At 64.2% G+C, this 54,049-nt stretch carries 51 protein-coding genes; 32 read left to right on the top strand and 19 right to left on the bottom strand.

The window, feature by feature from the left end; genetic code table 11:
- On the bottom strand, positions 1-522 hold a 522-nt coding region (locus tag AB1384_09000; GenBank protein MEW6554409.1), incomplete at its 3' end, for a hypothetical protein.
- A 217-nt stretch (positions 523-739) separates the two neighbouring features.
- Positions 740-1,687, bottom strand: coding sequence for an NAD-dependent epimerase/dehydratase family protein (locus tag AB1384_08995; protein MEW6554408.1), 948 nt, complete (start codon positions 1,685-1,687; stop codon positions 740-742).
- A gap of 231 nt (positions 1,688-1,918) precedes the next feature.
- Between AB1384_08995 and AB1384_08990 the strand changes: the two genes are divergently transcribed.
- Complete coding sequence (locus AB1384_08990) at positions 1,919-3,118, top strand: glycosyltransferase (GenBank protein ID MEW6554407.1); 1,200 nt, start codon at positions 1,919-1,921, stop codon at positions 3,116-3,118.
- On the opposite strand, the gene AB1384_08985 is transcribed toward AB1384_08990, so the two are convergent.
- Positions 3,108-3,923: an alpha/beta fold hydrolase gene (locus AB1384_08985; GenBank protein MEW6554406.1), complete on the bottom strand. Its 816-nt coding sequence runs from the start codon at positions 3,921-3,923 to the stop codon at positions 3,108-3,110. The genes AB1384_08990 and AB1384_08985 overlap by 11 nt on opposite strands.
- 153 nt (positions 3,924-4,076) lie before the next feature.
- On the opposite strand from AB1384_08985, the gene AB1384_08980 reads away from it, so the two are divergent.
- On the top strand, positions 4,077-4,865 hold the full coding sequence (locus AB1384_08980) for an SGNH/GDSL hydrolase family protein (protein MEW6554405.1): 789 nt from the start codon (positions 4,077-4,079) through the stop codon (positions 4,863-4,865).
- A 55-nt stretch (positions 4,866-4,920) separates the two neighbouring features.
- Here the strand turns inward: AB1384_08980 and AB1384_08975 are convergent, their stop codons facing one another.
- Positions 4,921-5,535: a GerMN domain-containing protein gene (locus AB1384_08975; GenBank protein MEW6554404.1), complete on the bottom strand. Its 615-nt coding sequence runs from the start codon at positions 5,533-5,535 to the stop codon at positions 4,921-4,923.
- 210 nt (positions 5,536-5,745) lie between these two features.
- On the opposite strand from AB1384_08975, the gene AB1384_08970 reads away from it, so the two are divergent.
- Together AB1384_08970 and AB1384_08965 are read left to right on the top strand one after the other, a co-directional pair.
- The gene (locus AB1384_08970; protein MEW6554403.1) at positions 5,746-6,396 is read left to right on the top strand and encodes a PHP domain-containing protein; all 651 of its coding nucleotides are present in this window, start codon (positions 5,746-5,748) and stop codon (positions 6,394-6,396) included.
- Complete coding sequence (locus AB1384_08965; protein ID MEW6554402.1) at positions 6,387-7,040, top strand: PHP domain-containing protein; 654 nt, start codon at positions 6,387-6,389, stop codon at positions 7,038-7,040. The genes AB1384_08970 and AB1384_08965 overlap by 10 nt, the downstream gene beginning before the upstream one ends.
- Here the strand turns inward: AB1384_08965 and AB1384_08960 are convergent, their stop codons facing one another.
- From AB1384_08960 to AB1384_08950, 3 genes are all read right to left on the bottom strand, one after another.
- Positions 7,041-7,547, bottom strand: coding sequence for a hypothetical protein (locus tag AB1384_08960; protein MEW6554401.1), 507 nt, complete (start codon positions 7,545-7,547; stop codon positions 7,041-7,043).
- Between the two features lie 203 nt (positions 7,548-7,750).
- On the bottom strand, positions 7,751-8,623 hold the full coding sequence (locus AB1384_08955) for a hypothetical protein (protein MEW6554400.1): 873 nt from the start codon (positions 8,621-8,623) through the stop codon (positions 7,751-7,753).
- 176 nt (positions 8,624-8,799) lie between these two features.
- The gene (locus AB1384_08950; protein MEW6554399.1) at positions 8,800-9,846 is read right to left on the bottom strand and encodes a DUF2804 domain-containing protein; all 1,047 of its coding nucleotides are present in this window, start codon (positions 9,844-9,846) and stop codon (positions 8,800-8,802) included.
- Positions 9,847-10,055: 209 nt separating this feature from the next.
- Between AB1384_08950 and AB1384_08945 the strand changes: the two genes are divergently transcribed.
- Both AB1384_08945 and AB1384_08940 read left to right on the top strand, forming a co-directional pair.
- Complete coding sequence (locus AB1384_08945) at positions 10,056-11,072, top strand: VOC family protein (GenBank protein MEW6554398.1); 1,017 nt, start codon at positions 10,056-10,058, stop codon at positions 11,070-11,072.
- Between the two features lie 38 nt (positions 11,073-11,110).
- Positions 11,111-11,671 (top strand): FmdE family protein, encoded by a 561-nt coding sequence (locus AB1384_08940; GenBank protein MEW6554397.1) that lies wholly within the window; start codon positions 11,111-11,113, stop codon positions 11,669-11,671.
- Positions 11,672-11,841: 170 nt separating this feature from the next.
- On the opposite strand, the gene AB1384_08935 is transcribed toward AB1384_08940, so the two are convergent.
- Together AB1384_08935 and dapF are read right to left on the bottom strand one after the other, a co-directional pair.
- Entirely contained in the window at positions 11,842-12,189 is a 348-nt protein-coding gene (locus tag AB1384_08935) for a hypothetical protein (GenBank protein MEW6554396.1), read from the bottom strand.
- 22 nt (positions 12,190-12,211) lie between these two features.
- Complete coding sequence (gene dapF / locus AB1384_08930) at positions 12,212-13,075, bottom strand: diaminopimelate epimerase (GenBank protein ID MEW6554395.1); 864 nt, start codon at positions 13,073-13,075, stop codon at positions 12,212-12,214.
- Between the two features lie 143 nt (positions 13,076-13,218).
- Between dapF and AB1384_08925 the strand changes: the two genes are divergently transcribed.
- Entirely contained in the window at positions 13,219-13,602 is a 384-nt protein-coding gene (locus AB1384_08925; protein MEW6554394.1) for a HEPN domain-containing protein, read from the top strand.
- Positions 13,603-13,656: 54 nt separating this feature from the next.
- Here AB1384_08925 and AB1384_08920 read toward each other — a convergent pair whose 3' ends face one another.
- Together AB1384_08920 and AB1384_08915 are read right to left on the bottom strand one after the other, a co-directional pair.
- Positions 13,657-14,388: a DUF72 domain-containing protein gene (locus AB1384_08920; protein ID MEW6554393.1), complete on the bottom strand. Its 732-nt coding sequence runs from the start codon at positions 14,386-14,388 to the stop codon at positions 13,657-13,659.
- A 188-nt stretch (positions 14,389-14,576) separates the two neighbouring features.
- The gene (locus AB1384_08915; protein MEW6554392.1) at positions 14,577-16,004 is read right to left on the bottom strand and encodes a radical SAM protein; all 1,428 of its coding nucleotides are present in this window, start codon (positions 16,002-16,004) and stop codon (positions 14,577-14,579) included.
- Positions 16,005-16,210: 206 nt separating this feature from the next.
- Here AB1384_08915 and AB1384_08910 point away from each other — a divergent pair, with 206 nt between their 5' ends.
- Positions 16,211-16,582 carry a response regulator gene (locus tag AB1384_08910; GenBank protein ID MEW6554391.1) on the top strand — a complete coding sequence of 124 codons (372 nt, stop codon included), beginning with the start codon at positions 16,211-16,213 and terminating at the stop codon, positions 16,580-16,582.
- Between the two features lie 12 nt (positions 16,583-16,594).
- Here AB1384_08910 and AB1384_08905 read toward each other — a convergent pair whose 3' ends face one another.
- From AB1384_08905 to AB1384_08895, 3 genes are all read right to left on the bottom strand, one after another.
- Positions 16,595-17,407, bottom strand: a complete 813-nt coding sequence (locus AB1384_08905; GenBank protein ID MEW6554390.1) for a metallophosphoesterase — start codon at positions 17,405-17,407, stop codon at positions 16,595-16,597.
- On the bottom strand, positions 17,394-19,691 hold the full coding sequence (locus tag AB1384_08900) for an NAD(P)/FAD-dependent oxidoreductase (protein MEW6554389.1): 2,298 nt from the start codon (positions 19,689-19,691) through the stop codon (positions 17,394-17,396). Before AB1384_08900 ends, AB1384_08905 begins: the two co-directional genes overlap by 14 nt.
- A gap of 191 nt (positions 19,692-19,882) precedes the next feature.
- Positions 19,883-20,293, bottom strand: coding sequence for a hypothetical protein (locus tag AB1384_08895; protein ID MEW6554388.1), 411 nt, complete (start codon positions 20,291-20,293; stop codon positions 19,883-19,885).
- A gap of 151 nt (positions 20,294-20,444) precedes the next feature.
- Here AB1384_08895 and AB1384_08890 point away from each other — a divergent pair, with 151 nt between their 5' ends.
- Entirely contained in the window at positions 20,445-20,645 is a 201-nt protein-coding gene (locus AB1384_08890; GenBank protein MEW6554387.1) for a hypothetical protein, read from the top strand.
- A 15-nt stretch (positions 20,646-20,660) separates the two neighbouring features.
- Here AB1384_08890 and AB1384_08885 read toward each other — a convergent pair whose 3' ends face one another.
- Entirely contained in the window at positions 20,661-21,380 is a 720-nt protein-coding gene (locus AB1384_08885) for an IMP cyclohydrolase (protein ID MEW6554386.1), read from the bottom strand.
- A gap of 9 nt (positions 21,381-21,389) precedes the next feature.
- Complete coding sequence (locus tag AB1384_08880) at positions 21,390-21,764, bottom strand: hypothetical protein (protein ID MEW6554385.1); 375 nt, start codon at positions 21,762-21,764, stop codon at positions 21,390-21,392.
- A 133-nt stretch (positions 21,765-21,897) separates the two neighbouring features.
- On the opposite strand from AB1384_08880, the gene AB1384_08875 reads away from it, so the two are divergent.
- The gene (locus tag AB1384_08875) at positions 21,898-22,794 is read left to right on the top strand and encodes a hypothetical protein (GenBank protein ID MEW6554384.1); all 897 of its coding nucleotides are present in this window, start codon (positions 21,898-21,900) and stop codon (positions 22,792-22,794) included.
- Positions 22,795-23,075: 281 nt separating this feature from the next.
- Here AB1384_08875 and AB1384_08870 read toward each other — a convergent pair whose 3' ends face one another.
- Both AB1384_08870 and sigH read right to left on the bottom strand, forming a co-directional pair.
- Entirely contained in the window at positions 23,076-24,416 is a 1,341-nt protein-coding gene (locus tag AB1384_08870) for an acetyl-CoA hydrolase/transferase C-terminal domain-containing protein (protein MEW6554383.1), read from the bottom strand.
- A 391-nt stretch (positions 24,417-24,807) separates the two neighbouring features.
- The gene (gene sigH / locus AB1384_08865; GenBank protein ID MEW6554382.1) at positions 24,808-25,467 is read right to left on the bottom strand and encodes an RNA polymerase sporulation sigma factor SigH; all 660 of its coding nucleotides are present in this window, start codon (positions 25,465-25,467) and stop codon (positions 24,808-24,810) included.
- Positions 25,468-25,638: 171 nt separating this feature from the next.
- Between sigH and AB1384_08860 the strand changes: the two genes are divergently transcribed.
- The 8 genes from AB1384_08860 (at position 25,639) to clpB (ending at position 35,162) form a co-directional block, all read left to right on the top strand.
- Positions 25,639-26,253 carry a uracil-DNA glycosylase family protein gene (locus tag AB1384_08860; protein ID MEW6554381.1) on the top strand — a complete coding sequence of 205 codons (615 nt, stop codon included), beginning with the start codon at positions 25,639-25,641 and terminating at the stop codon, positions 26,251-26,253.
- Positions 26,254-26,341: 88 nt separating this feature from the next.
- Positions 26,342-27,259, top strand: a complete 918-nt coding sequence (locus tag AB1384_08855) for a UbiA family prenyltransferase (protein ID MEW6554380.1) — start codon at positions 26,342-26,344, stop codon at positions 27,257-27,259.
- A 268-nt stretch (positions 27,260-27,527) separates the two neighbouring features.
- Positions 27,528-29,366, top strand: a complete 1,839-nt coding sequence (gene dnaK / locus AB1384_08850; GenBank protein ID MEW6554379.1) for a molecular chaperone DnaK — start codon at positions 27,528-27,530, stop codon at positions 29,364-29,366.
- A gap of 79 nt (positions 29,367-29,445) precedes the next feature.
- Positions 29,446-29,913 carry an Hsp20/alpha crystallin family protein gene (locus tag AB1384_08845; GenBank protein ID MEW6554378.1) on the top strand — a complete coding sequence of 156 codons (468 nt, stop codon included), beginning with the start codon at positions 29,446-29,448 and terminating at the stop codon, positions 29,911-29,913.
- A gap of 91 nt (positions 29,914-30,004) precedes the next feature.
- Entirely contained in the window at positions 30,005-30,598 is a 594-nt protein-coding gene (locus AB1384_08840) for a nucleotide exchange factor GrpE (GenBank protein ID MEW6554377.1), read from the top strand.
- Positions 30,599-30,882: 284 nt separating this feature from the next.
- Complete coding sequence (gene dnaJ, locus AB1384_08835) at positions 30,883-32,013, top strand: molecular chaperone DnaJ (GenBank protein MEW6554376.1); 1,131 nt, start codon at positions 30,883-30,885, stop codon at positions 32,011-32,013.
- A gap of 9 nt (positions 32,014-32,022) precedes the next feature.
- A complete protein-coding gene (locus AB1384_08830; protein MEW6554375.1) occupies positions 32,023-32,427 on the top strand; it encodes a MerR family transcriptional regulator in 405 nt (134 codons plus the stop codon).
- Between the two features lie 122 nt (positions 32,428-32,549).
- The gene (gene clpB, locus AB1384_08825; protein ID MEW6554374.1) at positions 32,550-35,162 is read left to right on the top strand and encodes an ATP-dependent chaperone ClpB; all 2,613 of its coding nucleotides are present in this window, start codon (positions 32,550-32,552) and stop codon (positions 35,160-35,162) included.
- Positions 35,163-35,292: 130 nt separating this feature from the next.
- Here the strand turns inward: clpB and AB1384_08820 are convergent, their stop codons facing one another.
- Positions 35,293-36,057 carry a hypothetical protein gene (locus tag AB1384_08820; GenBank protein MEW6554373.1) on the bottom strand — a complete coding sequence of 255 codons (765 nt, stop codon included), beginning with the start codon at positions 36,055-36,057 and terminating at the stop codon, positions 35,293-35,295.
- A 269-nt stretch (positions 36,058-36,326) separates the two neighbouring features.
- On the opposite strand from AB1384_08820, the gene AB1384_08815 reads away from it, so the two are divergent.
- From AB1384_08815 to AB1384_08750, 14 genes are all read left to right on the top strand, one after another.
- Positions 36,327-37,700 carry an NAD(P)/FAD-dependent oxidoreductase gene (locus tag AB1384_08815; protein MEW6554372.1) on the top strand — a complete coding sequence of 458 codons (1,374 nt, stop codon included), beginning with the start codon at positions 36,327-36,329 and terminating at the stop codon, positions 37,698-37,700.
- A 238-nt stretch (positions 37,701-37,938) separates the two neighbouring features.
- Positions 37,939-40,383 carry an MMPL family transporter gene (locus tag AB1384_08810; GenBank protein MEW6554371.1) on the top strand — a complete coding sequence of 815 codons (2,445 nt, stop codon included), beginning with the start codon at positions 37,939-37,941 and terminating at the stop codon, positions 40,381-40,383.
- A 217-nt stretch (positions 40,384-40,600) separates the two neighbouring features.
- Positions 40,601-41,932 (top strand): adenylosuccinate synthase, encoded by a 1,332-nt coding sequence (locus AB1384_08805; protein ID MEW6554370.1) that lies wholly within the window; start codon positions 40,601-40,603, stop codon positions 41,930-41,932.
- A gap of 173 nt (positions 41,933-42,105) precedes the next feature.
- Positions 42,106-43,380: a phosphoribosylamine--glycine ligase gene (gene purD, locus AB1384_08800; protein MEW6554369.1), complete on the top strand. Its 1,275-nt coding sequence runs from the start codon at positions 42,106-42,108 to the stop codon at positions 43,378-43,380.
- A 5-nt stretch (positions 43,381-43,385) separates the two neighbouring features.
- A complete protein-coding gene (purE, locus tag AB1384_08795; GenBank protein ID MEW6554368.1) occupies positions 43,386-43,844 on the top strand; it encodes a 5-(carboxyamino)imidazole ribonucleotide mutase in 459 nt (152 codons plus the stop codon).
- A 78-nt stretch (positions 43,845-43,922) separates the two neighbouring features.
- Positions 43,923-45,224, top strand: coding sequence for an adenylosuccinate lyase (gene purB, locus AB1384_08790; protein ID MEW6554367.1), 1,302 nt, complete (start codon positions 43,923-43,925; stop codon positions 45,222-45,224).
- Positions 45,225-45,252: 28 nt separating this feature from the next.
- Complete coding sequence (gene purS, locus AB1384_08785) at positions 45,253-45,492, top strand: phosphoribosylformylglycinamidine synthase subunit PurS (GenBank protein MEW6554366.1); 240 nt, start codon at positions 45,253-45,255, stop codon at positions 45,490-45,492.
- Positions 45,493-45,539: 47 nt separating this feature from the next.
- Complete coding sequence (gene purQ, locus AB1384_08780) at positions 45,540-46,238, top strand: phosphoribosylformylglycinamidine synthase subunit PurQ (protein ID MEW6554365.1); 699 nt, start codon at positions 45,540-45,542, stop codon at positions 46,236-46,238.
- Positions 46,239-46,247: 9 nt separating this feature from the next.
- Positions 46,248-48,440, top strand: a complete 2,193-nt coding sequence (purL, locus tag AB1384_08775) for a phosphoribosylformylglycinamidine synthase subunit PurL (protein ID MEW6554364.1) — start codon at positions 46,248-46,250, stop codon at positions 48,438-48,440.
- Between the two features lie 49 nt (positions 48,441-48,489).
- Positions 48,490-49,908, top strand: coding sequence for an amidophosphoribosyltransferase (gene purF / locus AB1384_08770; protein ID MEW6554363.1), 1,419 nt, complete (start codon positions 48,490-48,492; stop codon positions 49,906-49,908).
- Between the two features lie 106 nt (positions 49,909-50,014).
- Positions 50,015-51,079: a phosphoribosylformylglycinamidine cyclo-ligase gene (gene purM / locus AB1384_08765; protein MEW6554362.1), complete on the top strand. Its 1,065-nt coding sequence runs from the start codon at positions 50,015-50,017 to the stop codon at positions 51,077-51,079.
- A gap of 23 nt (positions 51,080-51,102) precedes the next feature.
- A complete protein-coding gene (gene purN / locus AB1384_08760; GenBank protein ID MEW6554361.1) occupies positions 51,103-51,720 on the top strand; it encodes a phosphoribosylglycinamide formyltransferase in 618 nt (205 codons plus the stop codon).
- Positions 51,721-51,723: 3 nt separating this feature from the next.
- Complete coding sequence (purH, locus tag AB1384_08755) at positions 51,724-53,268, top strand: bifunctional phosphoribosylaminoimidazolecarboxamide formyltransferase/IMP cyclohydrolase (GenBank protein MEW6554360.1); 1,545 nt, start codon at positions 51,724-51,726, stop codon at positions 53,266-53,268.
- Between the two features lie 266 nt (positions 53,269-53,534).
- Positions 53,535-53,834: a hypothetical protein gene (locus tag AB1384_08750; protein ID MEW6554359.1), complete on the top strand. Its 300-nt coding sequence runs from the start codon at positions 53,535-53,537 to the stop codon at positions 53,832-53,834.
- The last annotated feature ends 215 nt before the right edge of the window (positions 53,835-54,049 follow it).

Genomic DNA, 54,049 nt, shown 5'->3' with positions numbered 1-54,049 from the left:
CCAGGTCTCGAACTCGCCGGCGGTGGCCCCCTCCGCCAGGTACCACACCGGCGCGGGGGAGGTCACCCCCACCGAGTCGTGCCCCCCCGCGCGCCCGTTCCAGTACATGGCCCGCTCGCACACCACCTCGCCGTCCGTGGCCTCGACCCGGGTGGAGACATGATAGGTATGCACGTATGCGTGAAGGGGGATGCTTCTTCTGCCCCCCGCGGCTATCTCCACGTCCTGCAGCTCCGGGATGACCTTCTCGCCCTCCCCGGTGTTCAGGGCCAGGTTGACGTGGACCGCCCTGTCCCCCGGGTTCTGCACCAGCACCCAGGTCTCGAACCCCTCGCCGGCGGCCGCTCGCGGGGTGGGGTTGGAGGCGAGTTTGCCGAGCACCGCGACCTCGTCGTCCCGGCCGAGCTGCCTGGAGATACCGAAGACGAGCAGGAGCGACAGGAGCAGGCAGAGGACCGCAATGGCGGTGATGCGCGTGACCCTGACACTCCTCCCCCGCTGGTCCATACGCCATCTGTCCATGGCAGACACCTGCACTCCGCCCGCGAGATGCGGCTAAGCGTGGTCGTTCGTTTCCCTAAGTATAAACGCCGGGGCTGTTCATATATTGCAGCAAGGGTCGCAAGTGATGGGAAATGGGAGCCAGGCCTTCAACCCCTCACCTGCGGCTCGGAACATAACGCCTGATCCCACCCTACAAGGACGGATCGTTACATGGGAGGGAGATATGGCAATAGGGTCAGGTCGCGCGTTTCCGGTTCCTCCCGGCGTCCAGCACCACCTCGAAGAGCTCCCTCGAGGTGTACGTGGGCCGCCATCCCAGCTCGCGCACGATCTTGTCGTTGCTCCCCACCATGGAATGGCGGAACATGTTTATCCAGTGGGAGGAGACGGGGGAGAGCCCCAGGCGGTAGGACAGGTCGGCCAGGCTGCAGGCGAGGTCCGCCGGGATGGCTGGCGCGATCATGCCCGCCCTCCGTTTCATCTCGGAGAAAGCTATGGTGTCATCGCTGGTGACGTGGAATATGCCACGCGCCCGGTGTTTCAGCACCAGCCGCACGGCCTCGGCCAGGTCGTCCTCGTGGATGTACTGGGTGTGCGGGTCCGACCCGCGCAGGCTCAGGGCCAGCTTACGGCCGAAGAGCCATGTGATGGTGTTGTCCAGGCGCTCGCCGACGATGACGCAAGGCCGCAGGATGGTCACCTCCAGCTCGGGGTGCTGACGGCAGAGGTCATCGAGGTAGTGCTCGATCTCCGCTTTACCGTAGGAGTAGTAGCAACGCCGGTCGCCGCGGGGATAGTCCTCCTCGCGCAGGGGGAAAGGGTTGTCGGGATGGGCTCCGAAGGCGGCCATGCTCGAGAGCTGGATCAGCCACGGGGTCCCCGTGTCCAGGCAGGCGTGGAAGACGTTCTTGGAGCCGTTGATGTTGATGTCGTGGGTCTTCTCCTTGTCCCTGATCTCGTTGAGGACGTAGGCCATGTGCAGCGCGGCGTCGCAGCCGCGCATGGCCTCCCTGATGCCAGCGTGGTCACGGACGTCCACCTCGCGGAAGCCGAGCTTGGCCGACTCGACCGCCGGGGGGCGGATATCGACTCCGACGACGCTTTCTATGGCCGGATCGTCCTCCAGGGACCGCAGCACTACGGTCCCCAGATAGCCCGAGATGCCGGTGACGAAAAGACGCATGGCGACACCTCCATTCTCTATTTCGGCAAGGATTGTAACAGAGTCCAGTGGAAATACCAATACTAATATTGACCATACGTTCACTACAACTTTTTAATATGGCGGAGGAAGGGAGCCATTCCCTTTCCGCGGCTGTTAATGGCCGTCGGGTTGGGTTAGAATCGACAGCAGGCCGCCCGGGCGGCAACACCGGCGGCCGCCGCGGCAAAGGCGATACCGGAGAGGAAAGAGATGGAGATCCTGTTCGTCTGCAAGACGCTGCCCCACGCCAGGGTCATCGGCGGCCCGGTCATCATCTATAACCGCGTGCGCATCCTCTCGCAGCGGCACGACGTATCCCTGCTCTGTTTCGTATCGCCGGAGGAGCGCGAGCATGCCGACACGGTAGCCCGCTTCTGCCGGGATTTCCAGGGCGTGCCCATGCCCTCGTACGGCGGCCGCTTCCGCAAGGCCCGGGACTGGCTCCTCTCCCCCGTGCCGGTGTATTTCCTCAACAACTACTCCGGGGAGATGTACGGAAGGCTGCGGGAGATGGTGGGGCGTTCCCGCTACGACGTGGTCATCAGCGAGTATTCCATGGTGGCCCAGTACCTGTACCGCAACCCCGACCTGGCGGGGATGAAGAGGGTGATGTCGGTGCACGAATGCTACTACCTGGCCCGCCGCAAGGCCTGGCAGGTGCAGGGCTTCTCGCGGGAGGGGCTTTCGGCCCTCTTCAACCTCAAGGGCCTCAGGAGGTTCGAGTTCGAGATGTACGCGGACGCGGACCGGGTGCTGGTACTCACCCCCGAGGGAAGGCGGGAGCTGCTGGACATCCGGCCCGACCTGGACATCTCGGTTGTCCCGCACGGCGTCGACGTTGACTTTTTCCACGATTCCGGTGCATCCACCAGGGAGCAGGCGGTGATGTTCCTGGGTAATTACCCCCACGACCCCAACCGGGACGCGGTGCTATACTTCCACGAGAACATATGGTCCCGGGTGAAGCGTGAGGTGCCGGAGGCGCTCTTCTACGTTGTGGGCAAGGACCCAACGCGCGACCTGCTGGAGCTGGCGCGTTCCGACCCCTCGGTGGTGGTGACCGGCACCGTGGACGATGTGCGCCCCTATTTCGAGCGGGCCAGGGTCTTCGTCAACCCCGTGCGCATCGGCGGCGGGTTCCGCGGCAAGATCCTCGAGGCCATGTCCATGGGATTGCCCATCGTCACCACCTCCCTGGGCGCCGAGGGCGTCAACGCCGAAGACGGCAGGGACATGATAGTAGCGGACGGTCCGGCGGACTTCGCCGCCGCCACGGTGCGCCTGCTGCGCGACGAAGGCCTGTGCGAGAGCCTGGGGACGCGGGCACGCGGCGTGGCGCTGGAAAACTTCTCCTGGGAAAAAGGCGTCAGCGACCTCGAACAGGTCCTACTCGACGTCATCAACCGCTGAGCCGCCCAAGGTCTTCTTCGAGGACGTCGAGGAGGTAGGCGACGAGCCTGGGCCCATACCCCATCTCTGCGTGGCCGAAATCGCTGAAGGTCTTTAGGCGGCAACCGTCCCCGGCGCGGCGCTTCAGTTCCCTTGCCTGCTCCACCTCGAAGACGAAGTCGTCCTCGCCGTGGACGATGGTCAGCGGCTGTGGCGGGATGAGGTGCACGAGGTCCGCCGGCGCGGCTTGCAGTTTCCAGGACCTGTCGACCTTGACGCCGTATCGCCTGGCGCCAAGGGCTCTGCCCACCGGATTGCCCATGGTCAGGCGGATGAGGCGGGCACCGGGGGCGCGGCAGGTGCCCAGATCGGCCGGGACGCTGATGGCCGTCACCGAGTCCAGCCCCCCGTAGAAGGCGGCGTACCTTATGGCCACCATCCCCCCCATGGAGAACCCGACGGTGGCGATGGCGTGGTTGCCGTCGTTCCGCGCCATCTCGATCACCGCCGCGAGGTCGCCTGTCTCCAGGTAACCGAAGGTCGACCGGCCGGGGGAGAGACCGTGGCCGCGAAAATCGAAACAATATACGGTGTAGAGCTGGGAGAGGTCCTGGGCCAGGGCCACGAAGTCACGGATGTTCTTGTTGCCCCCGAAGCCATGGCACAGCACCACCGCCCGCCGCGGCTCCCGGCCCATACGCATGCAGTGCAGCTGCATGCCGTCCCCGGTGGTGACGGAACGGGGCAGCGTTGAAACGGTGTAGGCGGCGAACATGACCCCGCTGGGGAGGTCCCGGTTTACGGACTCGTCCAGTCGCCGGTCCAAGAGCATCGCCCTCCTCCGTGCTCGCCATCCATATTAAACGAAACGCGGTTTCGCTATCCATCGCCGGGGGATCCCGCCATGGCCGGATGCGCGGCTTCGGTGGCGATGGTGCTAAAGTAGAGGGGACGAGGCGGACTACGGTAGGAGGAGATCATGCGCGGCAGGATGTGGGGAAGGGCGTCGATCGCGGCCTGCGCGCTGCTGGCCGGGGTCCTGCTCCTCGCCCCGCTCGGGTGCGGTGGAGGAGCCGCGGACGGCGGAGCGTCCCGGGATACCTCGCACGGTGAGGATGGATGGTCCTGGACGGGCGAGGAGGCGGAGGAGGAGAACGGGGGGGAGACCCCCGCGCCGGCGGACCGCACCATCTACATGTGCGGGCGCTCGGTGCTCGGGGGATGGTTCGACCACTGGGGGTGGGACTACGATCCCATGAACCCGGTGCGCTTCGACGGCCACTACCTCGTCTACCGGGAGATGGACGTCCCGCCCGGCATCGCGGACACCGCGGCGGATGCCGCCCGCGCTGCGGCCGGCGCGGGTGTCCGGACCATGTTCTTTAAGCTCTGCTTCGCGGATTTTACGGGCGGTGACGAGGACAGCGCGCGAGAGAACCTGCGGGTCAACCAGGGGATCATACGGGACGTCGTGGAGAGCGCGGTGGAGGAGGAAGGCCTCACCCTTATCCTCGGCAACGCCCTGCCCATGGTGCGGGAATATACGGATGAATGGCTGGTCTGGAACCACCGCGAGTACAACCGTTTCCTGGAAGAGCTGGCGGTGGACTACGGCGGCAGGGTGATCATCCTCGATCTCTACGGCACCCTCGCGGCGCCCGAAGGGTGGTTGCTGCCGCGGTACGCCTCCGACCCCTACGACTCCCACTTGAGCGGCGCCGCTTACGACGCGCTGGACTCGGAGCTGGAGGAGGTCCTGGGCGGCTGACGGCGACCGGCGAGGCGCCTTTGGGACGCGGCGCCCGCCACTGGCCCGGCGCCCATCACGGCCCAGAGTAGATGACTTCCTCGTTGCGTTCCAGGAACGCCGGCAATCCCATGTGGCCCCAGAAATCCTCCACGAAACGCCCTTCTATCATGCCGCTCTGCAGGCCCTCGATGAAAAGGGCGACCCTGTCCACATCCTCGAACTCCGTGAGGGTATCGGCGATGGCGGCGAGCGCCAGCCCCTCGCCGGAGGCGCTCACGCCCACCTGGTTGGCGTCGGTGAGGATCTCCTTGCTCACGTTCACCGTGCATATCCCTCCGGCCACATCGATGTCCAGCACCTTGACCGTATCGGGGAGCACGGGGTACAGCTGCGTACCCTCCGCCGGCCCCTTGATGAGCTGCTCCATGGCGGTGAGGTAGGGATCGGTGGCCCCGATCACCGTCGTCTGCGTGGGATAGAGCCAGTCCTGGTTGCCCGAGGGGCGGCGGAAGTACAGCGTGACGGTGACGCTGTCGCCGGAGGTCCCGCCCCCGTCCGCCGCCGTCTCCTCCTCTTCCGGTGCCGCGGGCGGCTCGACCTTGTCGCAGCCCCACACGCACAGTCCCGAGAGCAGGAACAGTGACAGCAGGGCCGCCAGCATGGCGGCGCGGACGGTTGTGCGATACATGGACATCAACTCCTTATATGTAGAGACCGATGCGGCCGGCGCCCGGTTCCATCTCGCCTCCGACTAGATTATTGGCGCTGCAAGCCCCCATTTCCTGCCGCCGGCGGGCACGGCCGGCCTCCCTGCTCCGCATACTTGAAGGATGAGCGGGAAGTATGAAAGAATATGCACGCTCGCCCGTTTCAGGGCGGCCAGAGGAGGCAATAACGTATGTTGGTCGATCTGCACGTGCACACCGCGGTGTCCTCGCCGTGTTCCCAGATAGACCCGCGGCTCCTGATCGAGGTGGCTTCCCGCATAGGCCTGGACGCCCTCTGCGTTACCGAGCACGAGGAGCTGGAGGGGGCCGAGGTGGCCCGGCGGTACGGAGCGGAGGCGGGATATCCCGTCTTCCGGGGGGTGGAGGTATATACGGAGTTCGGGGACATGCTCGTCTTCGGGCTCTACCGGCCCAGTTATCCCCTCACCACCCCCTTCGGTGAGCTGCTGGCCGAGGTGAGGGAGGTGGGCGGCGCCATCATCCCCGCCCACCCCTGCCGCGGCTCGCGAGGTTTCCACGACCTCCTGGGAGAGGAGGGGGCGGAGGCCCTCCTGGTCAATATTGACGCCATCGAGACCCGCAACGGCGGCACCAGCCCGGAGTCCAACCAGTCGGCGCAGGCCTATGCCGAGAGATACGGCATCCCGGGGGTGGGGGGGAGCGACGCGCATTTCCTCATGCAACTGGGGCGCTGCCTCACCGTCTTCGAGCGCGATGTGACGAGCGAAGCGGAACTGGTGGAGGAGATCAAGGCGGGCAGGTGCCGGGCCGCATACGCCGCGGAGGTCGAGAGCCTGAAGATGTCCGCGATGTGGGGGTAGAAGTGATCATCGACCTGCATGTCCATACCAACCTGGGCTCGATCTGCTCGCAACTCGGGCCGGATGAACTGCTGGAAAAGGCGCAGCAGATGGGCATAGACGCCATATGCGTGACGGAACACCACTCCCACCGCGGTGCCAACAAGATGGTGGAGTATGCGGCCGCCAGCGGCTATCCCGTCTTCCGTGGCGTGGAGATATACACGGAACTGGGCGACATGCTCGTCTACGGTATGAAGAGGGATACGCGTTATCACCTCACCACCTTCGAGGAGTTGAAGGAGATGGCGGAGAAGGACGGCGCGGTGATCGTCCCCGCCCATCCCTGCCGCGGCTGGGGCCGCAAGCACAAGCACGCCCATGTCTTCCCGCGCGAGCTCGTCGGCCACGTCGCGGCCATCGAGACCCTCAACGGCGCCAATACCCTGAGCAGCAACGAGGCCGCCGTAGCCATCGCCGAGGAGTGCGGCCTGCGGGGGACCGGGGGGAGCGACGCCCACGCCATCTGGCAGGTGGGGAAGTGCGTCACCGTCTTCGAAAAGGATATCTCCAGCGAGGAGGAACTGGTCGCCGAGCTGCGCGCGGGCAGGTTCACCGCCGCCTACTTCGATGACCTGCGCAGACAAGAGGAAGGCGGCGCCTGATCACTTCCCCTTGGTGATGCGGAAACGGCACCGGTCGTCTCCGCGCGGCAGGGACTCCAGCACCTCTATCTTGAAATCTCCTCCCAGGTGGGAGACCAGCCCGGCGAACTCGTATCTGGAGCAGCACTCCTCGCAGTCGATGCCGATATGCTTGAAGTACCAGTCGTACCAGGGGTCCCTGCGGATGGTCAGGTACCCCGCGTCGCCTTCTATCTCGGCGTAGATCTGCTTCAGCTTGGGGAGATAGGCCAGGGACTCGTTGTTGAGCAGCAGCAACAGGTACATGGCGTCCTCGATGGTGGGCTTGAGGCGGTAGACCTTCACCAGGCGTTTGCCGGCGCTCCACCCCACACCGTGCATGGCCGCGTTGATCAGCCCCTGCAACTGCTCCCGGGAAAGGCTGGATGCGGCGTACTGGGCGATGTCGTTGAATACCCCCATGAGGGCGGCGTAGAGGGTGCGGTACTTGTCGTCGACGGACATGGACGGGCAGACCATCATCTCCACTTGCTCATCACCTCCCGGAAGACTATTCTAACACCCGCCCGCTTGTTTTGGATAAGGGGAATCGCCCCTCCATTCGTGGCTCCCGGCTTGACACCGGCGAGGCAGTGGGGTTATGGGATAAGTGGCGGCGGTCCCGAGCCGGCTATCCGTGACACCAGGCTTTGCCCCCCGGAAAGCATGCCAGGGGCGCAAGCAGCCGGTCCTCACTCCTTGAAGGTGATGTTCTCCTTGAGGAAGTCGATGGTCTTGGGGTTACTGTTCAGGCCCTCGACGAGGATGAAGAAAGCGGTGTCTCCCTTGATGATCCACAGGATGTCGATGTACAAGGTTGGGGTGTTGAAACCCGATGCGGTCATGGCCATGTGAAGCGTGGCATCTCCGGTAGCCAACCGCTCGACCTCGTAGAGAGCGACTTCCGACGATATGATGCCGCTCATGGCGATCTCGGCTCTCAGCTCCTCGATCCATTCATCCTGGTTTTCATAGTACCATTCCTCCACTGCCTCGGGATCGCCGGAGGGAGGTGCATCCGTGCTCAGGGTTACGGGTATGTCACGCCTGGCGACGAAGATGAAATTGGACTCACTCGCATCTGTGAAGACGTAATCGACCTCGACGTCCTCGGTATCCGAGCTCGACTCCACGGCCTCCTTCAGTTCGTCGACCAGGTCGTCGCTGGCGGGCTCGAACCCCGGGGGTGTGGGGACCTCGATGCTGTAATATTCGCTGCGCAGCAGGAAATAGGCGCCGACGCCTAGGGCTACCAGTAGAACCAACACCAGGGCCATCACCACCACCCTGGCGGTGACAGGCCCCTTGCCGGCGGCGGGGGGCGGCCGGTAGCCGGGCGCATAAGCCCCCGGGGGCGGTGGTTGATAGCTCACCTCCCCGACGGGGGAAGGCGGGGCGGCCTGCTGAGCGGGCGGGACGGCGCCCGTGGGCACGTACCGTGCCTGGATGGCCTCGTCCGGCGCCGGGGGTTCGACCGCGCCGGCGTCCGGCGCGAACGGGTATTCGCAGAGATAGCACCACGCGGCGCGATCGGCGTTATCGGCTCCGCACCTGGGGCATTTCACCCGTACACCTCCGATACTTCCGCTTGCGACTGCGCTATCTATTCTTCGTCAAGCAGGTCAAACACCTTTATGTCGCGGGGGAGAAGGCGATCCCGGCGCCGGGACCGCGGCGTCCCCGTGGAGGTCGTGCGGAAACAGGTGCGGCACCGGCTTGAGGAGGGGCTACGCCGCGGCCCTCAATAGCGCGTGATGTGCTGCTCGCAGAGGCCGAAGAGGTCCTTCACCTCCACCGTCTCTCCCCGGGGGCCGAGCTCTCCCCGGAAGAGCCCGAAGGGCTGGTGGAAATCGGAGAGGATGGGGCCCAGGCGGATGCGCTCGGCCCTCTCCCCCCGGGGGCGGAAGTCCACGTCCACCAGGCCGTCGGTGGTGTTGATGAACCAGGGGCCGAGGATGTCGTCCTCGCTGTAGCCGAAGCGGGCGGCCCCGGTGAGGTGGATCTTGCCGTCCACCCAGTAACAGTTCTCGCTGTAGTTCTCGTCATCGGCGATGATGTTATGGCAGAGGTTGGCGGCTATGAGCTTCCCTTCGCTGAACCCGCCGAAGCACAGCCACTTCCAGAAGCTCCGGTAGGGGTAGAAGGCCTTCTGCTCGTCGAGAAGGCAGACATCACGCGCGGGGTCCAGCTCGATGGTCTCGTTCCCCACGCTCATCTTACCCTCCACCGGGCACGCGGCCTTGTGGGTGTAGAGGGGCCGGTTGGGGGAGAAGGGGCTTACCACCACCAGGGGCTGGTACCTGCCCAAGTCCTCCAGCATGCGGAACTCCCCGGCGATGGCCGGGAGCTTGGCCGTCTGCGCGGCGTCCACGCGCACGCGGTGATAGCCTTCCTCCAGGCGGTTCTCGAAGCCGAGCGAGTACCCCCTGGCGGTGAAGGAGCATTCCCCCCTCCACATGGTCTCGGCCACCTTCGCTTTCGGCCCGGGCGCCTGGCGGGAGTGTTCCTGCATGCCGCCGCCCTCGCGGTCGTAGTGATACACGAAGGAGATGCTCATGAGCTGCGCGTTGAAGATGACCATACCGAAATAGTGGCGGGGGTGGACCACCCCGTAATGCTGCCATTCCTTCAGCCTGAAGCGGGCCAGGCCGCCCAGGGCTTTTGTCCCCGCGCGGAAGATCTCCGTCCCGTCCAGGTTGAGTTCCCGGAACGGTTCCGAGAATGCACCGAACTCCACAACCCTGCCGTCCTCCACGAGGCGCGGCGGGGTCTTCCTTATCGTGCGCAAGGCTCCTCCTTTCCCCGCGTGACTCTTTCCCATCCATTCTATATCTTTTGCAACCGGCTGAGGTGCCGGCGCTGCGAGCGGGGAAAGGGAGCCCCGGCCGCCGCTGTTTACCTCCCCCCCCGTCCGGGGGATAATCAAACACGCGGGCAAGGGTTTATGCGTATCATGGAGGGCAACAGGCGGGATCCGGGAACGAGGAAGAGGGAGGGATGACGTTGATCACCGCGTTTCAGCACGTGGGCATGGGGGTGCACGACACCGACCGCACCTACGGTTTCTACCGCAGGCTCATGGGGTTCCGGGTCAAGCTGAGCGACCAGACAAGCTACCTCGAGGAGATGGCGCCCATCGTCGGGGCCGTAGTCGAGATGCGGGCGCTCATGGCCATGAACGCATTGGGCGGGGCGGCCATCGAGCTTATCGAGCACACCTCCACGCGTCCCCTGGAGCCGCCGGAACCCGTGCAGTGGGGCGACCTGGGCTACATGGAGCTGGGGCTCAAGGCCTTCAACCTGGACCAGCTCTACCTCGACCTCAAGCGCAAGGGGGTGGAATTCCTCACCCCGGTGCGGTCCATGGAGCTTAGCACGGGGGGGAGGGAACGCTACGCCTACCTGCGGGACCCCGACGGCCTGCTGCTGCAGCTGGTGGAGGAGAAAGGCGGAAAGAGGCCCGCGGTCGGTGGGGTGAGGCACGTGGGCATAGGCGTCGGCGACATGGAGAAAGCCAGGGCTTTCTACCGCGACGTGCTCGGTTACGCCGACGTCATGCACGAGTTCAGGGGGCGCGTGCCCGAGCTGGACGAGGTCACCGGGGGCAAGGAGATGGAACTGGCCGTGCTGGGACACCGGGCCGAGGGCGAGAGCGCCATGCCCCTGCTGGAGCGGGCCATCGTGAAACTCGTCCATACGCCCAGATACAAGGGCAAGGTCATCTACGAGGGGCGCAGGTGGGGCGATATCGGGCTCATGGAGATGGCCTTCGATGTCAGCGACCTGGCCGGCACGGTCAACGGCCTTATCGCGAAGGGGGCGGAGATATATCATCCGCCTACTTTCGTGGACATGGGCTCGGGCACCGCCGGCAATTTCTCCTACATCAAGGACCCCGAAGGCAACGTGGTGGAGATGGTCGCGGTGGAGAAGGTCCTGCACATGCCGCCTAAGGTGGTTAAGCCGGTGCTGGGGTTCCTGCTCAGGGCAGCCAGCGCCATGCGGATACTTTGAAGGACCGATCATAGACGGGGAGGAAGGAGGCACGGAACATGGAAATACCCGAGGACCTGCAGCGGGCCGCGGACTTCCACGGCCATCTCTGCCCGGGGCTGACCATCGGATACCGCGCTTCGCTGGCGGCCATGGAGCGCATGGGCATCGCCCGCGCTTACGACGAGGAGCTGGTGTGCGTGGTGGAGAACGACTCATGCAGCGTGGACGCGGTGCAGTTCCTCACCGGCTGCACCTTCGGCAAGGGCAACCTCGTCTTCAGGGACCACGGCAAACAGGTCTTCACCTTCGCCTCGCGGCAGCGGCCGGGCAGGGCGGTACGCGTGAGCCTCAAGGCCGGCGCCATCCCGCCCCCGGGGGAGGACGTGGACCCGGCCGCCCGCCGGGAGCAGGCCCTGCGCACCATGGTAACGGCCCCCCTGGAGCAGTTGTTCTTCATCGACGAGATAGACTTCGAGCTGCCGGACGAGGCGCGCATCCACGCCTCCGTGCTCTGCGACAAGTGCGGCGAGCTGACCATGGAGACGAGGATAGTTGAGGATGGCGGACGCCGTCTCTGCATCCCCTGCTCCCGGGGCTGGACCCCCCCACCCCACTAGACGTTAATGGGGTCAGGTCTTGTTTTTTGGATTCCGGAGCTATGATTCCATTTCTGAATGCGCTGCATGATGGGGTATTATCTACCAATTAATGGCAATAGATACCGGGGTATCCAAAAAACAAGACCTGACCCCTTAAACGGATTAAGCGGGGCGGGCTGACCGGCGGATCATGGATCGGGGCGTTGCTCGATCTCAGGATTGCTCTCGGGTTCTGAGGTCTCTCTGGCAAGGCGTCTTGCATCCTGATCATGCCAATGCCGCAGCACCCTGTATACCAGGGTTTCGGCAAGATTCCGAGTGGGGAGCCCTCTCATATCAAGAACGACCACATAGGCGGCATTGGCGATCATCATGCACGCAAGTACCGGAAGTATATAAACCGCAAGCGCGATGAAGGGATTGGGCGCCCTCCCGACATCGGGACTGGAGAGGGCGAGCAGCAGACTGGCGACAACACTCAAGGCAGCCACAATAATCTGGATGATCACGGGAAGGCCTTTACGGGACAGGACCAAACAAGCTCCTTTCATAACCCCGCTACGCGACGATGATGCGGCTGCGCTCGCGCCAGTCCTCGTCCAGTGTCCCATGGAAGACCCGCCTGGCCGGGCCGCGGGTCACGATGTCGCCCGCCGTGGTGACCTCCACCTCCATGAGGCCGCCCGGCTGCTGTACGTGGACCTTCCGCTTGCACCTGCGGGTGCGCAGGGCGGCGGCCACCGCTGCGGAGGCGCCGGTTGCGCTGGCCATGGTCTCTCCGGCCCCCCTTTCCCAGGATCGCAGGCGCATCTCGGACATGTCCATCACCTGGGCGAACTCCACGTTCACCCGCAGGGGAAATACAGGGTGGTTCTCGATGGCCGGGCCCAGTTCCCTCACCATGGCATCCTCGACGCTGTCCAGGAAGAGGACGCAGTGCGGGTTTCCCACCGAGAGGCAGGTGGCGCTGACCATACGTCCGGCCGCGGAGATCGGCACATCGACGGCCTCGTCGCCCTCGCCCTGCATGGGGATGGAGGAGCGGCGGAAATCGGGGCCGCCCATGTGCACCTCCACCGTGCTCACCTTGCCCATGGTGGTATGGATAACGAGCTTCTTCACGCCCGAGGGGGTGTCCACGGTCATCTCTCTATCGGGGTGGATGCCCGTGTCGAAAAGGTGCTTGGCGAGGCAGCGCAGCCCGTTGCCGCTGACGTCCGCCTGGCTGGCGTCGGGGTTGTAATTGACCATGCGGCAAACGGCAGTGTCGGAGGTCTCCATGACGATGATGCCGTCGCCCCCGATGCCCAGGTGGCGGTGGCAGAGCATCCGGATGTCCGCCGGTGAGAGCTTGAGCGGAGCCTGCAGGGCATCCAGCAGGATAAAGTCGTTTCCGAGGCTGTGGTATTTGAAGAACTCCATTGCGCCTCCATATCGCTACGGTCCGCGGCGGGCGCCCGGCCGCTTCATGCGGGCCGTGGTTTGACGCCCGACCTTCACCACATTATAAGGTAGTATATGCCTGCAGGCATCGCAAAGTCCGGATGCGGGGAGGAACGATAGCCGTGTTTGAAGACGAAGAGGGACGCGAGGACTGGTTGGACCAGGCGAGGTTCACGCTCCTTGCTTCTGAGGACATGCTGATGGGCGGCCTGGCAGAGGAGGCCATCTACGATTCCTTCCTGGCCATGGTCTATGCGGCCAGGGCCGCCCTGCAGGTACGGGCTGAGGACGTCTCCGGGTGGGAAGAGGTGGTGAGCCGCTTCCAGGCAGGCGCCCTCCCGGCCCTGGGGCTGAGCAAGGAGAACCAGCGGGCGCTGCCCATCGTCGCCGGTCTCTACCGGCGCGTCAGCCGGGGAGAAGTGGAGGCCGACCCCGTTACCGGGGCCGCCTGCCTCGAGGACGCCAGGTCCTTCGTGGATGAGGTGGAGGCCAGGCTGCTGGCCTGAGGTGCCCGCGCCCGCGGATTTTTCTTTCTCGGATACGTTCGTCGGGGTGCTGGATCAGCCGCCCTGTCGTTTCTCCCATATCTCGAGGAAACGCTGCGCGTCCTCCCACATGTAGATGTTGTTGAAGAGCACGTAGGCCTTCTTCTTCTTGCTCTTGCGCAGGATGGTCACGAGCTTGCCCAGTTCCTGGTCGGTGTAGCGGTGCCGGAAATTGCCGATGCCGTGCAGGCGCCAGTAGATGGCCGAACCGGCCTTTTCCCGGCTCTGGAAAGGGTCGACGACGTGCAGCAGGTCAAGCTCGCGGCAGAGCCTGCCCGCCTCCTCCGGGATCCATGGCCCCCTCGGCTCCCAGGCCATCTGCAGGCCGTCACGCTCGATGGTGGTGAAGAACTCGCGCATCTGTGCTATGTTCTTCGGGCCGGGCCCGAAGCTGGGCTGGGACTGGAAGACCACTATCTCCGCCTCCAGGGCGCGGGCCACTTCCAGGGTGTCTTTCCAGGCCTTGAAGTTCTCGGGGGTGGGCTTGAAAGAGCCGTAGGCGTCCTTCAGTTCATCCGGGATGGGATGGGAGAGGCGGCGGTAGGTGGGGCTGGAGGGCAGGTGGGTGATGAGCTGCCATGCCTTGAGGGTGAACTCGAAGTGCGCGGGCGACTCCTGCCGCCATTTCAGGGACGTCTTTACCCTGGGTAGCTGGTAAAACGTCCTCTGCACCTCCACCAAGGGAAGAGTCCGATAGTATATCTGTCGTGCCTGGGGGAAACCGCAACAACCTACCTTGAGCTCCAAGTCAGCACCTCAGAACAGCGATTACTACCCCCGCCATGCGGGCCTATCCTCGGCCTTTACTCTATAACCATCGACCTCATATATCCGATCCTATATATAGAATTCCAGATAAATCGCCGTCTTCCTCCCCTGATCAGGGGATTGCGGGGGCTTGGGCCCGGCTCGTTTGCCCGGGCGCTGGCGCCAGGTCACTCCCGCGTGGCGTCGAGGCCGGCGGGGACCTTCACCCGTACCCGGCCCCACCTCTGCTTGAGGTCCTTGAGGAAGTCCTTGTTGCGGGAGCGGAAGCGCCTTATGGTGTGGTGCGCGTATGCGTAGGTAAACAGGTTCCACCAGCGTAAGCGCACTCCCTGGGTCCAGCAGCGCCACAGCGAGTAGAAGCGGCGCATGGAGCGGATAGACCCCTCTTTTTGCAGCTGGTAGGGGGTCATCTGCAGGGGGTCGAAGACCACGTGATGTCCGCTGTACTTGGACCAGTCCTCGACCAGTATGCGGTCCTGCCCCGCGAGCTCCTCGTAGGTCTCCGTGCCGGGGAAGGGCGTGAGCACCAGGAACTGCACCGTATCGATCTTGAGGCCGCGCGCGAAGCGCACCGTGTCCTTGATGGTCCTCAAGTCGTCCTCGTCGGAACCCAGCACGAACATGCCGTGGACCTTGATGCCGTAGTGGTGCAGGACCCTCACGGCGTCGGCGATATCCTGCACCGTCTGCTCCTTGCGGTAGCTCTCCAGGGTACGGGGATTGATGGACTCCAGCCCCAGGTAGAGGAAGGTGCACCCGCTGTCGCGCATGAGGCGGAGCATCTCCTCGTCCCTGACCACGTCCACCCGGGCCTGTGCCGTCCAGCGTATCTTCAGGCCCCGGTCGATTATGCCGCTCAGCAGCTCCTTCGTCCTCCGGGGGGACGCGGTGAAGTTGTCGTCGTAGAAGAAGACGGAGCGGCGGGAGCGCCGGCTCAATACCTCCAGCTCGTCCAGTACGTCTGAGGTGTCGCGGAAGCGGTAACGCCTCCCGAACATCTTGGTCACAGAGCAGAACTTGCAGTTGTATGGGCACCCACGGCTGGTCATCACCGGCACGATGCGGATCTTGCCGTGCCCCTCGATCATGGTCAGGTCGGGCCAGGGCAGGTCATCCAGGTGCCTCACCTGCGGGACCTCCTGGTTGTGGACGGTGCGCTCGCCCGAGAGGTAGGAAAGGCCGGGTACCGACGCGAAGTCGTCGTCGCCCATCATCAGCATCCTCACCAGCTCGCGCAGGGAGTATTCGCCTTCTCCCCGCACCACGAAGTCGGCCCCCCTCTCCAGGGCCTCGTCGGGCAGGAAGGTGACGTGGGGCCCGCCCATGACCACCGGGATATCGCCGGCCTCCTTGATCCGTGCCAGGATCTTGAAGGCTTCGTTGGCGGTGGGGGTGATGGTGGATATCCCCACCAGGTCCGATGCGTTCACCTCGTCCCAGTCGAGGTTGCCGAGTTCCTGGAAATAGATCTTCGGCCTTATCCCCAGGTCGCGCTCGAGCATCGCCCCCAATATGGGCAGCCCCAGCCGCGGCAGTTTGTACTTGGCGTAAACGTGTACTCCGGGCGCCTTGGGTTCGATCAAGGTGATCTTCAATCTCTTTCCTTTCTTAAGCCCTGTTATGTGCGGTAAACGGTCAACTTATTAACATATACCCACTTGCGATGCCTCTTACAACATCGTGGTCCCGTAAAGGTTACGGTTATCGTGCAAAATGTTCCCGCCGGCGGTTAATATTAGCCATCCCGGATGCCGATATGATGATAGTGGTCTCCGGTTGCAGGGAAGATAAGGCGGATGATATGAAAGGTAAGATCCTCATCGTCGACGACAACCAGGCCATCGTGGAGATGCTCCAGCGCAAGTTCGAGAGGGAGGAATACGGGGTGGTGGGGTGCGTCGATAGCGCCAAGGCCGTTGCCACGGCCCGCAGGGAAAGACCCGACCTCATAGTCCTGGACATCCTCATGCCCGGTAAGACCGGCTGGGAGATCATCGAGGAGCTCAAGGCCGACCCCGAGACGCGGGCGGTCCCGGTGATCATCTCTACGGTGAAGAACCGCCCCGAGGACATCGAGCGGGGAAAGACGCTGCAGGCGACCGACCATATCGCCAAGCCTTACGTCTTCAGCGACCTGCTGGAGAAGGTCCGGGCGATACTGGGTGAGACCTGATCCCGCCGCTCCCTACCCGCGGTAATCCGCGAACCTCTCGTGGCACCACCAGCGCGGGTAGAGGCCGCTCTGGCGGGAGCCGTCGATGCTGGAGACCACATCGACGGTAATCTCCTCTCCCACCACCTGGATGATGTTGAATGACGGCGGCGTGGACCCTCGCGTACGGTGGGTCGCTGCGGTGCCGGAGGTGATGAGGTACATGCGCGCGAGCGGCCACACGTACGGGACGTGCTTGTGGCCGCTGAGCACGATGTCCGCCTGCATATCCCGCAAGACCCTGAGGACGTCGCCCGCGTCCCACACGATGTTCCGCTCCCTGCCGGTCCCGGGTATGTGCACCAGGTGGTGGTGGAGGACGAAGACCTTGAAGGTGGCGCCGGCGGAGAACTCCCCCGCGATGAACTCGTAGTTATGGCGCCCCACCTCCCCGTCGTTCACGTCCGGCTTGTTGGAATCCACCGCCACCACCTCGACCTCCTCGCCCAGGCCCCCGCCGCACGCGCCGCTGTGGGTGAAGCGCAGCGATGACCTGCGGGGCCCGAAGAGCTCCTCGAAAAAGACGTATCCCACGTTGCGGCAGTCGTGGTTGCCGGCGATGACTATCTTGTGCGGGCAGGAGATTTCGTCGAGATATCCCCGGGCTTCCTCGAACTGTTCCCGGTAGCCTTCCAGGGTGAGGTCGCCCGCCAGGACCACCAGGTCGGGCTCCTCCGCGTTGACGGTCGCGATGCAGTTGGCCATGAGCCCGCGGTCGAACCGGAGGTCGCCGCAGTGCAGGTCGGAGAGCTGCGCTATGGTAAAGCGCCGGTCATCCCTCGACATCGTCCCCTTCCGCCGCCTCCTCCTCCTCCTCCTCCTCCTCCTCCTTGCGGCCACGGCGCAGGCCGCGTTTCTTCCCGCCGTCCCTCTTCGGCTCCATGGGTGTTTCCGCGCCAGCGGCCTTTACCGCCGCGCCCGTACCCGTGGCGCCTCCGTAGGGATGCTCCCCGCAGAGTTCGCGCGCGGCTATCACTCCGCTGAGGACCGCGCCCTCCACGCCGCCGCCGAACCTGCTCCAGGCGCCAACCAGGTACAGGTTGGCCAGGGGCATCCGGGGCCCAGGCCGCCGATAGTACCACTGGTCGAGGGTGGAGGCGAAACCGAAGGCCGCTCCCTGCCCGTTGGCGGTGAGGCGGGTGAAATGGGAGGGAAGGGTCACGAATTCCCTTACCGCCTTCTTGACCGCCGGCAGGATGGAGGCGATCTCCTCCTTTACCAGGTAGGTCAGCTCGGCCCCCATCTCCGCGCCCTGGGCCTCGTTCTCGAAAGCGTGATAGCACTTGCTCGGGACGTTTATCCTCGCCAGCAGGACGCAGCCCGGTCTGTCCGGGTCGGTGCAGGCCTCCTTGGTGAGGGTTATCGCGGTCACCTCCAGGTAGGTGTCCCCGGTCCGTACCCGCCGTGCCTTGGGGAGGAAGAGGAAGACCCTCTCGGGCATGCGCAGGTTTTCCTGGAAGACGAGGTGCAGGACGAAGGCGGAAGGCGACACCTTTAGCTTCTCCATCTCCCGCACGAACTCGAAACCCAGGTTGGAGGGCTGGAGCATGCCGGTCATGGCGCGGCGCGGGTCCATGTTCAGCACCACCACGTTGGACCGCACCTGCGAGCCGTCGGCCAGGCGCAGCCCTATGGGGCGCCCCCTGACCCCCTCACCCTGGATGAGCACTTCCTCCACCGCGCAGGAGGTCAGCACCTCTCCCCCCGCGCCGGTCACCACGCCCGCCAGCTTCTGGCTGAGGTGGGATAAGTGGTTGGCGGGGTAGTGGATACCGTCCAGGAGGAGGGCGACGAGCAGGCGGGCGCCCTCGTAGGCCGGGAAACGGCGCGGGTCTCCGCCCAGGAGCGATGAGGTCCTGAGCAGCAGGTCGCCCAGCTGTTCGTCCGGGAGGTACTCGTCCATCATCGCCTGGAAGCTGAGGTTCTGCCACAGGGCGGAAATGGGGTGGCGTATGAACTGCTCGTGATATTCCTGCAGATCGCAGGGGAGCGGTGAGGTGAGCGGATCGGGGCGGTCCAGGAGTTCCCCTCGGAAACGGCGCAGGTCGCCGAGGAGGCGCCTCAAGCCGTCGCGCGAGGACGGGAACTTGCCCTCTATCTTCGCCAGGTCCTCGTCGATCCCCATCCCCAGCCGCAGGGCGATCTTCCCGTCCGCCACCCCCCAGTGCATCCGGCGCATGGGGACCTCGTTCTCCAGTCCCAGGCGGTGGATGAGGGCGCCAAGGACGCCTCCCTCGCCCCCGCCCAGAAGCACGGTGGGCCCAGAGTTGAGCGGGAAGCCCTCCCAGTCGTAGGTCTGGCAGTACCCCCCCACCAGCCGGGCCTTCTCCGCCACTATCACCTTCATGCCCGCCTGGGAGAGCAGCGACGCGCAGGACAGGCCCCCGATGCCGGACCCCACCACCGCAACGTCGTACTCGTTCTTGCGCAGCGGACGTCCGGTCTCGATGGCGGGAGGTTCCCATTTTATGGAAAGAGGCCCCTTTTCCACCAGGCCCGACTCCAGGCGCTTCGGCACCATGATGACGATGAACGGCGTCGCGACCACGCCCGCGGCGATGAGGGCGGCGGAGGCGATGGCCGCGGTGTCGGTGGAGGTGTCTCCGCGCAGGGCCAGCATGCAAACCAGGTTCACGACCAGGCCGGCCACGAAGACGCCGTCCCAGGCGATGGTAAGCACCCATAGCATCTGCCGCAGGATCGGGCTCTCGCGCATGCTCTCGGGATAGTCGAGGTAGACGTACTGGGCGGGAAAGAACACCCCCTCGATGGCGCCGTATCCGGCCATGATGGAAAGGCAGGCGAAACCCCCGGCGAGCAGGTTCGGTATACGGGTGTCTATGTCTTCCCCCAGCATGATGACCGCGGCGCAGGCCACCACGAAGAAGAGGAGGGAGAAGGCCTGCAGGATGCCCCATCTCCTGCCGGAGGGCATGAGGAAGAAGAGCAGCACGATTATGGTCAGCCCGCCCGCAGCTCCCCACAGCGGAAAGCCGAAGAAGGAGAGGGCGGGCAGGACCATCCACGGCAGGCAGGCCAGGATAAAACGCAAAAGCCCCTTCCTCGGCATCTCCGACCTCCCTGGTCTTTCTCCGGGCACGCGTGAGCTTGATCCCAGATAAATATACCTCACAAGGCAAGCCCTTCCCTTTATTGCCGGGATGGCGATGACCTCACCGGACGGGCGGAGGTGCGGGGTTGAGGAACACGGGCCCGGCTAGGCGGCGCCGCGGGAGGTGCTGGAGGTGCGCTCGTGCCGCCTCACGCCGGAGGTCCAGCCTTTTCGGGAAGCCTGGCGGCGCGCTTCAGGATGTCCCTTATCATGGTGGTGCAGATGGCCAGCGAGGTGAGGAAGAGACACAGGCCCGAGAGCGCCAGGGTCAACTCGGGCAGCCGGGACTGGGCGACGAGGACGAGGCACGCGACCAGGATCACCACGAGGACCCCCAGGAGGGAGTAGAGCACTCGGTTGAGCCTGGCCTCCAGTTGCGAGATGCCCAGGCTCAGCTCGACTTCCGTGGCTTCCTCATCTCCGCTGACGGTGCGCGAGAGAGCGGCCTGCAACCTCTGCGAACCCATGGACAGGGCGCGGCGGCGGAAGTGCACCGTGTAGAGGATGGCCAAAAGACCCAGGATCGTGAAGAAGACCAGGGCGACTACGGCAATGGCCAAAGCGCTCTCCTTTCGGGCTCATCGCGACGGCCCGCTTTAACCCGCATGACTAAATCATTATAATCCAGCCAGCGGGAATGTTGCTGCCGGACCGTACCCCGCGGGGCGGCACGGCATATGTATTCGGACGTTGAGAGGGGAGTGAGGAGAGATGCCGGACGGGTTCCTGTCCAAGACCCAGGCGGAGGTGGCGCTCGACCTCGTGAGCAGGTACCTGGAGTTCGCGGGCGAGGAGGAGAGCGCCGGGTACCGCGACGCGGACGCCTATTTCGGGCTCTTCGAGAGGGCGTACCGTCTCATCCTGGATACGGCGGAGAAGGGGGAGAAGTCCCCCACCGGTTTCAAGCCCTGACGCCGCACGGGCCGCTCACGCGTTCCTGATGAGAGCGCCGGCGACCTCTTCCGTCACCGGGAGGACCATGGCCGCGACGCGGTAGTCGGGATTGAGGCCGGACCACAGCTCATCGAGGAGCTCCGCGCCGTTTGCGGCAGAGATGCGCACCGCGACAAAGGGCTGCCCCCCAATGATGGTCTGGCCGTCGGAGTGGTAGGTGGTGAGGAGCACCCCCCTTCCGGGATGCAGGTCGCGCACGGTCATGGTGACTATGTCGCTGCGTGCCGCGGACACCGTGCTCCGCCTGGCGGCCCCGATGACCGCCAGGTTCCCCTGGGGGCGGCGCATGACCGCCGTGATGCGGTCGGTGTAGATGGGACCGTCCGGTTCGTGTTCGAGGCCGTCGAGGGCCGGCGCCGGCCCGTCCCCCCGCGCCAGCCTCCCGGCTACGGTCGAGACCTGCGCCCCGTTGCCGAACACCAGCCAGTCGGGGGAGGCGGTGGCGGCGATATAGTGGCGCAGGGGGTCGAAACCCGCGTCGCCCCTGGCGGCAACCGCCAGTTCCCCGCCGTCGGTAAGCCTGATCTCGCGCTCGCGGGAAGCCTCGCTGCGACCGGTGACGAAGTAGCCGGCGGCCACGCTGCCGTCACCGCAACACGCGCAGAGTACGCCCCGCCCCGGATAGGGATTGGCCGCCAGGACCCCGGAGAGGTCAGGCGGTTCCGCCAGGTGTTCCATTTCCCGTTCGCCCATGGCTGTCGCTCAGGCCCCGGTGGCGCCCACGACCTTCTTGCCGAGCTTGCTGCTCCCCAGGTCTTTGCCCGCCAGCTCGATCTGCTGGGTGATGGCCCTCTTGGCCAGGGCGAGAATGGTGAAGCGGACCAGCTGCTCCAGGATGGAGCGGTCTTTCTTGCCCCTCTTGCCCTCCTTTTTTCCTGCTTTCTTCGCGGTCTTCCCGCGCGCCTTCTCTTCTTTTACGCGCAGGTCTATGGCCCGTGCCCTCGCCTTCGCCCGCGCCTTGGCCAGTTTCTTGGCCTTGCGGCGCTTCCTCAAGCGGCGCAGGATGAGGAGGGCCGCCAGGGCACCGGCCGCCATGCCGACCTTTGGTCCAAGGTTCTCTCCGCCTGCCTCGCTCATCAACAAGCACCTCCTCCGATACCCGTATCATCGTGTAATGGATGTATTATACCCTCTGGCCGTGGTTGACGCGGCATTTCAGGCTGCTTATCTTGGAGTAGCGTGTTTCACCTTACCAGGACGAGGAGGAGATTTGCCGGACAGGGAGCGCAGCCTGGTCCGTTCGATACTGCTGGATGCCTGGGGCGATTTCCGGCGCCGTCCCCTGATGTTCCTCCTGCTCGCACTCGCGGCCGTGCCGCTTATCTTTCTCAACCAGTTCTGCATACCCGGCATGGTCATGATCGACGGTATGACCCGTAACATCTCCATGGCCTTGTGGATCGTCGGTTATGCGGTCTGCTTCTCTCTCATCTTCATCTTCTGGTGCATGGCGGTGTGGGTCTACGATGACCGCGCCAGGGGCGGAAAGGGCGGATCTTACGGCGACGCCCTGCGCGGGGTCTCCGGCCTAGGGGGATCGCCCGTATGGCTGGGCATGGTCGTCGGGCTGGTGAACATCTTCGTGATGCAGTTCGCCTCGATCGCCGTAGGCCTGCTCCTGAGCTACGTGGCGTCCGGCCAGGGTAGCGGGGCGAGCCAGGAGCTTCTTGTCTATATCAATGTCTACCTGGGCTACATCGTCACCGATCTCATCCTGGTCCTGGTGGTCATGGCCCCCCAGATGATGGTCTTTGAGGGAGGCAGGAAGGTGGACGAGGTCATACGGGCCAGCTACCAGGTGGTGAAGCCGAGGTATCGCGACGCGGTGCTGCTCCTCATCGTGCCGGAACTGGTGGTGCGCACCTTTTTCATAGCGTCCTTGTACGCCCTGCGGCTGGTCCCGGTGATGGTGGCCGTCTTCGTCTTCCTCCTCACCCTGGCTCTGGTGGAGGGAAGCAGGCTCGCCTTCGTGGCGGCGGCCTTCAACCGCTTCTACTACCACGTGCTGGAGGAGGAGAGGAAGAAGAAGGCCAAGTCGGGGAAGAAGTCGGGCGGAGGGTCGGGGGCTAGCAAGCAACCCGTAAGGCGCAGGCCCCCCAAGAAATAGTCTCGGCGGCCTCGACGAGGCCCCGGTCCAGGCTTCAGGTGCTCTTCTCGCAGCCCCCCGCCACTATCAACAGGGCGGCAGCGGCCAGGACCACCAGGACGACGATCACCTGCAGCCATTTTCTGTAGTCTCTCATCACATCAGCTCCCTCTTATGAGTATCGTACAGTGCTTCTGACGGCTTGAACTATAGAGAGTTCCCGGCCCGGGCGACATGATGGGGGACAAGCGAAGCGGGACCGGCATCGCCGGTCCCGCTGGCTGTCGCTCTCGCGGTCGCGCCTAAGCTTTACAGGCCTCCTCGTGCTCGGGGAAGATGAAGTACTTTATGTTCTTGGCGTACCGGATCAGCTCGCCGCGGAAATCGGGATGGGCGATGGAGATGAGGGCCTGCGCACGTTCGCGCAGCGTCTTGCCCTTTAGGTTTACCACGCCGTACTCGGTGGCCACGAACATGGTGTCGGTGCGGGTGAGGGTGACCGTGGCACCCTCCCTGAGATGGGGGACGATCTTGGAGATCGTCTCGCCCTTGGCCTTGTCGAAAGTGGTGGAGTGGGTGGCGATGAAGGCCCTGCCTCCCCGGGCCATGTAGGTGCCCCGCGTGAAGTCCACCTGCCCGCCGGTGGCGCTGTACTGGTAGGGCCCGATGGACTCCGAGCAGCACTGGCCGGTGATGTCTATCTCCAGGGTGGAGTTGATTGAGACCATGTTGTCGTTCTTGGCCACATTGTTGGGGTCGTTGTTGTAGGAGATGGGGGAGAAATAGACCATGGGATTGCCGTCAAGCCACTCGTAAAGTTCGTTGGATCCGCCGGAGAAGAAGGCGTTGAACTGGTAGGGGTAGAAGGTCTTCCTGCTGTTGTCCAGGGCTTCTGCCTCGAAGAGCTTCATGATGGCGTCGGTGAGCATCTCGGTGTAGCATCCCAGGTGCTTCTTCTCCAGCAGGCACTCTCCGATGGCGTTGGGCACGGCGCCGATACCCAGCTGGATGGTATCGCCGTCGTTGATGTAAGCGGCGATGTTCTCCGCGATGGCCTGGTCCACCTCGGTCACCGGCTCGGGCGGGAGGGGAAAGACCGGGACGCTGTGTTCCACCAACGCCTCCACCTGCGAGATGTGCCAGAAGTTGCGCCCGTGCACCGTGGGCACGTTCTCGTTAACCTCCAAGATGAGCCGGTCCAGGGTATGGACGACGTCCAGGAAGTTGCCCGAGACCCCGCAGGACAAGTATCCGTGCCGGTCCATGGGCCCCGCCTGGGTGATGACCGTCTTGTAATCCGCATACTCCGAGGCGAGTCGGGGCAGGTCGGAGAAGTGGAAGGGCGTGTGCTCGCTGATCCCGTCGTGCAGGGCCTGTCGGTCCAGGGGGGTGGCGTATAGGTTGTTGAACATGATGTGCCGGCACATCTCCGCGGAGAGGATCTTGTAGGTGGGGGCCAGCATTATCAGGCCCCCGAAGATCACGTCGTTCAGCTCCTCCGCCCGGTCGAAGAGCGCATCCAGGATACCGCTGGGGGCGCTCGAGCCGCTGCCGCAGAACAGCCTGTCGCCGTCCTTTATGCTCTTCGCCACATCCTCAGCCGTGGTCAGCTTCCTCTTATATTCCTCTTCCCATTTGCCCATCCTCGCATCCTCCTCATGTTTTACGCACGCGACCCGTTGCCGTCATAAGAGGGAAAGGACCTGTATGAGTGGCGCTTCCGCGGCCGTGCGGGCCGCTGCATTCCACAGGCCGCGCCCATTTAGCCGGAGGGCTGGCCTGGCGAGAGTAGCTCCACGAAGAAACGGCGGGGCAGGTATGCCACGCCGCTATCGTGCCGCTTTCCCTGCTTCCACTGAGACACTTGTGTTGTCATGAACAGCCATTCGGTCCTGGTGGCGTTCCAGGACCGAACACATTCTATAGCAATGTCTCCAGGGAGGCAAGATACGGCCCCACCCTGTCCGATAAGAGATGGGGTTGCCGGGTCGCTTCGCTCCTCGCAATGCGCTTTTTTCGCCACGGGTGGGAAAGCTAATTCAGCAGGGGTTCGACGTGGTTCCTTATCTTTACCTTGATGCGGCAGAGGGCGTTGTCGACCACCTTGGTGTCGCGCTTTATCTCGCCGGCGATCTCCTTGTAGCTCTTGCCCTCCAGGTAGGAGACGAGGACCTTCCACTCCAGCCCGCTCAGCTTCTCTTTGAGGACGCAGATGATACGCGATACCTCGTCCTCGAAGATGTACAGCTCCAGGGGGTCCTCGGCCTTAGTGCTCACCCCGCCGCCGGCGTAGTACACGACGTCGCCGCTCTCGTCGAAGACATTGGCTTCCAGGGAACGGTAGCACGACAGGGGGTTGTGCTTTTTACGGGTATGGGTCTTGACCGCGGTGATTATCTGGCGCGTGATGCACAGGACGGCGAAGGAGCGGAAGGAGCAGATGTCGTTGAACTTGTAGTCCCGGATGGCTTTATACAGACCTATCATGCCCTCCTGGATGGTGTCGTCGTGTTCCGCTCCGTCCAGGAAGTAGGACTTGGCTTTGACGTGGACCAGGTACTGGTACTTGTTGAGGAGAAAGGCCTCGGCGAGGGAATCGCCTCGCCGGGTGCAGGTTATAAGGTCTTCGTCGCTCATCTCGTCGTAGGATACCTCCAGGCAATAGACAGGCTTGGTCTTTTCCCTAACCGGCAAGCCGTCCCTCCTTAGTCACAGCCCATATCTTGTATATTTTCAGCTATGATAGTCCATATATATAGTCAATGTCAATATCTTGTGGAGACGGATCGCCGATGAATACTACATGATGTGGGGATATAATGTTCCCGGAAGAAGCTGTCGAGCGAGTCGTAAGGGGGCGGCTAGGTGAGCAAGCTGGAGGAGGAACTGCCCGGTCCGCTCGCGGGTGACGTGGCCGCTTCTATAGAGGCGAAGCTGGGGTCCGACCTCCATGCCCTGGCGTCCGCCATAGCGGGCTGCCGCTTCTGCCCTCGTGGCGGCAAGGGGATACCCGGGTGCGGGGAGGCGGGAGCCCTCCTCTTCTTCCTTGCCGGCATGCCCGGCCCGGGCGCGGAGCGCGGCGACCCTTGGGGGGGCTGGCGCCCGCTCCTGCAGCACAAGGCCGCCGAGATGGGCTGGGACCTCGCGGGCGCCTACTATTCCACCGCGCTGCGCTGCCGGCTGCCCAAGGTGACACGGTGGGACTTGCGGCGCTGCGCCCATTTCCTGGCCGAAGAGCTGATCATGGTGGGCCCGCGCCTGGTGGTGGTGTCGGGAAAGGTCGCAGCGGTAGCCCTGCGCGAGGCGCTGGGTGACGTCATACCTGAAAATCCCATGGCTGGAGACACGTGCTCCCTCTATGCCATGCGCTTCCTCTTCGAACTCGATATCGCCAGGGTGGTCCATGAAGAAAAGGCCGCGGCGGTCTTCTGGAACATCCTCGGGGGGGCGGAAGACCTCTACGGCGAGCGTCAGGGATAGGGGCGGAAGTCTATTGAACGGGTTTGCCTTATCTGTTTTACTTGATGCAGCGAAGAGGGGGGCGGTCGAACGGGGCCGAGGAGGAATGATGGACAAACGGGCTCGTCTGGAGAGGTTTCTTCACAAGTACTTCATCCTCTTCCGGCTCAAGACCATGTTCATCTACATCTTCCCCACCACCCTCGGTTTCGCCTGTTCCGCGGCAACGGGCGGGTATATGTCGGGCTGGGACATCGCCTTCATGTACCTCAGCTTCCTCTGCGGGTCCTTCTTCTCCAGCTCCCTCAACTTCTACGCCGATGTGGAATCCGACCGCCTGCACAATGACATGTACAAGGGAGACCTGCACATGTCCGACCAGCCCTTCGCCACCGGCGAGATGGGCAGACTCGAGACGGCCCTGCTCTTCACCCTGACCGGGCTTGGGTGCATCGGTTTCGGGTTGCTGGTTAACCTGCAGTTCACCATATACATGGTGCTGTCGGTGATCATCCTGGGCGTCCTCTACTCCCACCCCTGGTTTCATTTCAAGAACCTGCCGGTACTCGATGTCGTAACAAACGGCATAGGCGCGGTGGTCCTGCTCATAGCGGGGTGGAAGGCGGTCAACCCCGCCACCTGGCCGCCTTTCTGGCCCCTGGTCTTCGGGTTCCTCTTCTCGGCCACCCTATACATGCCGAGCATGGCCAACGACGTCCCCTTCGACGAGGCTGCGGGCTACCGCACCACGGGGGTGGTCTTCGGCGCCAAGCGCACCATCGACGCCATGATCCCCATGTGCGTGCTCATGCTGCCCGTGGTGGTCGTGAGCCTTATCGGGGACGCCCCTGGCATCTTCAAGCTCTTCATCGCCCTGGCCTATCCGGGCGCCATCGTCTTCACCGTCGGCATGCACCTGCTTTGGCGGCCGCCCCACATCCGCTTCAATGCCGGCCTTCTGGTCTATCCTATCCTGGGCATGCTCATCTTCTACTTCGTCTACGGTGTGAACGCGGTCATTGACTAGTCCTCACGCCGGCCGCCGCTCGCGACAACTCCGCGGACCGCTGTTGCGGAACGGCTATCCCGTGTCCAATAGCTTGTTCCCTGGCCGTCCAGGCGCACGGATCAAGTGAGGCGGGCTATAAAATTCCTGCTTATAAGCTTCTCGAGGCATGCGGAAGATCATTTTACACATTCTTGACAATAAGATTATCAAGAGTTATATTTATAGAGGACTAAACTTAGGGAGAATGACAAAACAATATTTTGAATAGAAAAGGAGGAAAAGAGAAATGGCGAAAACAGTAGGAATCGACCTGGGCACCACCAACTCAGTGGTGGCCGTCCTGGAGGGTGGTGAGCCGGTCGTCATCCCCAACAGCGAGGGCGGCAGGACCACCCCTTCGGTGGTGGCGGTGTCCAAGACCGGGGAGTGGCTGGTGGGCCAGGTGGCCAAGCGCCAGGCCGTGACCAACCCGGAGAATACCGTCGCGTCCATCAAGAGGAAGATGGGCACTACCGACAAGGTAAAGCTGGGCGACTCGGAGTACAGCCCGCAGGAGATCTCCGCCAAGGTCCTGCAGAAGCTGAAGGCGGACGCGGAGGAGTACCTGGGCGAGAAGATCACGGACGCCGTGATCACGGTGCCCGCGTACTTCAACGACTCCCAGAGGACCGCAACCAAGGAGGCCGGGCGCATCGCCGGGCTCAACGTGCTGCGCATCATCAACGAGCCCACCGCATCGGCCCTGGCCTACGGACTGGACAAGGAGAACGACCAGACCATCCTCGTTTTCGACCTGGGCGGCGGCACCTTCGACGTGTCCATCCTGGACATCGGGGAGGGCGTCTTCGAGGTCAAGTCCACCGCGGGCAACACCCAGCTGGGTGGCGATGACTGGGACCAGCGCATCATCGACTGGATGGCCGACGACTTCAAAGCCACGAGCGGTGTCGACCTGCGCGAGGACAAGATGGCCCTGCAAAGGCTGAAGGAAGCGGCGGAGAAGGCCAAGATAGAGCTCTCCACCACCAACTCCACCAACATCAACCTGCCCTTCGTCACCGCGACCCCGGAAGGCCCGCTGCACCTGGACATGACCCTGTCGCGGGCGGATTTCGAGAAGATGACCGCGGACCTGCTGGAGAAGTGCGTGGGCCCATTCAAGCGCGCCCTCAAGGACGCCAACCTGGACCCCAAGAACATCGACCACGTAATCCTGGTGGGCGGCTCGACGCGCATGCCCATGGTGCAGGAGATGGTGCGTAAGCTCAGCGGCGGCAAGGAGCCCCACAAGGGCATCAACCCCGACGAGGTGGTGGCCATGGGTGCCGCAATCCAGGCCGGGGTGCTCAAGGGCGAGGTCAAGGACGTACTGCTCCTGGACGTCACTCCTCTGTCGCTGGGCATCGAGACCCTGGGTGGGGTGTTCACCAAGCTAATCGAGCGCAACACCACCATCCCCACGCGCAAAAGCGAGATCTTCACCACGGCGGCTGACGGACAGACCAGCGTGGACATCAAGGTCTACCAGGGCGAAAGGGAGATGGCGGCCTACAACAAGCTCATCGGCAACTTCAACCTGGTGGGTATCCCGCCGGCGCCGCGCGGAGTGCCCCAGATCGAGGTGGCCTTCGACATCGACGCCGACGGCATCCTGCACGTCTCGGCCAAGGACCTGGCCACGGGCAACGAGCAGAAGATCACCATCACCGCGTCCAGCGGACTAAACGAGGACGAGATCGAGAGGATGGTCAAGGACGCCGAGGCCCACGCCGAGGAGGACCGCCGCAAGCGCGAGGAGGCCGACGTGCGCAACAACGCCGACAGCCTGGTGTACACCACCGAGAAGAGCCTGCGGGAGTTGGGAGACCAGGTGTCCCCCGAGGACCGCAAGGCCATCGAAACGGCGCTGGAGGACGTGAAGGAGTCCCTCAAGGGCTCGGATAACGACGACATCAGGCGCAAGACCGAGATCCTCACCCAGGCCTCATACAAACTGGCCGAGCACATGTACGCCCAGGCCAAGGCCGAGGGCGCCCACATGGGGCCCGAGGGGGACGGCAGCTACGGCGCCACCGAGGAGGCCGAGGGCGAGGTCATCGACGAGGCGGAATACGAGGAGATGTGATCCCCAGGGATCAACCTAGGGATCAACGAAACTCAGCCGCACCGCGGCGATATCCCGAGAAAGAGAGGAGGTGTGTCAGATGGCTATCGTGAGATGGGACCCATTCCGGGACCTGCTGAACCTGCAGGATGAGGTGAATAGCCTTTTCCGGCGCAGCTTCTTCAGGGGAGTAGAGGTCCCGGCTGCAGTGGAGACCACGGTATCGTGGGCTCCGGCGCTCGACATGCACGAGGACTCAGAGAAGCTCACAGTCGAGGTGGAACTCCCCGGCCTTGAAGCCAAGGATATCGATATCAGCCTCGAGGACGATATCCTGCATATCAAGGGAGAACGCAAGTTCGGAAGCGAGGTAAAGGAGGAGAACTACCACCGCATCGAGCGGGCTTACGGCTATTTCGAGCGCAACATACCTCTGCCGCGCAAGGTGAACGGGGAGAAGGTCTCAGCGTCCGTCAACGGCGGGGTGCTCAGGATCGAGCTGCCCAAGGCGGACGAGGCGAAGCCAAAGCAGATCCCCATCGCTGTGGAAGAGGAGAAGAAGGAGTGATCTCCTCCCCGGAAGTTCGTGGATGAGGGGCTGGCCGCGGGCGACCAGCCCCGATCCACGGGTACCGGGGTCGAACAAGAGGTGAATGTGGATGAGTGAAGAGAAGAAGGAAAGTAAGGATAAGAGAGGCAAGGAGGGTGGCGGGACTGGTGTCGCGGCGGACCCCATGGAGGAACGCCGTCGCCAGCTGCACGGCCTGACTAAGAAGGAGTTGGAGGAGACGGTCCTTGAGCTGGAGGGACGCCTGGATGAAGCGCAGGCGAAGGCCGGCGAGTACCTGGATGACGCACAGAGGCAGAAGGCGGAACTGGAGAACTACCGCAAGCGGATGGTGCGGGAGCAGACCCGCATCATCGAGCAGGCCAACCGCTCCATCATCGCCTCCCTGCTGCCGGTGATCGACAACCTCGAGCTGGCGCTGTCTTCGTGTGAGGACCGCGATGACCCCCTGGCGCGGGGCGTGCGCATGGTCCACGAGCAGCTCATGGCGGTGCTGCAGCAGGAGGGGCTGGAGGAGATAAACCCCCACGGCCACCCCTTCGATCCAGAGGTATGCGAGGCGGTGATGGCGGTGGTTACAGGCGACCACGATGACGAAACCGTGGTCGAGGTACACCAGAAGGGATACCGTTACAAGGGCGGCCTGCTGCGCCCGGCGCGGGCTACGGTGAGCAAGTGCGAGTAGGGGGGAACAGAACGAAACGTTGGTATGGGATGATGGTTTACAGGGCGCGTCGTGGGCGTCAGGTAAAGGGAAGCGGGGTAAGGCCCTGGTGACCGGGTTACGGGGCGCAGGCTGGCGCACCGACAACACTTGCCATACCTAAACGCTTGGAAGCATTAAGGCCTGGCGCCGTCACGCCGCCCCTTGGGCGCCGCTGTCGCCTTCGCGATGCAAACCGCGGAGGTCCAGGCTCAGGCCTGCGGGGCAAAGAGCGGGCGTGAACACATGAGAAGAGGCGGATAATCGTGAACGGGAGCAAAGATTATTACAGGATACTGGGAGTGGACAGGAAGGCGTCGGACAAGGAGATCAAGGACGCCTACCGCAAGCTCGCGCGCCAGTACCATCCCGATGCCAACCCGGGGGACAAGGGCTCGGAGGAGAAGTTCAAAGAAATCTCGGAGGCCTACGAGGTCCTCTCCCATGCCGATAAGCGCAAGCAGTACGACGAGGGCGGCATGTTCGCGGGGGCCGGCGGACCTGGACCGGGGTTCGGCCCCTTCGACTTCGGAGGAGCGGGGGGGCGGCCGGGTTCGCGTTCCTATTCCTTCAGTGGGGACCTGGGCGACCTGGGCGATATCTTCAACCTCTTCGGCGGCATGGGCGCGGGAACAGGCAGGCGTCGGGAGGTGCGCAAGGGGCGCGATCTCCAGACGGACGTCACCGTCTCCTTCGACGAGGCCTTAAGCGGTATAACCGTGCCCCTCACCGTCACCGGACAGACCGTCTGCCCCACCTGCAAGGGGAGCGGGGCGAAGCCGGGGACACTGCCCAAGACCTGCCCCAACTGCGGCGGCAGGGGCTCGATCTCCCAGAACCAGGGGCCGTTCGCCTTCTCGCGCCCGTGTCCCGCCTGCGGCGGCAGGGGCACGGTGATCGAGGAACCCTGCGAGACCTGCCGGGGTGCGGGCGCGGTGGAGATGCCGCGCAACATCAAGGTAAAGGTCCCGGCGGGGATCAACGACGGCGGCAAGGTGCGTTTCCCGGGAAAAGGCGAGGCCGCACCCATGGGCGGAGCGCCCGGGGACCTGTACGTGAACGTGCACGTCAAGCCGCATAAGTTTTTCAGGAGAAGGGACAGGGACATCCTCCTCGACCTGCCGGTCACCTTCCCCGAGGCGGCGTTGGGCACGACGGTGGAGATCCCCACCGTCAATGGCAAGGTCAAGCTGAAGGTGCCGGCGGGCACCTCCGACGGGCGCAAGTTCCGCCTGCGGGGCAAAGGAGCTCCAAAGCCCAAGGGCAAGGGACACGGGGATATGATCGTCACCGCGCGCGTGGTCGTGCCCAAGAAGATGACCGCCAAGGAGAAGGACCTTTTGAAGAAGCTGCAGGAGCTGGAGAAGGAGGACCCCCGGGCTTTCCTGGAGGAGTAGGTGATGGAGATGGAGATGGATAGAGCCAGCGAGGAGCCCGTCTACGTCATCAGCGTTGCAGCGCGCCTGGCCGAGGTGCACCCCCAGACCCTGCGCATCTACGAACGCAAGGGACTGATCAACCCCGCAAGGGTACACAACCGCAGGCGCTATTCCGAGGCGGACATAGCACAGTGCAGGCTCATCCAGGAACTAACCAGGGACATGGGCATCAACCTGGCCGGGGTGAAGATGATCATGGACATGCGTTCGCATATGGAGGGCATGCGCGAACGCATGGAATCCCTGGAGAAGGAGCTGGAGGGGATGCGCAGTGAGGTTGAGGAGCGGGTTCGACAGGTGAGGGAGAGCTTCCGTAACGATATCGTGCCGGTGACGCGGGGCGCTTTGGTGTTGAGGAAGAAACGTGGGTGATAAGGAATGGGAAACGGGGTCAGGCCTTTTGTCCTCGGACCTTCTAGCCTCATGCCGGCGGCGCAGGATGTGAGGCCTGACCCAGCCCTAAGGGGAAGAGAACGAGGTGTAGGTGGTAAGTAATGGTGAGGTTCGACAAGTTCACGGTTAAAGCCCAGGAGGCCATCGCTGACGCCCAGGGGATCGCGGGTGAGCACCACCACCAGTTCGTGGAGGTGGAACACCTCCTTCTTGCCCTGCTGAGGCAGGAGGGCGGCACGGTGCCCTCGCTCCTGGCCAAGCTGGGGGCGGACGCCGCGACCATGGAAGCGGAGGTCGAGGCGGGGCTGGAGGATGTGCCCAGGGTGACCGGCGCCGTTGGCCAGGTGCAGATATCGCCGCGCCTCGGAGGCCTCTTCGAGACCGCGCTGGCCGAGGCCGACGCCATGAAGGACGAATATATATCCACCGAGCACCTCTTCCTGGCCATGGCCGAGGAGAAGAAGGGCGCGGCGGCGGAGGCCCTGCGTTCCCACGGCGTGGGCCGCGAGCAAGTGCTCAAGGCCCTCACCGAGGTGCGTGGGAGCCAGAGGGTCACCGACCCCGAGGCGGAGGGACGGTACCAGTCCCTGTCCCGTTTCGGGCGCGACCTCACCGACCTGGCGCGCCGCGGCAAGCTCGACCCGGTCATCGGGCGCGACGCCGAGATCCGCCGCGTCATGCAGGTGCTCTCCCGGCGCACCAAGAACAACCCGGTGCTCATCGGCGAGCCGGGCACGGGCAAGACGGCCATCGTGGAGGGGCTGGCCCAGCGCATCGTCGAGGGAGACGTGCCCGAGGGCCTGCGCAACAAGCGGGTGGTGGCCCTGGACATCGGCGCCCTGGTGGCCGGCTCCAAGTACCGCGGGGAGTTCGAGGACCGCCTCAAGGCGGTGCTCAAGGAGATCGTCGAATCCGAGGGGGAGATCATCCTCTTCATCGACGAGATGCACACCCTGGTGGGGGCAGGCGCGGCCGAGGGCGCGGTGGACGCGTCCAACATGCTCAAACCGGCCCTGGCCCGGGGGGAGCTGCACGCCATCGGCGCTACCACCCTGGACGAGTACCGCAAGCATATCGAAAAGGACGCCGCCCTGGAGCGGCGCTTCCAGCCCATCCTGGTGGGGGAGCCCGACGTTGAGGACACCATCGCCATCCTGCGCGGGCTGAAGGAGCGTTACGAGGTCCACCACGGCGTGCGCATCCAGGATGCGGCCCTCGTGGCGGCGGCGGTGCTCTCCGACCGTTACATCTCCGACCGCTTCCTGCCGGACAAGGCCATCGACCTGGTGGACGAGGCGGCTTCGCGGTTGCGTATCGAGATCGACTCCATGCCCACGGAGATCGACGAGGTGGAGCGGCGCATAAAGCAGCTGGAGATAGAGAAACAGGCGCTGAAGAAGGAGAAGGACAAGGCCTCTCAGGAAAGGCTGGAGAAGCTGGAGGCGGAGCTGGCCGACCTGGTGGAGAAGTCCACGGAGATGAAAGGTCACTGGCAGGCGGAGAAGGAGAGCATCGGGCGCATCCGCGAGCTCAAGGAGCGCCTGGAACAGGTGAAGATAGAGGAACAGAAGGCGGAGCGCGAGGGCGACCTGGAGAAAGCGGCGCGCCTGCGCTACGGTGAGACCGGCGAACTGCAGGCCGCGCTGGAGGGGGAGAACGCGCGCCTGCAGGAACTGCAGAGGGAGCGCAAGATGCTCAAGGAGGAGGTGGACGACGAGGACATCGCCGAGGTCGTCTCCACATGGACCCACATCCCCGTCTCCAAGCTGCTGGAGGGCGAGGTGGAGAAGCTCATCCGCATGGAGGACCGCCTGCGCCAGCGCGTGGTAGGCCAGGAAGAAGCCCTGGAGAAGGTGTCCAACGCCATCCGGCGCGCCCGCGCGGGGCTGCAGGACCCCAACCGGCCCATCGGTTCCTTCCTCTTCCTGGGGCCCACCGGGGTGGGCAAGACCGAGCTGGCCCGCGCCCTGGCCGAGTTCCTCTTCGACGACGATAAGGCCATGGTGCGCCTGGACATGAGCGAGTACATGGAGCGGCACACCGTTTCCCGCCTCATCGGGGCGCCCCCCGGCTATATCGGCTACGAGGAGGGCGGGCAGCTCACCGAGGCGGTGCACCGGCGCCCATACAGCGTCATCCTCCTGGACGAGATAGAGAAGGCCCACGGCGACGTCTTCAACCTGCTGCTGCAGATCCTGGACGACGGACGCCTGACCGACGGCCACGGCCGTACCGTGGACTTTAAGAACACGGTGATCATCATGACCTCCAACGTCGGCAGCCATCTCTACGAGGAGCTGGCCGGGCGCGACCGTGAAGCCGTCAGGGACATGATCCTGGAGAACCTCAAGGGCCACTTCCGCCCCGAGTTCCTCAACCGCCTGGACGAGATCATCGTCTTCAACGCCCTGGGCATGGAGGAGATAAAGCAGATAGTGGACATCCAGATAGAGTACCTGCGCGGGAGGCTGGCGAGCCGCAAGCTGGACATCCGCCTCACCGACCGCGCCAAGGATACCCTGGCCGCGGAGGGGTTCGACCCCAACTACGGCGCGCGCCCCCTCAAGCGCGTCATCCAGCGCGAGATCCAGGACAACCTGGCCCGGCGGCTGCTGGAGGGCGAGTTCGGCGAGGGCGACCTCATCGAGGTGGACGCCGTGGACGGGAACTTCACCTTCACCCGCCTGGGAGCCTCCGTCTACGCGGAGGACTAAGTCTATGGGGTCAGGTCTTGGATTTTGGATACCCCGGTATGTAAACCGAAATCCGCACGAATTCGCTATCGTGAGCAGCGATTATCCATCAGCTTCCATATTATGGAATCAAAAATCCAAGACCTGACCCCTACCATTTCAAGGTGACCTTCTCGCTCAGCTCATTGAAGACGGGCCAGGGCCACCCCGAAGTCATGTGCTGTGTACGGTTCATGCCCCAGGCGATGCCCCCGGTGCAGAAGAAAGAGATGTTCGCCATCCCCGTCTTGCGGGGGAGGACGGAGGAGTTGCGGCATATCGACATGTCGGCCATGCTGCGGCTGATGATGCGGTCGAAGAGGTCGGAGATGACCTCGCTGCGGAAGATGGCGGCGATGAGTTTCCTGAACCACTCCTGCTTCTGCAGGATGGCCAGGAGGCGGTTCACCCCCATGGTCAGCTTGACCTTCCAGTCGGAGCGGTTTTCCCACAGGTGTCCCAGGGCGCTCTTGTCCAGCTCGTCCGCGTATTCGCGAGCGCAGCGGTTCGGGCCCACTATCCTCGACAGGTAGCGCAGGGTCCCGGGCTCGTCGCGGAGGATGACCACGTCCGACTCCAGTCCCCTGGCCTCGAATGCGGTCAGGGGTGCGAGGAGGACGGCATGCGTCCCCTCCAGCCGGGGCTCCTGGCGCTTCTCGAAACCGCTCTCCGCCTCTTTCAGCCCCAGCACCACCGGGCTCCAGCGGCACGAGGTGATGGATTCCGCGCGCACCACCAGCTCCTCACCGGTGGTGGCGCGCCGCACCGCGTCGCAATAGCTGATCCCTTCATAGAGGGGGACGCCCGCCGGCGCGTTGTGGTCCCCCGTGTAGAACTTCACCCCTACAGGTTGCACGCTTAGTGTGACTTCCGGCATCTCTCCCCCTCTCTTATACCTAGGGATTATAGTACAACGTTCTACAGCCTGTATCGCGAAAGCGATTGCGCCGTCCGCGGCGCAACGGTGTCCAGTGCCAGGAGCGGCGAAGCCGGGCCTAGCCTGGCGCGTGTACGTATCGATGGTGTGCCCCGAGGGCGGCGTAACGGTGCCAGCCGCCCGTCCATTCCCGAATGGCCGGGCCTGGCACGTGTACGTATATGTAAACATATGGTCCCCAGCGCCCGATGTTACAATCGGAGATGGCTATGAACAATAACTACGACGTTATCATCATCGGTGCCGGGCCGGCCGGCATCTTCACCGCCCTTGAGCTGGTGAAGAGGGACGGCCTGAAGATACTCATGCTGGAGAAAGGCCCGGACATCGAGAAGCGTGACTGCCCCGCGCGCGTAGGCAAGTGCAACCGCTGCGAGACCTGCGCTATCACCAGCGGCTGGGGAGGGGCGGGGGCTTTCAGCGACGGCAAGCTCTCGCTTGCTCCCGACGTCGGGGGCTGGCTGGGCGAATACGTGGGCACGCGCATGCTGCGCGACCTCATCGACCGCGTGGACCAGCTCTACCTGGAGTTCGGGGCGCCGAAGCAGATCTTCGGCGACGAGAACAACAAGGTGGCGGAATGGAGGAAGAGGGCGGTGCTCTCCGGCCTCGTCCTCACCCCCTGTCCCTTCCGCCACCTCGGCACGGAGCGCTGCCGCGAACTGCTGGTGCGGATGAGGGATTTTCTGGCTGATAAGGTCGAGGTGAAGACCAACGCGGACATCGAGTCCATCCTCACCGATGGCGGGCGCGTATGCGGCGTGAAGACTTCGGAAGGGCAAGAGTTCTTCGCCGGCAGCGTGGTGGCCGCGCCGGGGAGGGAGGGGGCCGACTGGCTGGCGGACGAGATGGAGGGGCTGGGGGTGAGCGTCCAGAACAACCAGGTGGATATCGGCCTCCGGGTTGAGGTGCCGGCGCCGGTGCTGGAGCCCATCACCAACGACCTCTACGAGCCCAAGCTGCACTACTTCACCCGCCGCTTCGAGGACCGCGTGCGGGTCTTCTGCATGAACCCCTATGGCCAGGTCTGCGTGGAGCGCTACGGGGACGTGCTCACGGTGAACGGCCATTCCTACGCGGAGCAGCGTACGGAGAACTCCAACTTCGCCCTCCTGGTGAGCACCACTTTCACCGAGCCCTTCAAGGAGCCCATCGCCTACGGCAAGTACATCGCACGCCTTGCCAACCTCCTGGGGGAGGGTATACTCGTCCAGCGCCTGGGCGACCTTCTGGCCGGGCACCGCTCGACCCCGCGGCGCATCTCCCGCTCCTCAGTGGTGCCATCCCTGTGCGACGCCACCCCGGGCGACCTCAGCTTCGCCCTGCCCTACCGCTACATCAGCGACATCCTGGAGATGCTGGAAGCGCTGGACCACTTGACCCCGGGGCTCTACGCCCGCGATACCCTCCTCTACGGCGTGGAGGTGAAGTTCTATTCCTCGCGGCCCAGCCTGGGGGCGGACCTACAGTCGGAGGTGAAGGGCCTCTACGCCATCGGCGACGGGGCGGGCATCACCCGCGGGCTGGTGCAGGCCTCGGCCTCGGGCGTCGTCGTCGCCCGCTCCATCCTGCACGCGGGTTGACCGGGGTCGTATCTTCAGTCTTCAGTTCCCTACCCGAATCGCCTGCTGATGCGGATCCAAGAATTGAAGACTGAAGATACGACCCCGGTTCTTGACAGAGGCAGGCGTGCATATTAATATTATTTGCGAAAGGCAAATATTGTTGATAATAAGTATTGCACAATGAAAGATTATCTAGAGAACACACCTGCCCCATGGGGCGGCGGTCATCGCGGGAAGCAATAGCGGGCGGCAAGATATGGTCGAAAAGATCTTCACCTGGTTCGGAAACAGCAGCGTCAAGAGGCCCCTGCTGGTCATATCCATCATCTTGGCTATAAGCGCGTTCTTCGCTGTCGGCGTGTTCCGCATCCACCAGGGATACGGTTTCGGCACCTTCCTCTCTGACTCCAGCGATGTCGTGCGGACCATGAACGAGGCGGAGGAGAAGTTCGGAGGCATCGACGAGGAGAGGGTGCTGGTGGAAACGGCCAATGGGTTCGACGGCGCCCTGTTGCGCAAGGTAACCGGGTACCGCTCCTTCCTCGAGGGCGAGCCGGGCATCTGGGGGGATTTCGTAGTCGAGGTAAACACCCCCCTGGACAGCATGGTCTATATGGACGGGTCCTCGGACGGGGCTTCCCCGGGACTCGGCCTGTCCAGCGGCGATGCCGCCGTCTCCCCAGCGGCCGGGGAACCGCTCATGAGCGTGATCGATTCCCTGAGCGATGAAGAGATCCTCCAGCAGGTCGAGCTGAACCTGCGGGCGCAGGAGGAACAGATGCAGGAACTGGGGGCGACATCGGAACCGCAGAACATCTCCGCGGACGGCCATGCCATCCTCATCAAGACGACGATGAGGCCGGGGCTGACCTCCAGCGGGCAGATCGATCTGGTCGGCAGGTTCTCGGACAAGACCAGGGAATATTTCGAAGTGGTGCCCGGTACCGAGGTCTTCGTGGCCGGGAACGCCTCCATGCAGAAGGAGTCGAGCGAGAGCACCCTGGCGGACACCAAGCTCCTCTTCGCCCTGGTCTTCCTGTTCATCGTCCTCGTCCTCTTCCTCACCTTCCGCCGCGTGACGGACGTCATCTTCACCTTGCTGGTCATCCTCCTGACCATCGTCTGGGTCATGGGGTTCCAGGGCTGGGTCGGTTTTCCCTTCTCCTACAGCAACGCGGCCATCATGCCCCTGCTCCTCGGGATTGATATCGCCTACGCCATCCACGTGCTCACCCGCTACTACGAGGAGCGTGTCAAAGGGGAAGACCCCTCGGCCTCGGCTCTAAGGTCCGTGGTCACCGTGGGTGTGGCCGTGTTCCTTACCGCCGCCACCACCGCCTTCGGGTTCGCTTCCTTCGGCATCTCCAACATGCCGATCATCCAGCAGTTCGGGATGGTCTGCGTGGTGGGGGTGATGGTTAGTTTCGTGCTGGCGGTGACCCTGCTTCCCGCGGTGCTCGTCCTGCGGGACCGCAGGGAGAGAGCGCAGAAGAAATGGCGGGAACGCCAGCATAGGAAGGACGAGCGCAATAGGTGGTCTCCCGTGGACAGCCTGCTGGCCCGCGTCGCCGTGATCACCGAGCACCACCGCGTCGTGGTGGCCGCCATCTCCCTGCTGATAATCGTGGGCTCTATCGCATTGGGTTTCACCCTCAAGACCGAGGCGGACGTCTTCAAGCTGCTCCCCGACGACCTTCCGTTCAAGGTGGCCACCCAGAAGATAAATGACTATTTCGGGGGGCAGGAGATGGTCTACACGCTGGTGCGCGGGGACGTCCTCGAGCCCTCCAACCTCGAGGCCATACTGGCTTACGAGGAAGCCCTGGCTTTGGTAGACCACGTGGGAGACGATGGAGAGGATATACTGCAGCGCGGGAAGATCTACAGCATCGCCGACGTGGTGAAGAACTTCCACGGGTCGGTGCCCGCCAGCAAGGCGGAGGTCATGGCTGTCCTTTATGAAGTGCAGCAGGCCGGCCCCTCGGGCCAGTCCGCCTCCGACAACCAGCTCATCACCGAGGACCTCGAGACCGCACTGGTCAGCATCAGGGTCAACCGCGGCTCCCAGGAGGACATGAGGATCCTGTATGAGTCCATACAGGAGGCTACGGCGCAGACCGTGGCCGCCGCTCCCGGCGTCACCATGGGCAGCAGCGGGCTGCCGCTCCTCTTCCACGAGATGCTGGGCACCATCGTGCCCACCCAGGTCAAGACCACCGCCGTAGCCCTGATATTGTGCGCCCTCATAGTGATCCTGGTCTTCCGCTCCATATCATTCGGATTGGCGGCCTCCAGCGTGGTCTTCATCAGCGTGGCCATGGAGCTGGGGGCCCTCGCCCTCCTCGGCTGGCCGCTGGATTTCATGACCGTGATGGTCTCCTCCCTGGTCATCGGGGCGGGTATCGATTTCGGCATCCATGTCACCCACCGCTTCATGGAGGAGTGGCGCGACGGCGGGGTGGAGATAGACGAGGCCATCCGGCGCACCGTTGGCAGCGTGGGCAAGGCCTTGATCGCAGCGGCGGTCACCACCACCGGGGCCTTCCTCATCCTGGCCTTCTCCAAGCTGGGCTTCCTGCAGCGCTTCGGCGTGATCACCGCCCTCTCCCTCACCTTCGCCCTGTTGGCCTCCCTGTTGATACTGCCCTCTATACTCGCCTGGCGCGCCCAGCGCCTCGAAAAGAAAACGCTACGGAATTAGCACGCCCATCCGAGAGTATGCAGCGCGAAAGCGACAGCGACGCCCGGAGGGCGGCGCGGCGGTGCCAGTCGCCAGGCCTATTCCGATCGGCGGGGCCTGGCACGGGTACGCATCGATGGTGAGCCCGGAGGTTGCGACTTTACACTTGGCAAGTGCTATAATATTTCTTCGTGTGGGGCGGCGGAACGTAAACCTGGAGGATGAAGAGAGATAGGCCATGCCCGGGATCGCGGTAGTAGGCACCCAGTGGGGTGACGAGGGAAAAGGCAAGGTGATCGACCTGCTCTCGGACGAGATGCAGATGGTCGTTCGCTTTCAGGGCGGCAACAACGCCGGCCACACCATCGTCTGCGACGGCAGGACTTTGAAGCTGCACCTCGTCCCATCGGGCATACTCTACCCCCACATAGTCCCCGTGATCGGGAACGGCGTGATCATCAATCCCGGGGTGCTCATCGAGGAGATAGACAACCTGCGCGACATGGACATCGACGCGGAACGTCTGCGCATCTCCTATAACGCCCATATCATCCTGCCCTACCATGAGGCCCTGGACGGCCTCGCGGAGGACGGCCGCGGTGCCGGGAGCATAGGGACCACGCGGCGGGGCATCGGCCCCGCCTATGCCGACAAATCGGCCCGCACCGGCCTGCGCATGCAGGATATGCTGGACCTGGAGGCCTTCAGCGAAAAAGTGCGACAGGCCGCGGAGGAGAGGAACCGCATCATCACCCGCGTCTACGGCGCGGATCCCCTCGACGCCGCGCAGATCGCCGAGGATTACAGGGGGTATGCGGAACGTTTGCGGCCGTGCCTGACCGACACCCAGTTGCTGGTGAAGCAGGCCCTGAGGGAAGGGCAGAGCGTGCTCTTCGAGGGTGCCCAGGGGCTGATGCTCGATATCGACCACGGCACCTACCCTTTCGTCACCTCGTCCAACACCGTTGCCGGGGCCGTGTGCACGGGGGCGGGCGTAGGGCCCCGGGACATCGACGAGGTCGTGGGAGTCACCAAAGCCTATGTGACCCGGGTGGGACATGGCCCTTTCCTCACCGAGCAGGACAACGAGATCGGCAACACCATGCAGGAGGTTGGCGGAGAGTTCGGGACCACCACCGGGCGCCGGCGCCGCTGCGGCTGGTTCGACCTGGTAATCCTGGGTTATGCCGTGCGCCTCAATACCCTTACCTCCCTGGCCATCACCAAGCTGGACGTGCTCTCCGAGTTCGATACCCTCAAGGTCTGTGTAGCCTACCACCTGGACGGGAAGACGGTGGAGGAGTTCCCCCAGGTCTGCAGCGAGTTCGCGGCCTGCGAGCCGGTCTACGAGGAGCTTCCCGGCTGGAAGAAGGACATCTCGGGGGCGCGGCGGCTGGAGGACCTGCCAGCGCAGGCCCGGGACTACCTGGACTTCATCTCCTCCCGGGCGGGTGTACCCCTCAAACTCATATCCGTGGGACCGGAGAGGCAGCAGACCATCCTCCTTGACGGAGGAGAGGAGCCCCTGCGCCAGGGACGCCTCGTCTTCCAGGACGAACTCCCCCTCTAGAATGGGGTCAGCCCCTGACATGTGACATTTTCAGCAAAGTCAAGCCCTTAAGACCTTCCAGCAATCAAGAAATGTCACATGTCAGGGGCTGACCCCATCTGCCCCTTAAAGCAGGATTGTCACCGCCGCCTATAAAATATAGAGATGTAGCCGGGCGCACCAAGGAGGTTCATATGAGGATTCTTGTGGTCGGAGGAGGGGGGCGCGAGCATGCCCTTACCTGGAAGATATCCCAGTCGCCCCTGGTAGACGGGATATGGTGCGCGCCCGGCAACGCGGGCATGGCCGCCCTGGCCACGTGCGTGGACATAGGCGCCGAGGACGTCGAGGCGCTAGCCGCCTTCGCGCGGGAGAACAGGATAGACCTCACCGTGGTCGGCCCCGAGGCCCCCCTGGTGGCGGGAATCGCCGACCTCTTCATCGCCAGGGGCCTCCCCGTCTTCGGCCCCGGCAGGGAGGCCGCGCAGATGGAGGGGAGCAAGGACTTCGCCAAGCAACTCATGCTGGAGGCGGGGGTTCCCACGGGAAAGGCCGAGGTCTTCACGGACTACGACGCGGCCGAGGCGTGCATCAAGAACGGCCGTGCCCCGTTCGTGGTCAAGGCCGACGGGCTCGCGGCGGGCAAGGGAGTGATCATCGCCCAGGACGACCGCGCCGCCTACGAGGCCCTGAAGACCTGTTTCGTGGACCGCTCCTTCGGCGCGGCAGGTGACAAGGTGCTCATCGAGGAGTTCCTGGAAGGGCAGGAGGTGTCCATCCTCTGCTTCGTGGACGGCGAAGACATCCTCCCCATGGCCCCCGCCCAGGACTACAAGCGTATCGGGGACGGGGACAGCGGCCCCAACACCGGCGGCATGGGCTCATACTCGCCGGTGCCGGTACTCTCTGATGACGAATACCGGCGCGCGGTGGAGGAGATACTGCGGCCCACCGCCCGCGCCCTCGCGGGGCGCGGCATCGACTACAGGGGTATCCTCTACGCCGGCATCATCCTCACCGCGGACGGCCCCAAGGTGCTGGAGTATAACGTGCGTTTCGGCGACCCGGAGACGCAGGCGGTGCTGCCGCGCCTGGAGAGCGATATCGTCGAGACCATGCTCGCGGTGGCGGAGGGCAGGCTGGCCGGTGAGGACCTGCGCTGGACCAACGACCCCTGCGTGACCTTGGTCGTCGCCTCCGGTGGTTACCCCGGCGACTACCGCAAGGGATACCCCATCACAGGGCTGGAAGAGGCGGGCGCGGTCCCGGGGGTCACCGTCTTTCACGCCGGGACCAGCGCCGGCGAACGGGGTGAGGTGCTGACCAATGGTGGGCGGGTGCTGGGCGTCAGCGCCCTCGGCACGGACTTCGCCGCTGCCCGCGAGAGAGCATACGAGGCGGCGGGAAAGATAGGTTTTAAAGATATCTACTACCGCAAGGACATCGCCCTGAGGACCCGGGAGGTGTGATCAAGATGGCCGCTCCCGTTGTCGCCCTGCTCATGGGGTCCAAGTCGGACCTGAAGAAAGTCACCCCGGCGGAGGAGACCCTCGCGGAGATGGGGGTGCGGGTGAAGACCGCGGTCATCTCCGCCCACCGCCAGCCGGAAAAGTTACGGGAGTTCGTGGCCGCTGCCCGGGAGGAAGGGGTTGAGGTGTTCATCGCGGCGGCGGGAAAGGCGGCGCACCTCCCCGGCGTGGTGGCCTCCCTGACCACCCTCCCCGTCATCGGCCTGCCCATATCCTCTGCCGACCTGGGGGGCATGGACGCCCTGCTCTCCATGGTGCAGATGCCGCGCGGGGTCCCCGTGGCCACGGTGGCCATCGACGGGGCGGAGAACGCCGCCCTGCTGGCCTGCGCCATCCTGGCCCTCAAGTACGAGGCGGTGGCGAAGGCCCTCGCCGCCTACCGCGAGAGCCTGGCGGAGGGCTGAAAAGCCACTATCAACGCCGTGCCCTATGGGGCATAATATACATGTGCCGGACGAGATGACTGGAAAAGGTTGGAAGAAATGATCTCGCGTTACACCCTGCCCGGAATGGCCGCCGTGTGGAGCGAGCAGAACAGGTTCCAGAAGTGGCTGGACGTCGAGATCATGGCCGTGGAGGCCCGGGCGGAGCGGGGCCTGGTGCCGCGCGAGGCCCTCGCCGAGATCAGGGAGAAGGCGGCCTTCGACCCCGCACGCGTGCTGGAGATCGAGGAGACGGTCAACCACGACGTCATCGCCTTCCTCACCAACGTGGCCGAGAACGTGGGCGAGAGTTCGCGCTTCATCCACTACGGCATGACCTCATCCGACGTGCTGGACACCGGCCTGGCGCTGCAGATGCGCGACGCCGCCGACCTCATCATCGCCGAGGCGCTCTCCCTGGCGCGGCTCCTCAGGGACAAGGCCCTGGAATACCGGGACCTGGCCATGGTGGGGCGCACCCACGGAGTGCACGCCGAGCCCATGGTCTTCGGGCAGAAGCTGGCCCTGTGGGCCTTCGAGATGGCCCGCGACCTGGAGCGCCTGCGGAGGGCGCGGCAGGTCATCAGCTGCGGCAAGCTCTCCGGCGCCGTCGGCACTTACGCCCACCTCGAGCCGTGGGTCGAGGCTTACGTCTGCGACAGGCTGGGGCTGGTACCGGCGGAGGCGTCCACCCAAGTGCTGCAGCGGGACCGCCATGCCGAGTACCTGGCGGCCATGGCCATCACCGGCTCCAGCCTGGAGAAGTTCGCCCTGGAGGTCAGGGGCCTGCAGCGCACAGAGGTGCTGGAGGCGGAGGAGCCCTTCCGGCGCGGCCAGAAAGGCTCCAGCGCCATGCCGCACAAGAGGAACCCCATCCTGTGCGAGCGCATCTGCGGCCTGGCCAGGGTGCTGCGGGCCAACGCCATGGCCGCGCTGGAGGACGTCGCCCTGTGGCACGAGCGGGACATCTCGCATTCGTCGGTAGAGCGGGTGATCGTGCCCGATTCCACCACCCTGCTCCACTACATGCTGGTCAAGTTCCAGGGGATCGTGCGCGACCTGCAGGTCTACCCGGATAACATGCGGCGCAACCTGGAACTCACGCGCGGGCTGGTCTTCTCGGAGGGTGTGCTGCTGGCCCTGGTGGACCAGGGGCTCACGCGCGAGGACGCTTACACCCTGGTGCAGCGCAATGCCATGCGGGCATGGAGCGCGGGGGAGGACTTCCGCGCCCTGCTGGCCGCCGACGACGAGGTCGCGGCGAGGCTCGGCCCTCAGGAACTGGACGCCTGCTTCGACCTCGACCACCACCTGAAGAACGTGGCCGTGGTCTTTGAACGCCTGGAGAGGCTGGAGCTGTAGAAGCGGCAGTGAAGAGGAGGAGATCCGATTGAAGGTATCCATCTACGTGTCCCCCAAAAAGGGCGTGCTCGACCCCGCGGGCCAGGCGGCCCTGGGGGCGTTGAGATCGCTGGGGTTCGGGGAGGTCGCTGACGTCCAGATCGGCAAATACATCATCCTTAGCCTGGAGGACGGCGAGTCCGGCCAGGCGGAAGCGCGAGTGCAGGAGATGTGCGAGCGGCTCCTGGCCAACCCGATCATCGAGGACTACCGCATCGAGATGGGGTAGGTCGCAGCTCGGATCCCATGGACTATACGAGATAGGAGAGGAGCCAGATGAGATTCGGTGTGGTGGTTTTTCCGGGTTCCAACTGCGAGATGGATTGTTTCCACGTCATCGACAAGGTGCTGATGGAGGAAGTGGAGTACGTCTGGCACCAGCAGACGGATGTCTCGGGTTACGATTGCCTGGTCCTGCCCGGCGGCTTCTCCTACGGCGATTACCTGCGCTGCGGGGCCATCGCCCGCTTCAGCCCGGTCATGGAGGCGGTGGCCGAATACGCTCGCGAGGGCGGGCTGGTCATCGGCATCTGCAACGGTTTTCAGATACTGCTGGAGGCGGGGCTGCTCCCCGGCGCCATGCTGCGCAACACCAGCCTCTCCTTCATCTGCCGCCACGTCAACGTGCGGGTGGAGAACGCCGACACGCCCTGGACCAACGCGGTGCGGCAGGGAAGGGTGCTGCGCATCCCCATCGCCCATGGCGAGGGCAACTACACCGCCGACGCAGAGACCCTGGCCGCCCTGGGGGAGCGGAACCAGATAGTGCTGCGCTACTGCGACGAGGGCGGCGAGACCACAGCGGACTCCAACCCCAACGGCTCGGTGGAGAACATCGCCGGCATCTGCAGCGAGGGCTTCAACGTCTTCGGGCTGATGCCGCACCCCGAGCGCGCCTCGGAGGAGATCCTGGGCAGCACGGACGGGCTGCTGATATGGGAATCGGTCATGGCGCATTACCAGGCCAGAGGGTAGGGTGAGGACATGGCTGAACTGTACGAGGAACTTGGCCTGACCGAGGATGAATACCGCGACATCGTGCGCATCCTGGGGCGGGAGCCGAGCAAGGTCGAGCTGGGGATGTACTCCCTGATGTGGAGCGAACACTGCTCATATAAGAGTTCGAAGACGGTGCTGTCGCAGCTCCCCACGCGCGCCTCTTACGTGCTGCAGGGGCCGGGCGAGAACGCCGGCATCATCGACGTCGGCGGCGGCCTGGCGGTGGCCTTCAAGATGGAGTCCCACAACCACCCCAGCGCCGTGGAGCCCTACCAGGGCGCGGCCACCGGCATCGGCGGCATCGTGCGCGACATCTTCACCATGGGTGCGCGCCCCATCGCCTGCCTCGACCCCCTGCGTTTCGGGGACCCCGGCAGCCCGCGCACGCGCTACCTCTTCAGCGGCGTCATCTCCGGCATCGCCGGCTACGGCAACTGCCTGGGCATCCCCACCGTGGGCGGGGACGTCTATTTCGACGAGTGCTACGACGGCAACATCCTGGTCAACGTGATGGCCCTGGGCATCATGTCCAAGGAGCACCTCATCCGCGGCCAGGCCACCGGGGTGGGCAACAAGGTGGTGCTCATGGGCAACCGCACCGGGCGGGACGGCATCGGGGGCGCCTCCATCCTGGCCTCCCAGGAGTTCGACGAGTCCAGCCAGGAGAAACGGCCAAGCGTGCAGGTGGGGGACCCCTTCACCGAGAAGCTGCTCATCGAGGCCTGCCTGGAACTGCTGGAGAAGGGGCTCCTGGTGGGGTTGCAGGACCTGGGCGCCGCCGGTATATCGTGCGCCTGCTCGGAGACGGCCGCCCGCGGCGGTGTGGGCATGAAGATCGAGCTGGAGCACGTTCCCCTGCGCGAGAAGATGGACCCCTTCGAGATCATGATCTCGGAGTCCCAGGAGCGCATGCTGGCCATCGTCGAGCCACGGAAGCTGGACGAGGTCCTGGCGACCTGCGGGAAGTGGGGACTTCCCGCCGTGGTCATCGGCGAGGTGACCGAGGGAGACATGCTGGAGATAGACTGGTACGGCGAGAAGGTCGTGGAGGTTCCCGCTTCCTCGCTGGCCAACGGCCCCGTCTACGACCGGCCCGCCGAGAGACCGGCCTGCCTGGACGAGGCGCAGTCCTTCGACCCCGCCTCGCTGCGGCATCCCGCCGACCTCGGCAGGGTGCTCCTGGACCTGGTGAGCGGGCCCAACCTCTGCGACAAGAGACTCGTCTACGAACAGTATGACCACATGGTGCAGCTCAACACCGTGGTCTATCCCGGCTCTGACGCGGCGGTGCTGCGAATCAAGGGGACCAGCCGGGCCCTGGCGGTGTCCGTCGATGGCAACTCCCGGTATGTCTACCTCGACCCCTATGTCGGTACCCAGATAGCGGTGGCCGAGGCGGCGCGCAACGTGGTCGCCGCGGGTGGCGTGCCCATGGCCCTCACCAACTGCCTCAACTTCGGCAACCCGGAGAAGCCGGAGATCTTCTGGCAGTTCAAGGAGGCGGTGCGCGGGCTGGCGGACGCGGCCCGTTTCCTGGAGCTGCCGGTGGTGAGCGGAAACGTGAGTTTCTACAACGAATCGTTCGGGGTGGCCATCTATCCCACCCCGGTGGTGGGGATGGTCGGGCTCATCGGCACCCTGGCCAACCGCCGCACCGTCGCCTTCCCCGGGGAGGATGTGCTGGTGGTGCTGCTGGGGGACACCCTGGACGAGCTGGGAGGGTCCGAGTACCTCAAGCTGGTGCACGGCACGGTGGCGGGCCTCCCGCCCTCCATCGATCTCGGCCGCGAGAAGGGCGTCCAGACCACCTGCATCGAGGGCATCCGCAGGGGCATGATCCTCTCCGCCCACGACTGTTCCGAGGGCGGGGTGGCCGTGGCCCTGCTCGAGTGCTGCTGCGCCGGCGGCGTGGGGGCCAGGCTCGAGGTGAAGACCAGCCTCGCGCCCGTGAGCTGGCTGTTCAGCGAAAGCCAGTCCCGCTTCGTGGTCACCATGAAGGAGGACGACCTGGAGGCCATGGGCAAGCTCGCCGATGCGCGCGGGGCGCCGCTGCTCGTATTGGGGCGCACCGGGGGCGACCGGCTCACCGTAAACGACTGGATCGACCTCGGGGTGGGCGAGATGAAGGCGGCCCGGGAAGATGCCCTCGAGAGGATACTCTCCGGGCAGGAGCGATAGGGAGCGCGGCAATACGGGCAGGACAGGATAAAGAGGTGGGAAGAGGCTTATGAGCTTTGAGATCAACGAATCGTGCGGCGTCTTCGGTATCCATACCCGCGAAGACGACGTGGCCAAACTCACCTATTACGCCCTCTACGCCCTGCAGCACCGCGGGCAGGAGAGCGCGGGCATCGCCGTGTCCGACGGCAGGGAGACGCTGATGCTCAAGGACATGGGCATGGTGTCGCAGGTCTTCAGCGAGAGGGACCTGACCAACCTCAAGGGCCACCTGGCCATCGGCCATGTCAGGTATTCCACCACCGGTTCGGCTTTCTGGGAGAACGCCCAGCCGGTACAGGTGCCGCGGCGCGGCGGCTCGGTCTTCGTGGCCCACAACGGCAATCTCATAAACACCGTCGAGCTGCGCGACGCCCTCAAGGCGGAGGGGGTGCGCTTCCGCTCCACCTCGGACACCGAGGTCATCGCGGTGATGCTGGCCCGCTCCCAGGCGGCGTCGATAGTGGATGCGGTCAAGGAGGTCATGCCCCGCCTCGTCGGCGCCTACTCGCTGGCCATCATGACCGAGGACAAGCTCATCGGGGTGAGGGACCCTAACGGCATCAGGCCGCTGTGCGTGGGAAGCTATCCGGGTGGCCACGCCATCTCCAGCGAGAGCGCCGGGTTGGACATCATCGGCGGTGATTATATCAGGGAGATAGGGCCGGGGGAGATGGCGGTCATAGACGACGACGGCCTCAGGTTCGAGCGGGTCGCCCCCGCCGCCAGGCCGTCCCTGTGCATCTTCGAGTTCATCTACTTCGCCCGCCCGGACTCCATCATGTACGAGACCTATCTCTATCATGCCCGCAAGCACATGGGCATGAGCCTCGCCGACGAGGCGCCGGTGGAGGCCGACGTGGTCATGCCCATACCTGACACCGGCGTCCCGGCGGCTATCGGTTATTCCCAGGCCTCGGGGATATCTTTCGGCGAGGGCCTGATCAAGAACCGTTATATCGGCCGCACCTTCATCCAGCCCACCCAGGCCATCCGGCAGCTCGGCGTGCGCCTCAAACTCAACCCCCTCATCCACGATATCGACGGCAAGCGGCTGGTGGTGGTGGACGACTCCATCGTGCGCGGCAACACCACCAAGGAGATCGTGAAGATGCTCAGGGACGCCGGCGCCAGGGAGGTGCACATGCGCATCAGCTCCCCCCCGGACATGTACCCGTGCTTCTACGGTATCGACACCGCCATCCGCAAGGAACTCATCGCATCGTCCCGCAAGGTGGACGATATCCGGCGCTTCATCGGGGCCGACACCCTGCACTACCTGAGCATGGAGAACCTGGTGAAGGCGACGCGCAGGGACAAAGAGGATTTCTGCACCGCCTGCTTCGACGGGGAGTATCCCGTGCCCGTGCCCGACGACATGATGATGACCAAGTGCAGGTTGGAGGACGGCAAGGTTAGGGTACAATAGTCCCCGGCGGGAAGCGCCGGTCGCGATGCCCCGCGAACACAAACCCGGGTGGACCGCGGACGCCGGCGCGCAAGCGGATTACATGGCATGAAAGGCGTGATCATTCGTGGACGAGAAGAGGGAAAACGGGGACTCCTGCGAGGCTTTGACCTATTGCGGCGCGGGAGTGGATATCGGGGCCGGCAACAAGGCGGTGGAGCTGATCAGGGAGGAGGTGGCTTCCACCCTCCGCCCCGAGGTGCTCTCGGAGCTGGGCGGTTTCGGCGCCCTCTTCTCCGGCAAGCTCGAGGGCTATGGTGATCCCGTCCTGGTGTCCTCCGTCGACGGGGTGGGGACCAAGCTCAAGGTGGCGCAGATGCTCGACCGCCACGATACCATCGGCGTCGACCTGGTGGCCATGTGCGCGGACGATATCGTGACCTGCGGGGCCGAGCCCCTGTTCATGCTGGACTACCTGGCCATGGGCAGGATAGACCCCCCCAAGGTCAAGAGCATCGTCTCGGGCATAGCCAGGGGCTGCCGCCGCTGCGGGTGCGCCCTCATCGGGGGAGAGACCGCCGAGCACCCCGGGGTGATGGAGGCCGACGACTACGACCTGGCCGGCTTCATGGTCGGGGTGGTGGACCGGGACAGGATCATCGACGGCTCGCGCATCGTCCCCGGCGACGTCATCATCGGGCTGATGAGCACCGGGCTGCATTCCAACGGCTACTCGCTGGTGCGCAAGATCTTCTTCGAGGTGAACGACTTCGATCCCGGGGACCGCCTGCGTGGCCTGGCCTCGACCCTGGGCGACGAGCTCCTCACCCCCACCGAGATCTACGCGCCCGGCATCCTGCGTCTGGCGCGCGAGGTGGACGTCAAGGGAGTGGTGCACGTGACCGGCGGTGGACTCATCGAAAACGTGCCCAGGGTGCTCCCCGGGGGCGTGGACGCGAAAATAGACCTCACCGCCTGGCATCCCCCCAGCATCTTCAAGATCGTGAAGGACATGGGCAAGATCGACGAAGTCGAGATGTTCAGGACTTTCAACATGGGTATCGGCATGGCGGCCATCGTCGACCTCGGAGATCTTCGCCAGGCCCTGGAAGTACTGAATCTCGCCGGCTACCGCGCCGTCCGCATCGGCGAGATGCACGAAGGCACGGGCGGCATCTGCATCACCTGTTGAGCGAGGCGAAAGGGGGTGGGGGCTTGAGTGAGCCCTGCAAGCTGGGCATCCTTATCTCGGGCAGCGGCACCAACATGGAGAATATCGCCGTGGAGATAGAGGAACGGGGGCTGCGAGCGCGCATCGCGGTGGTCATCAGCGACGTGGAGGAGGCCTACGGCCTGGTGCGGGCGAACAAGCACGGGCTGCAGGCCGTCTTCATCGACCCCGCTTCTTACCCGGACCGTGCCGCCTACGACCGCGAACTCATCCGCGTCCTGGAGGAGAACGGCGTGGACCTGGTGGTGCTGGCGGGTTACATGCGCCTGGTGGGACCGGAGTTCGTGCAGGCCTTCCGCAACCGCGTCATGAACATCCATCCGGCGCTGCTGCCCTCTTTTCCCGGCACCGCGGGCGTGCCCGACGCCCTGGCCTACGGGGTCAAGGTGACCGGGGTCACGGTCCATTTCGTCGACGAGGGCCTGGATACCGGCCCCATAATCCTGCAGGAGGCCGTGCCCGTGCTGGCCGGCGACGACCAGGAGAGACTGCACAACCGTATCCACGAGGTTGAATACAGGCTATACCCGCAGGCCATAAGGCATTTCTGCGAGGGCAGGCTGCGCGTGGAGGGAAGGCACGTAAATATAGAGGAGGTATGACCTATGGCCAGGATCGAGAGGGCGCTGCTCAGCGTCTCCAATAAGGCCGGGATCGTCGGCCTGGCGAAGGAACTCAAGGAGATGGGGGTGGAGATCATCTCCACGGGCGGGACGGAGGCGAAGCTGCGCGAGGAGGGCATCGAGGTCACCCCCATCGCCGAGGTCACCGGCTTCCCGGAGATGATGGACGGCAGGGTGAAGACCCTGCACCCCAACGTCCATGCCGCCCTGCTGGCCGACCGCGATAACCCCGAGCACATGGAGGAGATCGCGCAGAAGGGCATCAAGCCCATCGACCTCGTGGTGGTCAACCTCTACCCTTTCGCGGAGACCATCGCCCGCCCCGGCACCAGCCTGGAGGAGGCGGTGGAGCAGATCGATATCGGCGGCGTGGCCCTCATCCGTGCCGCGGCGAAGAACTTCACCAGCGTGGCCATCGTCACCAATCCCAAGCGTTACTCTTCCCTCCTGCTGGAGATGCGGCGTAACGATGGCGACCTGACCGCCGAGACCAGGCGCTCCCTGGCCGCCGAGGGCTTTCGCCACACCGCTGTGTACGACTCGGCCATCTATGCCTATCTGTCCAAGGCCTTCGAGGAGTTCCCGGACACGCTCAACCTGGTGTTCAAGAAGAAAGCCGAGCTGCGTTATGGGGAGAACCCCCACCAGAAAGGCGCCCTGTATATGGAGATCGGCGCTCCCTCCACCTCGCTGGTCTTCGCCGAGCAGTTCCACGGCAAGGAGATGTCCTTCAACAACTTCCTGGACACCGACGCGGCCTGGTCCCTGGTGAAAGAGTTCCCGCTCCCGGCGGTGGTGATGATCAAACACAACAACCCCTGCGGCGTGGCCACGGCGGAGAAGCTATCCGTGGCGTGGCAGCGGGCGTACGAGTGCGACAAGGTCAGCGCTTACGGAAGCGTCATGGCCTTCAACCGCCCCATCGACGAGGACACGGCGGCGCTGATCAACTCCATCTTCGTCGAGGTGGTCGTCGCCCCCGATTACACCGATGCGGCGCGCAAGCTGCTGCAGGGCAAGGAGGACATCCGCCTGCTGAAGCTGCCCCTGGAGAACGGTATATTCTCGTCCCTCAAGGACCTCAAACGCGTCGACGGTGGGGTGCTGGTGCAGGACTTCGACGCGGGAGAAGACGACCTCAGCGGGGTCACTTTCGTCGGGGACCGCAAGCCCGGCGACGAGCAGTGGGAGGAGCTGGTCTTCGCCTGGAAGGTGGCCAAGCATACGCGCTCCAACGCCATAGTCCTCACCCGGGACATGTCCACGGTGGGGATAGGGGCGGGCCAGATGAACCGTCTCGACTCCGCCTACCTCGCCCTGCGGACGGCGGGGGACAAGGCAGTGGGCGCGGTCTGCGCCAGCGACGCCTTCTTCCCCTTCCCGGACTCCGTGGTCCTCATGGCGGACGCGGGGGTGGAGGCGTTCATCCAGCCCGGCGGCTCCATGCGCGACGAGGAGACCTTCAGCATCGTCAACGAGCGCGGCCTGGTGATGGCGCTCACGGGCAAGCGGCACTTCCGCCACTGACCGGCACGAAAATGTCATTGCGAGCCAGCGATAACGCGGGCTGATGATAGCCCTAACAAGTAAGCGCCACCGCAAAATGTCATTGCGAGCCAGCGAACGGAGAGAGCGCAGCGTGGCAATCTTTAGGTGCCCGACTTGCTAATAGAACGCGCGTATGGATATATCGACCGCTCGGCACTCCTCCATGATGTATGGAGCGCTGAAAAACGCCTCACGTGCAAACGTGGCGGCTCATCATGTAACATTGTCCTATGAGCAAGTTCTTTTTGGCTGTGCGTGTAGTGGTGCTCCTGGCGCTACTGCTTCTCCTGGTAGCCACCTTCTGGGGCATAGCCAACCGCGAGAGCACCCAGGCTGATGATGGCGTGGCGCAGGCCTACGAGGAATATCAAAGGTCAAAGCCGGCGGGCTATACGTCAATTCTTCTCGTCGGCCTGGTGGTGGCGGGCATCTTCGTCGTGCTGGCCTCGATATTCTTCGAGTACCACCAGGTGCGCAAGGGTACCCCGCGCGCGGGTGCCCGCCCCCCGGATGAGGAAGAACCGCGCAAGCAGTCCTGGCAATAACCCCCGTATAAGGGTCAGGCTCTAGAAAAGTTGCGTCTCCGAGAGACCTCTCGATGACCATCCCCGTCCACGCGAGATGCAAGTTTTCAGACCTGGAATGATAAAGAACGGACGCCTCCGAACAATTAGGTGACAAACCAAACATGCCGGTTGAAAGGGCCGGCACGACCGAAAGGAGGCGTCCCATGAGTAGAGTGTACATCGGTATCGACCTG

The organism is Actinomycetota bacterium (genome assembly GCA_040757835.1).
In the GTDB taxonomy this organism is placed as follows: Bacteria; Actinomycetota; Geothermincolia; order Geothermincolales; family RBG-13-55-18; genus SURF-21.
Note: the sequence above shows the minus strand (reverse complement) of the source record. Positions and strands in the feature narration are given on the sequence as shown.

Coding starts and splice junctions, on each gene's coding strand:
- purB (MEW6554367.1), top strand. CDS start 43,923: ATGATCTCGCGTTACACCCTGCCCGGAATGGCCGCCGTGTGGAGCGAG.
- purQ (MEW6554365.1), top strand. CDS start 45,540: ATGAGATTCGGTGTGGTGGTTTTTCCGGGTTCCAACTGCGAGATGGAT.
- purD (MEW6554369.1), top strand. CDS start 42,106: ATGAGGATTCTTGTGGTCGGAGGAGGGGGGCGCGAGCATGCCCTTACC.
- AB1384_08885 (MEW6554386.1), bottom strand. CDS start 21,380: ATGGGCGAACGGGAAATGGAACACCTGGCGGAACCGCCTGACCTCTCC.
- AB1384_08980 (MEW6554405.1), top strand. CDS start 4,077: ATGCGCGGCAGGATGTGGGGAAGGGCGTCGATCGCGGCCTGCGCGCTG.
- purL (MEW6554364.1), top strand. CDS start 46,248: ATGGCTGAACTGTACGAGGAACTTGGCCTGACCGAGGATGAATACCGC.
- AB1384_08810 (MEW6554371.1), top strand. CDS start 37,939: ATGGTCGAAAAGATCTTCACCTGGTTCGGAAACAGCAGCGTCAAGAGG.
- purF (MEW6554363.1), top strand. CDS start 48,490: ATGAGCTTTGAGATCAACGAATCGTGCGGCGTCTTCGGTATCCATACC.
- AB1384_08905 (MEW6554390.1), bottom strand. CDS start 17,407: ATGTCGAGGGATGACCGGCGCTTTACCATAGCGCAGCTCTCCGACCTG.
- AB1384_08830 (MEW6554375.1), top strand. CDS start 32,023: ATGGAGATGGATAGAGCCAGCGAGGAGCCCGTCTACGTCATCAGCGTT.
- dapF (MEW6554395.1), bottom strand. CDS start 13,075: ATGGAGTTCTTCAAATACCACAGCCTCGGAAACGACTTTATCCTGCTG.
- AB1384_08945 (MEW6554398.1), top strand. CDS start 10,056: ATGACGTTGATCACCGCGTTTCAGCACGTGGGCATGGGGGTGCACGAC.
- clpB (MEW6554374.1), top strand. CDS start 32,550: ATGGTGAGGTTCGACAAGTTCACGGTTAAAGCCCAGGAGGCCATCGCT.
- AB1384_08890 (MEW6554387.1), top strand. CDS start 20,445: ATGCCGGACGGGTTCCTGTCCAAGACCCAGGCGGAGGTGGCGCTCGAC.
- AB1384_08970 (MEW6554403.1), top strand. CDS start 5,746: ATGTTGGTCGATCTGCACGTGCACACCGCGGTGTCCTCGCCGTGTTCC.
- AB1384_08990 (MEW6554407.1), top strand. CDS start 1,919: ATGGAGATCCTGTTCGTCTGCAAGACGCTGCCCCACGCCAGGGTCATC.
- AB1384_08820 (MEW6554373.1), bottom strand. CDS start 36,057: ATGCCGGAAGTCACACTAAGCGTGCAACCTGTAGGGGTGAAGTTCTAC.
- purH (MEW6554360.1), top strand. CDS start 51,724: ATGGCCAGGATCGAGAGGGCGCTGCTCAGCGTCTCCAATAAGGCCGGG.
- dnaK (MEW6554379.1), top strand. CDS start 27,528: ATGGCGAAAACAGTAGGAATCGACCTGGGCACCACCAACTCAGTGGTG.
- AB1384_08805 (MEW6554370.1), top strand. CDS start 40,601: ATGCCCGGGATCGCGGTAGTAGGCACCCAGTGGGGTGACGAGGGAAAA.
- AB1384_08840 (MEW6554377.1), top strand. CDS start 30,005: ATGAGTGAAGAGAAGAAGGAAAGTAAGGATAAGAGAGGCAAGGAGGGT.
- AB1384_08975 (MEW6554404.1), bottom strand. CDS start 5,535: ATGTATCGCACAACCGTCCGCGCCGCCATGCTGGCGGCCCTGCTGTCA.
- AB1384_08815 (MEW6554372.1), top strand. CDS start 36,327: ATGAACAATAACTACGACGTTATCATCATCGGTGCCGGGCCGGCCGGC.
- AB1384_08855 (MEW6554380.1), top strand. CDS start 26,342: ATGGACAAACGGGCTCGTCTGGAGAGGTTTCTTCACAAGTACTTCATC.
- AB1384_08995 (MEW6554408.1), bottom strand. CDS start 1,687: ATGCGTCTTTTCGTCACCGGCATCTCGGGCTATCTGGGGACCGTAGTG.
- AB1384_08870 (MEW6554383.1), bottom strand. CDS start 24,416: ATGGGCAAATGGGAAGAGGAATATAAGAGGAAGCTGACCACGGCTGAG.
- AB1384_08910 (MEW6554391.1), top strand. CDS start 16,211: ATGAAAGGTAAGATCCTCATCGTCGACGACAACCAGGCCATCGTGGAG.
- AB1384_08940 (MEW6554397.1), top strand. CDS start 11,111: ATGGAAATACCCGAGGACCTGCAGCGGGCCGCGGACTTCCACGGCCAT.
- AB1384_08900 (MEW6554389.1), bottom strand. CDS start 19,691: ATGCCGAGGAAGGGGCTTTTGCGTTTTATCCTGGCCTGCCTGCCGTGG.
- AB1384_08845 (MEW6554378.1), top strand. CDS start 29,446: ATGGCTATCGTGAGATGGGACCCATTCCGGGACCTGCTGAACCTGCAG.
- AB1384_08880 (MEW6554385.1), bottom strand. CDS start 21,764: ATGAGCGAGGCAGGCGGAGAGAACCTTGGACCAAAGGTCGGCATGGCG.
- purE (MEW6554368.1), top strand. CDS start 43,386: ATGGCCGCTCCCGTTGTCGCCCTGCTCATGGGGTCCAAGTCGGACCTG.